A 46,114-nucleotide genomic window follows, 5' to 3' on the forward strand; every position below is an offset into this window, starting at 1 on the left:
GGCGAAGGGCGTCGGCACATATGCGCCACTCGCCGCCATGGTTCTCCTTGCCGCACTGTACGGCGTTGATGAGGCGGATGCTTCCTTCTCCGATGAAGAGGAGAACGCCGATGGCTAAGGGCTGGTATCTAAGCGGTGAATTTAAGCGGCGTATGCTTCGGTTGCCTGAAAAGGTCCGCAAGGAGACCAATCGGGCCATAGAGCAGAACGCCGACGAATGGGTGCGTGTGTCGCGCAGCATGGCCCCGGTCGATCCGAAGGACGGCATCCATCTGAAACCAAGCATCCGCCATTACGAGACCGAGACAGGCGGTCAGGTTGTGCGGGCTGGCGGCGAAGCCACCACGCGACCCGTCAAGGACGGCCAGAGCGCCACATTCGATTACGCTCTGGCGCAAGAGTTCGGCACCCAGGAGATGGCAGCCAATCCCTTCTTCTGGCCCGCTTATCGCCTGTTCAAGAAGAAGTTCGCGAGCCGCCGTAGCCGCGCCATGAATAAATCAGTCAAGGATTTCAACAATGGCCAATGAACCCGCATTATATGCGCGCATGGAAATGCGTGTCGCCCAGGCCGAAAAGCAGATGGCGAAGTTTGCCAAGCAGCTTGACGGCGAAATGGGGAACATGGAACGCCGCACCAACAAGGCGGCGAAGAACATGGAAAGCTCGCTGAGCCGTGGCTTCTCCAAGATGAAAGGCATCGTGGCCGAGTTTGGCAAGGGCCTGTTTGCGGGCATCGCTGCCGGTGGCGTAGTTGGTCTCGCCGCGAGTGTACAGGCTGTCACGAAGTCATTTGCTGACCTTGGCCGCGAGGCGCAGACTGCCGGTATCAAGGTCGAGGATTTCCAGAAGTGGCGCTATGTTGCGGATCAGAACCGCATCGGCATTGACGCCATGATCGATGCTTTTAAAGAGCTCAATATTCGTGGTGATGAGTACGCAAAGACCGGCAAAGGCGGCGGCGCGGATGCCTTTGCTCAGATCGGCATGTCACCCGCAGAAGTCAAACAGCGCCTGAAAGACCCTTCAGCGCTATTGCTGGAAATCATCGACCGCACCAAGCGTTTGCAGAATACAGCGGCAGGCGTCAGGATATTTGATGAGTTACTTGGAGGACAAGGGGGCGAGCAGTTCACCCGCCTCATTGATCAGGGCCGCGAGGGTATCACCGCCACGCTCAACGAAGCCGAGAAGATGGGCGCTGTCTTCGACGCTGACTTCATCAAAAAAGCTGATGAGATCGACAAGGCTTTCAACCGTCTGGCGACCACGATGGGCACGGCGGTCAAAGGCGCTATTGTTGAAGCAGCAACCGCTCTGCAAGGCTTCCTGTCGTCGTGGCAGAACCTTGAAGACAAAACGCTGTCTGGCATCAATGCCGAATTGGACACGCTCATCAAGCGCAAGGCTCAGCTTGAAGCGCAGGCAGGGACCACAGAGGATACCGTTCTGGGCTGGATCGGCAAGGACGCTGCTACCGAATTGCAGGCCGTCAACGATCAGATGGCGCGCCTGCAAGCCCGCAAGGACGAGCTTACCGCCGTCAAACTCGACACCATCACAATCGAGCCACCGGTGAAGCCATATATCCCGCCTGAAACAACGAAGAAGGGCAAGTCGGATGAGGAAAAAGCGCGTGACCGGGCAGCCAAGGCCGCAGAACGCGAGCGCAAGGCCGTCACCGATCTGATCAAAGATCTTCAGTTCGAAGCCTCGCTGGTTGGCAAGACGGCACTGGAAAAGGAGAAGATGACCGCGCTTCGCCATGCTGGAGCGGCGGCGACGGCTGCGGAAAAGGCCCAGATCGAGCAGCTTGTGGAAGCAAACTACAAGGCTACCGAGGCATACGACAAGCAGCAGGCAGCTATTCAGGAAGTTAACGAGGCTGGCCGTGAATTCGCCGGTACGCTGGTTTCTGGCCTTCTCAGTGGCGCAAAGGCTTCGGACGTGCTGTCCGACGCTCTGGGCCGACTGGCTGACCGCTTCCTGAATTCCGGGCTGGATGCGCTATTCGGCGGTGGCGGTGGCGGGATCGGCGGTATCTTCAGCAGCATATTCGGAGGCGGCGGCAGTTCTGACCCATGGTCCGGTTTGCGACTGGCAGGCGGCGGTCATGTGCGCGGTCCCGGTTCATCGACCTCTGACAGCATCTTTGCAAAGCTTTCCAATGGCGAGTTCGTTGTGAACGCCAAGGCGACGAAACAGAACCGGGGCATTCTGGAAGCAATCAATAACGGCATGTCCTTGGACCACTTCGCGACAGGCGGATACGTGCCAGGCGGTGAAGCTGGGGCTGAATGTATTCTGGCGATAGGAGGGCAGGCATGAGCGCGTTAGCTATATCAGTTGGTACGGATGGCATTCTTGTTGCATCAGACGGCGTTTGCTACACCTACGAGACTGGCGAGGTGTCCGGCTTCGTCTCCAAGGTCATCCTGCTACCGGAATATGACTGCTTCATCGGCGCGACTGGCGCAGGCGCGTTTGCCGTTGCCTTGCGGTGGGAAGTCAACCAGCAGATCAACAGCTTTGACGATCTTGTGGACGGAATAGCAGGCTTCTGCGAGACCGTTCATCGGAAGCTTTTCACCGACATCTGGGGTGAATGGCACCGAGGCCCGATTAGCGAAGTCTCATGCGTCATCGGTGGATGGTCTGATGCACGGCAGGCATATGAGGCGTACCGCGTGGTCAGCTATGAAAAGCCGAGTGTCGATTTGAGCGATGGCCGATCCATAACAATAGAACCGTTCGTCCGGTCTCAATTGCCAGCCGATACGTGGTGCAACCATCTGCCGGATACGATGCATGAATTCGACCTGGTGCCGCCACTGCCGAACGAAGAGACAGGTGATATTCTCATGCGGTTGGTTTGCGCCTGCCGTGCCGATAGCGCGTTTGTCAAAGGTGAGGAAGAACGAGAGGGCGATAATCGTCACTATATGGCTGGCGGCTTTATTCAGATGTGCGCCATTCAGCAGGGACACAGCCAATCGTGGGTCGCTCATAGGTGGCCCGAAGATCAGATCGGCAAACAGATCGACCCCAACGGCCCAGAACGTTACCCGGCGTGGCTGAAAGAGCGCTACGAGCAGGCTAAGGCGGTCAGCGAGGTGGCGGCATGACATCACCGTCCCTTGAGCTTCAAAAGGCTCTGTATGACCGTCTCAAATCCGATCCGGCGTTGTCGGCAGTTATCAATGGCCGGGTATATGACACCGTGCCGGAGGGGTCCGCATTCCCGTATGTATCATTCGGGCCGTTCGATGAACTGAGAGATGATGCGGAATGCATTACCGGCTTCGAGATCACCATGCAGCTAGACGTATGGTCGAGAAAACCTGGCTTCCCGGAATGCCGCAAGGTTGGTGATCTGGTCAGGCGGGCCGTTCTCAGTGCCAAAATCGAGTTACTCGACAATCGGCTTGTATCGATATCACACCGACAGACCATGACAATGCGTGACCCCGATGGGCTAACCAGCCACGGCATCGTCAACTTTGTCGCGTTCGTGGAACAGGGAGCGTGAGCCAGATGGCAGTAGAAATTCGAGTTGCGACGACAGACGACAAGCCGAGGCTGCTAGAAATGGCAGCCAAGGCAACAGCAGAAGTGTCACCGTTTCCAGGCGATCCAACTGTGATTGAGGCAACAGCCGATAAGGCTCTGTCCGATCCTGATTTTCTAGTTCTGGCTGCGAAGACCTACACCGGTGACGGTTTAGCGACCGTTGGCTTCTTCTGTGCTCGCGTTGGCAATGGACCTTTCAGCGTGGATCGTGTCGCGGAAGAGATCGCGGCCTATGTCGAGCCAGACTATAGAGATGGCCGCACATTCGAGGGCTTCCTATCGTTCTACGAGACATGGGCGCGCAATAAGGGTGCAAAGCAGATTAGAATGCCTGCCCCTCGCAAGGGCTTTGAACGCGTGCTGGAAAGGCGAGGCTATTCGCTGGAAAACACGCAGTTCTACAAGGCAATCGATAATGCTTGGTCAAATGGGCGGTAGAGACGTGGACTTCTTCGAGACCGTGGAAGCAGAAGAGATGTTGGCAATTATCGAAGCTAAGTTTGGCACTGATGCCAGAGCACTAGCCGTGGCCGTCGCCCATGAGCATGTGCAATTCGTTCGTCAGTTTGGCAGAAAGCCGACAGAAGAAGAGCGCGCCGATATGATCGATCAGTGCTACTGCCGGTTGAACAAGCTGCATTAGCCGCATCCATAGGCGGGGGTGTCTAATCCCCGCCCCATTTTCATCTAGAGACCAGTCTAACACGCTCCGCCTTCGTCATCCCAACGATCAACTGCTTTTGCCATTGTCCGATGCTTCTTGATGAACTGGTTCAATGCAATTCGAAGGCGATCTTCATCAAAGGTGCCCTCCTGAAAACGGCGCGTGAGATATCGCGCCGCACCGGTGCGCAAGTCTTGCGTGTCGCCGGGTTTGCGGGCATCCCGAAGAAGTCGGGAAATCATAGTAATGTTTCTGGAATTCAAGGCGATGGAAGACATGATATCCTCCTTTATTGCGGGCCAGGCATTTTAAGCCCAAACGACAGCGCCCGTTTCAATTGCTGTCATGATAATCACCATGCGCCTTATGCTGGAGAAACGCAACTAAGGCCGCAATGTGTTGCCAGTATCCGGGTTCAAGCGGGGCGGTGTATGTCGGCCCCATACCGCCTTTAGATGCAGACCCGCCCGACAAGACAGCAATCATAAAGCGTAAGAAAAACGAAAATTGTCGCGGTTTATGAAAGATCGTTTGGGCGTCGGGTACGCGGGCACATGCCGGTCAGGTTGGCAGATACGCCCCCCTTTTATTGAATTGCAGATGCGTGTGTTGTCCTGGCGCACGGGTCTCAGACACCGATCGGTGACAGTTTAGACCTACCCCCGCCTCCTATTCCGTCAGGCTGCAAGCCATCATCGCGGGATTGATCGTTCTCTCATGCGGTGCCACAATCCTATTCATCCGCACAGCTTCAGCGTGGCCGTCGATGATGTTTCCCAGCCGATAGAAGCCTTTGCGCCTGTCTGGCTTGATATAGCCTTCTGAGACCAGTTCCTTGAAAGCGATATCGCTTATGTGCAGCACCCGCGCACCATCGTATCGGTTGATGAGCATGGACCGGACAGGCTTGTTGAGCTTCGACATGTGCAATCCACAACTGTTCAATAAATGTGATCTATTATAGCGCATTGTTCACAAGATGTGATATATTCGGCACAGTCTCCAATTCAGCAAACAGGCCGTTTCACCATGACGACAGCACATGAACTTTGCGCGGAATTCGATATCGAGATTATTCCAGGCACCAGCTACCCGCTACCGGGCCAGACACGCGCCGTTGCCACGATCAACCGACTGATCGAGAAGTACGGTGAAGGCCATGCCCGTATCGTCCTGTCCACCTTGGCAGAAGCAGCGGGAAAGCAGGGACTGATCGACAAGTACAGCCTATGGGCCGTCAGCGATCTTGTCCGGGCCTGCTCTGACTGGATCGAGACCGATCTATCAAGCTGGTATGAAGCATGGGATCAGATGCCTATGGGCTTTGCCATGTGGGAATGCAATCAGCTATCGGGTGTCGTGCTTCAGCGCGCCAGTCTTGCCGGTATGCTCTACCTGATGCTTTCCATGCACAAAAGCGCAAAGCGGGCCAACAAAGCGCCTAACTACAAAGCGCTTATGAAGGCTTACGATGAAGAGAAAGCCCTTCACCGGGCAACCTCGACGGAAATAGAGGGTAATCCAGATGGGGAACCCATGTTTCAGCCCTATACGCGCCACACAGACGCGGAACTGATAGAGATAGGGCAATACCTCATCCAGAATAAGCAATCGCTTCCACACGGCGAATTTGGGCCATGGGTGCGCGATAAGACCGGACTGTCATATAAGACCGCGCTGAAAGCAATGAAGCTGGCGCAGGCGGCTTAGGCCGTTACTCCTTTGCCAGTATATGGACCTTGATGTCGTAGCCGTCATCATCGTTATTATTCATTGATGAAAACAGGCCAATCAGCGCATCATCGGAATTATTCATGCCGATCTTATAGGCAAGCTTTTTAGGCACGTAACCGAGGTGGCGATTAACCGAACGGCCCATTTCTTTCCACGATCCATAAACCTTGATCGCAAACTCATCATACTCGTTCTCAGGCTCTCGAATAAGCTGGATAGCTATATCGTCAAAATCGCCATGAGATTTTTGAGAGCCTAGAAGAGCGCGGCCAAACGCAGCGACATTATCAGCCCTCATGCCGGTTCCCAATACGAGAACATCAGATGCGATAAGCTCCAAGCCATTTTTTGCAGCTATGGCTGCAAGTTCGTTGTGCTTTTCGTCTCGTTCCTGATCAGGTTGAGAATGATCGAGCTTGATACCTTTGCCCCGCAACTGATCCGCAACGCCTATAATAAGATTAGACCATATGTCTTCAATCGTCTCAGCGAGTTCGATCAGGCTGTCGTGGAAATCATCGTCCAAATCTGCCGCGTCTAACTCTTCGACAAATTGGTCAAATTCTTCGCTACCCTTAACCACCAGCTTATAAAGCCTATTCCCCTGATCGATGGTAAGGTTCGGATGCTTGAGCGCTTCAACGGTCTGCGCAGCTATCCTCTTTGCGAAATCGCCTTTTTCTTTAAGTGTCCCCAGCCAATCCATTCAGCCCACTCCCCCTGTTTGCCGCAAGCTGGCAGAGGCGCGGCGGGTGGTCAAGGGGTGTGTCCAGATTTGGGCATACCTTATGCGACCAGATTTGGACGCATCGGACTTTTGCTCATTTTTGAGCGAAACGTACCCACCTTAAGGATGACGCCCCAAATCTGGGGCCACGTCCGTCAATCCAAATCTGGATCGGCTGAAATGCCAGCCCGTTAAGTTTGCAACGCGTCAACTTACTGTCGGCGGCGTCAGTAGTTTTGATGTCGGTTCGTGCACCGTTCCGCGGTTCGATCTGCTTGAGCAATTCACCGGCCCGACGAATGCCGAAGTTCCCTTCTGGAACTTTGGCAGCTTATTCTGTTGTGGAAGAAGCTTTTCCATTGCGGAAAAGGTTTCGCCGGTCAAAGAGCGATGGCGAGGGCGATGCTCAAGCCAGAAGGTGAGAAGGGTGGACGTGGTAAAACTGTTCAGAAATCTGAAGGGTTTTCTCACGCCAGTCTGGCACAAGCCCGTTTCATTCTCCGCCACGATGATCAACTTGCCCAGTCTGTCATCAACGGACAACTTGTCCGCCGCGTTCCCAAACCCGACACCGTGTCGCTTTTCAAATCGCTCACGGTGAGCGATTTCAACCCTTCGATTTGAGCGAAAGGTTGGTGCGGGGTGTCGATAAAATTATCAAATCAAATCAAAGTGGGCGAATTGGTGGGTGCGGGGTGCCTAACTAACGGAAATTGCTTGATAGTTACACAACCTCCGGGCCCACCATTTTCCTCTTCCATCAGCTTTGTAGCGATGGGCGATATTCCCGTTGGAACCGCGCCGTGTGCGCTGCGCAGGCTATTTCAAGAATCCGGTTTCTGACGTCCTTCTTCATTAGAGCGCGTTTCGATCTGATTGGATCAGATCAGCGCTCTAACTTCTTCTATTTCAAGAATAATCTTGATCGTCCTCGTTTCACTCCGGTCGGATTATGCTCCAAGTACAGCCAGCTCGCGCGGTGTTGCCGATAATCGCGTTTGCACAACGCCGCCTGCTTTATCAGACTGGTGTTTTGATCTTCATCCCAAACTTTCAACAAATTTTAGCAGTTCGTTAAGAAAATAGTAACGCAATGAAACAATTTTTTAAGTGACGTGAACTGGCAACAAAATGGAGGTTTTGGGCGATGAGAAAAAATGCAGCCACCGTTGCGCTGGCATTGGCAGGGTTGGTGGCGAGTTCTCTCGCGGCTTCAGCGAAGACGAGTTATTTGGGTGAATTCCGGGATTGGGGTGTTTACCAGAACACCGAGCTTGCGGGTAACAAGTGCTATGCTTTGACTGTACCGATCAATTTTCAGCCGACCGGCGTGCAACATGGCGATAATTTTGTGATTATTTCCAAGGCGGACGGCCAATATAGCCCTCAATTGGTGATGGGATATCAGCTAAAGGCCGACAGTTCGGTCAATGTGATGGTGGATGGCACTCGCTTTCCATTTTTCACCGAGGGCAATCGCGCTTGGGCCGAAAATGTTGGCGATGAGGCCAGGCTGATGCGGGCTATGCGCGCCGGCAAAACGCTCAATGTGCAAGCGACATCGGCACGCGGTACGCAGACCCGCTATACGTTTTCCCTTATGGGACTGTCGGCCTCTTTGCAGCGCGTGGATGGTTGTCGTTAGAAATCAAAAAGCCCTGCCATATGGCAGGGCTTTCTCTTGAAGGGTGCCTTGTCACGAAAGCCAGGTCTGGCGATTGTACCAATCGTCCAGGTCGGAACGCACGCGGTCTTTCTCTATGCCGTAGCGTTCCTGGATTTTGCCTTCCAACTGTTCGCGCTGGCCATTGATCTGATCGAGATCGTCATCGGTGAGTTTACCCCACTGTTCCTTGATCTTGCCCTTAGCCTGTTTCCAGTTTCCTTCAACGCGATTCCAGTCCATTGGTCGGTCCTCCGTTCTGGGTTGGTTATGAATAACTAACGCAACGGGGCATGATTGGTTCAGCAAAAATTGCAAAACCTGGTCAGAGACCGAGAAACTTGAAGGGCTCGCTTTCCTTGAAACTGTCATTGACCACGCCATCGAAGGTATTGGTCTGATTGACGCCAAGATCGAGTTTCTTGACCTTGCCGTTCTCCGGTGAAAAATCGATTTCCTTCAGGTCAACCCAGAAGACATTGGGCGTCAAGGCGGATTCGAAGAAATAGAGCTTGCGCTTCTGATCGGCCACTGTCCGCCAGCGTGTCGAAGAAATGTTCGGCTGGTCGGGCGTCGTCAGGCCGTAGGGGACCGAAGTGTTCCGGATGACGCTGAAAACACTGGCAATCGATTCAACAGGATTTTCGGCTTTCGGGATGGCGTTTACGTAGAAGGAAGCGCGTGCGAAACGGTCGGCAGCGCGGTTGGTGCCCGGTAGCATGACGGTGCCGCCAATCTGGGTCCAGTAGGAATTGAGCGCTAGCTGCTCGTCATAGGTCGGCGAGTTGGTCATCACCTGATATTGCTTGCCGTGATGGATCACCTGTTTACCGTTGATATATTCGATAACCGCACTGTCACCGCTGGAATCGGATATCGCCAGATGCAGCGTGGCCAGCCTGTCTTCGCCCGGCACCTTGTCCGTGACGATCGTGAATGGATCGGCGCTCAGGTTCTTGACCGCCTCATCGACCGTAGCAAAATTATCGAGCACATATTGCGCCCAGGCCGCGATGCTGAGGCCAGGTGTGGTGCCGTCATATGTGGGATATTCGGATTCGACCAGCCATAGTGCGCCAACGGAAAGCCCCGCTTCGTTCAGCCCATCCGTGGTGGAGATGTCGTAACCAGAAGCGATGACGCTGCCATATTTGGAGGTCCACTGGATCGAGTTCTCACCCGCCTCGCCAGAGCGCTTCATACCGCGTGGAAAGATCCAGAGGTTGGTCGCGACATCCACTTTCCAGTCCATGGATCGCGCGGTCATCACCTGGTCGTTGGCCCCGTGATACACGAAACGCGTGCATGCTTCGGCAATCGGTGCGACAAACATGCTGCCTGCAACCAGCGCAGTCGTGCAGATGCTGGAAAAAGACCGCTTCAAAATCGGCATGGATCGTCCCCTCTGTGATGCCCTGTACTCTATCGGGCAGGTCCCGCTTTTCATAGTGAATGCCCTCGTACCGCGATATAAGGCGAGGATCGTTACTGGGAAGATGGGTGAACGGGTGTTAACGCTCGCCCATATATCCGCGCTGCTTCCATTGCTGCAGTGGCATTATGTCCGGGGGGCCGCCGCCTGCCTCATACCAGGAATCAACGGCCCATTTCTGGCCCTGACTGTCCTCGATAACCGCCGTCCAGTGTGGGTAGCGGCCGTCGAAGAAAGCGCCGCGAGACGTGCGTCGTGCGACGGTGTGCTGCTTCAGCCAGCCACGCGACTGCAGATAACGCAGGAAGTTATCGGTATTGGTCGATTCATCGATGCAATCCATCTGACCCTTGATGCGGGCCTTGCCGAACTGCATTCGAGGCTTGTCGCGAACGCCGATAGCTACGGTGCTGCGCTGTTCGAAGATTGCAACGGCCGTCCGCAATGCTTTTCGTTCACCATCTGCGCTACGGCCGCCGCCCTGCAGAAGTTTCCGGATGCGCTGCTCATCCCTCGCGGTGAGTGTAACCTTGGTCCGGTAATGGCACTCATAGCCGTGACAGACGCTGAAGGTCTGTGCCGAAGCCAGCCCGACCGGGAACACCAAGCCTATGAGAACCCCAGCACCCAGCAGTTTTATCAAATCGCTGCTCCGCGTTCGATTGAACGGATTTCCCTGCAATTTCAGCAGGATAAAATAGATCGAATCTTCTTACATCTTAGCCGTGCTTGTGGGTGGTGAAAAGCAGGGACGGTTCAAGACGTTCCAGCCCCTGATAAGGATTGGCATGGATTGCGAGAATCCAGAGGCAGAAAGAGGCCGTCAACGAATAGATGACGAGCGCTTTTACACCCGCTCGCACGCGGTCGGCATGGGTTGCTGCGATGGTTATAGCCGTGAGAAATGTCAGGGATAGCACGAGATACCATTTGTAATAGTCGATTGAGGTCGACCCGACAGCCAGACGGGTATTACGTGCGTCCTGGAGTTCATCGAAATCATTGATAAGCTGCGAGATAACCGGAGATGGTACATCGCCGCGCGCCAGATTGATGATCTCGCGCCTTATGTTCTGCAGGGCGGTTTCGACGGAAACTGCCGGCTCGACATTGATCTTGTCGCGCCATTCGTCGTCGATGACGGCAAGACGATAGCCGGTCAGGGCAGAGGTGAGGTTCGGTGCGTTCAATATCTCTGTACTGGACGTTCCAATCAGACGGGAAATGGCAGAGCGTTCTTCGCTGGTAGCCTGGTCTGCACGGGAATTGACGCTCCAGATATCTGCTGCGACAAAACCCAGCGATAAAGCCCAGGCCGTTGCAATAGTACTGATGAAGGCCCCGATTGGAATGGATAGAGCATCGCTGGTTGCATGTTTGGAAAGCATGTCGAGCGCGAAACGTCCGACCATATAGAACACAATGCCCAGTACAACGAAAGCCACAAAAGAAAGATAAATCGGCAGCTCGAAGATATAAGTCATTCATCCCCCACTTAGAGCATTTCCCTTTTTAATCGAAACATTGGAAATGCTCTATCTTTTTGTCTTTAAGCTCACCTTGCTCCGAAAACCGCTTCACACTTTTCGGGATGTGCTCAGGCGCACCGATCCGATTCAATAACATCGAAACGCACTCGAATATCCGGCTTCCTGGTCGCATTGTTATTGGAAATCGTTGAATTTTACTTAGAGCATTTCCAGCAAAAGTGCGAAGCGGTTTTGCGTCGGATAATGCGTGAAAACAAAGAGATAGAGCGGATCCGTCCTGTGGTTGATAGGTGCCGCAGTTTCGCTGCCATCCTTGAAACTGCTCTGGGTCTTTGTTCCGTACACGTGAACCGGAAGCAGTAAAGGTGAGGCTGAATAGCAAAAGACCCGCCGGTTTAGCGGCGGGTCGAACGACCGGAATCGATCTTGTCGTGAATTAGAGCGCATCCCGAAAAGTGTGAAACACCTACGCAGGGTCAGAAAAGATGCGCTTTAAAACAAATACTTAGAGCGCCGACCTGATTCAATCAGATCGAAACGCCCTCTAGAATGTAACGGAGAAGCCGATGACCGGCCCATGCTGGGTCACGTCATACTTGAATTTATCAACCGTATCGTTGTCTTTGTAATCCTGATAAAGCGCCCGATAACCGATGCGGAATGTCGTTGGCACATCAAAAACAAGCGTGCGGTAACCGAGATAGATCTGGCCGTTGGCGCTGAGCTTGGTTCCAGCGCCGAAGCCACCGATGTCGGCTTCGGCGAAAATGTTCCAACGGTCGTTGATATCGTAGAAGACGCGCGTACCCACGAAAGGATCAGTCCACTCAACCTTGCGCGATCCGCTGAAGCGGCCAACTTCGAGTCCGGCCTCCAGCTTCGTCCAGCGAACGCCGATGGTGGGTTCGATTGCAAAAACACGCTGGTTTCCGAAAAGCGTCGTTCCCTCGAGCTGTTGTTCGTAGATGCGGTAGTAAGCGCCACCTGCCAGGGTCGTGGTCTTGATGTCGAGAGCAAGCTCGTTGTCGCGGAGGTTTTCATCCTGGCTCGTTTTGACATACTGCCCGTCGATGAAAAAGCCTACCGTACCGTTGCCGATATCGACATTGCCCATGAAGCTCATATCGAGATTATCGAAAATCTCGCTGAAGGGGACGTTCACATCAGTGCTGCGACCCAGCAGACCGGCGCTGCCATTCAGCGATGCACCCCAGACATAAGGGCTGAAGATCACACGCCATCGCTGCTGATCCTGAATTTCTGGTTGTGGCGTAACGGCGTCCGCGGCGAGTGATGCCGTTGATGCAACTAATAAAACAGAAGATGCTAATATAATATTTCTGGTATATTTTTTCAGTAGATTCCCGTTCTGGTTATGCGAACTTCTGTTTTTCACTGAAAAACCCCCTATCTTATGTATTAGCAAAAGCAGCAATACATCGAATTGAAACCTTAATCCATATATATGTTAATCATCTCGCGAGATAAACTGAAATTTGATCGCTATACTAAGGTTTGTTCTGTTGACTCTCATCGAGAGCGATAATTTATTCGAAACGGGAGTGGCGCCTCTTTTTCTTCATCGGGGTGAGGCGGGGAAGTCAGTTTTGCAATTCCTGAAACGACAAATCGTGGAGTAACGAGGTTATCATGAAAATGAAACAGTCTATCTGGAAGTCATATCGCCAGATTCTTGCGCGCGGTGTCGCTACGGCTCTTATCGGCATTGGTCTGGTTGTTCCGCAGGCGGCGTTTGCTTGCACGAGCTTTGTTCTCTCGACAACGGACAATGGCTATGTGTATGCGCGTACGATGGAGTTCGCTTTCGAGCTGAAATCGGACCTGGTCGTCATTCCGCGCAAGTATCAGATTACATCGACTGCCGCTCAGGGCAAGCCGGGCATGAAGTGGAAAGGCCAGTACGCGGCTGTTGGCATGAATGCCTTCGGGCTGCCGGCACTGACCGATGGGATGAACGAAAAGGGGCTTTCGGGCGGTGTCCTCTATTTCCCCGATTTCGCCAAGTATCAGGACCCCGCGACTGCCAAACCCGAAAACAGCATCGCGCCGTGGGATTTCCTGAGCTGGGCGCTGACCAATTTTGCGACGGTTGAGGAAGTGAAGGCCGCGCTGAACTCGATCTCCGTCATCGATGTGAAGCAGAATGATCTTGGTATAGCACCGCCGGTGCATTATACGCTGCATGATGCCACCGGGGCATCGATCGTCATCGAGCCGGTCGATGGAAAGCTCAAGGTTTATGACAATCCGCTTGGCGTTATGACCAATTCGCCAAATTTCGAATGGCACATGACGAATCTACGGAATTACGTCAACCTGTCGCCTGAAAATGCAAAGCCGCTTGTTATTAACAAAGCGACTTTCCAACCGCTGGGACAGGGATCGGGTCTCCATGGTGTACCGGGTGATACCACGCCGCCTTCGCGCTTCGTTCGTGTAAGCGCCTATGTTTTGTCGGCCGAAAAGCTTCCAAGCGGACCGGAAAGTGTGCGCCTTGCAGAACATATCGCCAACAATTTCGATATCCCGAAGGGTCTTATTCGGGATAGCAGCGGTCATGCACCACTGGAATACACCCAGTGGACTGCAATCGCGGACATGAAGAACGACGTCTATTATGTGAAGACATACGACAATCAGATTCTGCGCAGTGTATCCCTCAAGGACATGAACCTCGACGCCAAGGATCTTGTAACGGTCAAGATAGATCCGTTGCCGGTTGCACCGGTTTTGATCGAGAAGAAGTAAGCTCGGTCATGGGGCGGCGATCAGCCGCCCCTTGACGATTTCAGGGAACATCATCGGAAGCGGTGGGGCCACCTTCGTTCTCAAGGTTTGCGATACGCTTTGTTTCCGAACGATTGAATTTCAATCTTACCCCGACACCGCCACCGTTTTCGGGAATGAATTGTGCCCCCGCTTTTTCCAGTGCAACCGCCAATGTGGAAATCTGCTCATCCGTTGGCCGACCCAGCTTGCGCTCAAACCGTTCGATTATCTCTGCGTCGATGCCGGATAATTGCGCCAGACGGTCGCGGGAAAATTCCACGAGCGCCCTCGCGGCACGGCATTGAGGTCCGGTTATCATCGTATAGCTCTCCCCTTGCAATCTTGTGCGAAAGACAAATGCTGGAAATGTAGCGCGCCTTGCGCGCATTTTATCTAATTGAAGCGAGATCAGAAATCATCCAAGCGGACTGATTTTCCTGCGTAGATACTTCATGTGTTTGCAGGAATTGCTCCTAGAGCGCGTTTCGATCTGATTGGATCAGATCGGCGCTCTAACTTCTTCTATTTCAAGCATAATCTTATCGATCCTCGTTTCACTCCGATCGGATTATGCTCTAATGATGGTCAGAGTTGCCGCCCTTTTTTCCGGCGCCGTTGATAATCGTTTCGAGTAGCCAGGGCTTATGGTCGATTATTTCGGAGAGCTCATGCAGGCCTATTTGCGAACCGGCTTCCTTTAGCAGCGCGTCGGCGACAGAGGCCGATCCATTCTTGCCTTCCTGTGCCATGCGATGCGCGCGCCGGATCAGAAGTTCCGGCTGTGAAAAACTGCTCTCGGCAAGTCTTTTCTCTATTCGGCGCTGTAGCTCTTCCGGAGCAATCATCTGTTGAATTTCCTCATTCCTGAAGCAGGCGCAATCAACGGCGACGTGCGACCCTCATTATGAATTTATGTTGAGATAAAGTTTTTACCACGTGACAATTCGTACAAATCAGGCGTTTCGGAAGATTTTACTGAATGGGCGGGTGCATGTGATCGCAGGTCTGTCCTACTTTAGTATGACGGGATAGTAACGAAATATTTCAGCACATCAAATCCGCAAAGTCGCCAATTTATTGCCACGCTTTCTCTTGTTTGCATCTGGCAAGCTACTTACATAGCCATTACGCCTTGGCGGGAAAAGCAGTGGTCAGGTAGAGCGCGTAACGGGAAGCGGGTTTCGCTTCGCGGGTAACACGCGCTGTAGCGGCTAGTGTCTGTCCGTTTGATAAACAATAATAATTCGATGGTTTGCAATGGCCACTCTTCGTTACTTTATCTGGCCCATGGTTTTTACCGTATTGGGTCTCGCAGGTGCCGTTTGGCTCGGTTACGAAATGACCGGCACTTTTGGAGGAATGGTCTCCGTCTTCATCATCTGCGCCGTTCTGAGCGTTCTGGAAATCTCGCTTTCCTTTGATAACGCGATCGTCAATGCCCGCATCCTGCGCGACATGACGCCGGAATGGCAGCATCGCTTCCTGACCTGGGGCATTATCATTGCCGTTTTCGGTATGCGCATCATCTTTCCGCTAGCCATCGTGGCGGTTGCCATGTGGACCGATCCGATCTCGGCGCTGAAACTTGCGATCTGGCAGCCGGATGAATATGCCCGCGTGATCTCGGATTCGCATACAGGCATTGCGGCCTTTGGCGGCACATTTCTGCTGATGGTCGGCATGAAGTACTTCTTCGATGTCGAGAAGGACGTGCACTGGATCAAAGCCATCGAAAGCCGCATGTCGAAGTTCGCTTCGGTTCAAGGTGTCGAGATTGGCGTCGCAATTGCGCTGATCATCTTCTTCTCCTACCAGCTTGATGCTGAACATTCGCACACCTTCCTAATCGCAGCCCTGTTCGGTCTTCTGACCTTCCTCGCTGTCGAAGGACTGGGCGAGGTTCTGGACGCGACGCAGGAGCAGATGGATATGGTCCGTCGCGGTGGTCTGGGTGCTTTCATCTATCTTGAAGTGCTCGATGCCAGTTTCTCATTCGATGGCGTGATCGGCGCGTTTGCCCTGACCACGAACCTGTTCATCATAGCGATCGGCCTTGGTATCGGCGCATTCTATGTGCGTTCGCTCACCATCATGCTTGTCGAGCGCAAGACGCTGGGCCAGTACCGCTATCTCGAACATGGCGCTTTTTATGCGATCCTCGTTCTGGCGGTCATCATGTATGTCCAGACGCTGGTGCATATTCCGGAAGTCATCACCGGCCTTATCGGTGCGGCTTTGATCGGCCTCTCGTTCATGTCTTCGCTACGCTATAACCGGCTCAATCCGAACTGGCAGGAAGAAGCAGAAGAAGTCACAGGGCATTAGGGTCCAGACTCAATTGAGCCACCATGTCACGAAAGCAGCGATGTAGCAGGTGGCAGCAAAGTTTATCATGAGCTTGTCATATCTTGTTGCAACGCGCCTCCAGTCCTTGAGGCGGGAGAAGGCGCGCTCAATGATGTTCCTGCGTCGATAGGCGATTGGATCAAAGGGTTTGATCCGCTTGCGGGTTGGGTTGTTGGGAATGACGGGTTCAGTACCACGTGTTGTAAGGAAGTCACGCAAAGCGTCGCTGTCGTAAGCCGTATCTGCAGCGCAAAGGCGTGGTGGAGGCAGAGGCTCCAGCAGTGGGATTGCCATTGGCGCATCCCCACATTGTCCAGATGTTATACGCAGCGCGATTGGACGGCCGCAACTATCGACAACAGCATGGATTTTTGTCGATCTGCCGCCTCTTGAGCGACCGATCGCCTGAGCATCCGCCCCCCTTTTCCGCCAGCGGCTGAACGGTGAGCCTTGGCGGTCGTGCTGTCGATCAAATGGATGTCGCGGTCAGCCTTTTGCACCAAGGCTTCAAACAGCTGTCGCCATAGTCCTCTGGCGGACCAGCGGTGGAAGCGATTGTAGATGGTTGTCGAAGGACCGTAACAGGCAGGACAATCCTGCCAACGGCAGCCAGATCGCAGGACATGGATGATCCCGCTAATCACCCGGCGGTCATCGGTTCGATGTGCGCCGGGCTGGTTCGTTGGAAGCAACGGGGCGATTACCGCCCATTGCCGATCATCAAGCCAGAATTCTCCTGCCATAATTCCCCCCTAACGAGCACAGGCAGTGAATCACGGAGAGAGAATATGTTCAATAGCTTGATTGGGTTTTGACCCTAGAGCGCGTTTCGATCTGATTGAATCAGATCGGCGCTCTAACTGTTTATTTTAACGCGCATCTTATTCCGAAAACCGTTTCACACTTTTCGGGATGCGCTCTAAATTACCTTGCGTTACAGAACCAAAGGGCAGCTTCGGGCTGCCCTTTTTGTTGGCCTTGACCGAATCACGGGAGTTGAAGACCATTACCGAATGGGAGTGAGATCGCTTTCATGCTGCAGATCGCCTTCAGGGGGACATGATAGGCGCACTGCGGCCAATTCGGGGAGAGACGTTCCATGATCGTAACACGGTTGAGCAAAACCGCCTTCGTGGCGGCGATTGCCTTTTTCGCAACGTTGGTTTCGTTCGGTAACATTACCGATTACGACACCAATTTCGGGTTTGTGCAGCACGTCCTGATGATGGACACCATCTTTCCCGATGCCACGATCAAATATCGCGCTATCGATAATCCGACGCTCCACAATGCCGCCTATATTCTTATCATCGCGGCAGAGACGCTGACGGCAATTCTGTGCTGGATCGGAACATTCGCCATGCTCGGTCGGCTGACGGAACGGGCAGCGAGTTTCAACCGCTCCAAGAAATGGGCCATTGCCGGCCTATCGCTTGGTTTTCTGGTCTGGCAGGTCGGCTTCATGTCGGTTGGCGGGGAATGGTTCGGCATGTGGATGTCGCAAACCTGGAACGGGATCGAATCCGCGTTCCGGTTCTTCATCACAATCATCGCCGTGCTGATCTTCGTCGTTATGCCGGATGGCGAGTTAGAGTAAATGCGATGTTGAGGCAGGCTCGTCGATCAATTCGACGCCAGCCTGTTTCATCTTCTGTAGCATGATGTCCATTGAGCCGTTGAGGTCGATTCCACGGCATGCATCCAGACGGACGCGCACCTGAAAGCCTTCAGCCACGGCGTCGAGCGCCGAATAAGCGACGCAGAAGTCGGTGGCCAGCCCCACCAGCGTGAGCGAACCGATGCTGCGTTCGCGTAAGTATCCGCCAAGACCAGTCGGTGTGCTGCGGTCGTTTTCGAAGAATGCCGAATAGCTGTCTATGCCGATGCGAAAGCCTTTTCGAAGGACGAGCTGTGCCCGCGTCCATTGCAGGTCAGCGTGAAAATCCGCGCCGTGACTGCCCTGCACGCAATGGTCGGGCCAGAGCGTCTGCAGGCCATAGGCCATTTCGATTGTATCGAAAGGTTTGGCGTGGGCATGGGTCGAGGCGAAGCTTGAATGATTGGCCGGGTGCCAGTCCTGCGTGAGGATGACGTGCTCGCTTTCGTCGATCAGCCGGTTGATGGTGGGGATGATTTCGTCACCGCGATCAACCGCCAGCGCGCCGCCGGGGCAGAAATCATTCTGGACGTCGACAACCACAAGTGCGTGACCGATCATAGGGTGCTCCCGCTTCGCTTCATCTGTAACCGGACTATAGCCAGACCGGTTTCGCGAGACCAGCAATAAGCGGCGTTCTGGTATAACACGGACAAGGGTGCTACGGACGATTCCAATCAGGAACCAAATAGGAAACCATCATGACAGACGTAATCGTCCGCGACAGCAATGGCACCCAGTTGAATGACGGCGATTCCGTCACGCTCATCAAGGACTTGAAGGTCAAGGGCACCTCCACGACGCTGAAGCGGGGAACGCTGGTCAAGGGCATTCGCCTCACCGGAAATCCGGACGAAGTCGATTGCAGCACCAAGCAGGTCAAGGGACTGGTGCTGCGGACAGAGTTTCTGAAGAAAGCTTAGCATTACAGTTGCATTCTTCGTGATGCCGGGCTGCAAAGAGCAATTTGTCTGCGTTCCGGTGCTCACGTACCTTCAAGTACGCTCCGCTCCGGTACTCGAAAATCACTCTTTTCGCCACGGCCTGACGAATTTGCAACTGTAATGTTAGGTTCAGGCATCAATCTCCACGCGACCGCGTGGGCGGCTGCAGCAGGCGAGGATATAGCCTTCGGCGATTTCATCGTCGCGAATGCCGCCATTGTGGTTCATTTCGGTCTCCCCGCCGAGGCACTTCACTTTGCAGGTGCCACAGATTCCGAACTCGCAGGCGCTCGGAATCTTGAGACCTCCATTACGTGCAGCAAGCAGGATTGTGTCGTTTTCCGTGCATTCGACTTCCACACCTGAAAGGCTGAAGACGACGCTTGCGGCCGCAACTGCCGGTGCCGGGGCGGCGGGTGCTGCCGCGGTGCTAGCCGTTTCGGAGAGCGTGGACGGCACCGGAACCGACGAAATCTCGCTTGCCGGGTTAAAGCTCTCCTGATGGTAGTTGGCCATGTTGAAACCGGCGTCTTCCAGCAGGCCGCGCACACCGTTCATGAACGGTTCCGGTCCACAGCAGAACACCTTGCGATGCAGGAAATCAGGCGCCAGCAATTCAAGCCGGGCACGGTCGATGCGTCCATGCAGACCCAGCCATACGTGTCGCGGTGACGACTGTTCCACGATGAAAGCCAGATGCATTGCTTCCATGCGACCGGTAAGCAGTTCCAGTTCGCGCCGGAAAATGATGTCATCCGGGGTGCGTGCGCAATTGATGAAGGCTAGGTCGGTTGCCGGTGCGCAGTCAAAGAGCCAGCGCGTCATGGAGACCATCGGCGTGATGCCGGAACCGGCAGAGACGAAAAGATACTTTTCGCCCGGATGGTTGGCGAGCGAGAAGTCGCCGTTTGGCCCGTAAGCCTTGATCTTCATCGGCGGGCGCAGATTGTCCAGCATCCAGCGTGTGCCGATGCTGTCTTTCTGCGCCTTGACCGTGACGGAGACGTGGTAGGGACGGGAAGGGGTCGAGGAAAGCGTATAGGTCCGAAGCACCGGGCCAAGACCATCCGTCCGTTCTATTGGCAGTTCAAGAGTGACGAACTGGCCCGGCGTATAGCGGAACCAGTTGTCCTCGGTGGTCTTGAAGGAGAAGGTCATCACGTCTGGCGCTTCTTCGATGGCCGAGATGCATTCCAGCATCTGCAACCTGTCGTTCCACGGCAGCATCTCGTCCAGATATTTCAGAGGCTGCATGGCCTTCTCACTTCTCAATTCGCATTACACTATCAGGCGACGCGGCTGAGCTTTGCCGTTTCGCCACGCAGGCGCGGTGTAATGGTGTTGGTGTACCATTCCAGGAACTGCATTACGCCGCCTTCATGTTCGACCGAATACGGGCCGGGCTGATAGGCGGGCGACCGAATGCCGACCGCGTTTTCTTCAACGATCTGCCTATCCTGGTCATTGGTCTGGATCCAGACATGGGCCAATTCATCGAGGTCGTAATCCACGCCTTCAACAGCATCCTTGTGGACGAGCCATTTGGTGGTGACAAGCGTTTCCTCGGCACTGATTGGCAAAACGCGGAAGGAGATCGCGTGATCCGCCATCAGGTGGTTCCAGGTCGATGGATAGTTGAACAGCAGCATTGCACCGATATTCGTGTTGCCAGCCACCTGATCGCTCAAAGGCTTCTTGACGGCTGCCTTGCCGGACATGGTGTAGCTCACCGCGTCGCGCAGAAGCGGAATGCGGGTGATGCGATAGCGTCCATCCTCGGACATGTTGAATTCCGCAGGCAGGCCGACGCTGGCGCAGTTCTTCCAGAGCTGGTTGATTTCCGGATCTTCCATCACACCTTGCACGCCGGTTGCAGACGGAGCTTCCGGGTAGGTGCGGCAGAGTTCGGGATGGTTCGCGGCGCAGTGATAGCATTCGCGGTTGTTTTCCCAGACGAGCTTCCAGTTGCCCTTCTCGATGATCGAACTTTCGAAAGCGACTTTCGCGTCCTTGATATTGTGCGGCGCGAGATAGGGTTCGACCAGATTGCGGAAAGAATTGAAGTCAGGTGCTTCCTCGGCGACGCAGACATAGATATAGCCCGCGACCGTGTCGCAATGAACCGGCTTCAGGCCATATTCGGCAGGCTTGAAATCGGGGCCGACCTGACGCGCGAAGAGCAAGCGTCCGTCCAGTTCGTAAGTCCACTGGTGATAAGGGCAGACGAGCTTTGCAGCGGTTCCCTTTTCAGCGGCGCAAATGCGCGAGCCGCGATGACGGCAGGAATTGTGGAAAGCGCGAATGCCACCCTGTGCATCGCGAACGATGACGACTGGATAAGCGCCGATCTGCACGGTCATATAGGAACCGGTCTTCGGCAATTCGCAATCGTGACCGACAAACAGCCAGTCCTTGTAGAAAATATTCTCCAGATCCAGCTTGTGATATTCTGGATCGGTATAGAATTTCTGCTCCAGGCTGAAATTGGGGTCGCGCCCGGTCAACAGCCCCAGCATTTCGTTGCGAACGTCCATAGAATTGAACCCTTGCTTTCCATCTTGGATCTGCCCTCTGCTGTTCTCCCAGCGACTATGGCTCGATCCGATGTTCCCTTTGTCTTCCGGAAGCACGGCTTGTCCCGTTATCTCAATGGCTTGCCCACATCTCCCGAGGTCTGTGAACTAGCTTCCGTTATCCCGATTCAATCACTGAACTATTCTAAACGCGCATTGGGATGCGACATGGTTTTCGCGTAAAGACGACACGTCAAAATGTCGCTTTTGCGGCGTGATCAGATCGTAGCAAATATGTGTTACATACGCCTTCGGAGCGTTTCCGGGATTGCAAATTGGTTTAAAAGCCAGTTACCACGTCAACCACATCCCAATCTGTTTCATTCCATGGGAGGCTCGGTGGCCATGAAACGTTCTGAAATCAACGAAATCATCCGCGAAAGCGACGCTTTCATCCGTTCGTTCGGCTACGTCATGCCGCCTTTCGCATATTGGTCGCCCGACGAACTCAAGGCGCGGACCTCTTCCGATGCGCATGCTATTCGCGACGCGCGCCTTGGCTGGGATATCACCGACTACGGGCAGGGCAAATTTGCCGATCTCGGCCTGTTTCTCTTCACCACGCGCAACGGCAATGCCGAGGACCTCAAGCGCGGTGGCGGAATGCTTTATGCCGAAAAGATCATGATTTCGCGCAAGAACCAGCTTTCGCCGATGCATCGCCATGTGGTGAAAGCCGAGGACATCATCAATCGTGGTGGCGGCACGCTGGTGCTGGAACTGTTCAACTCGCTGCCAGACGGCAGTGTTGATGAGGAAACCGACGTGACAGTCGCAACGGATGGACGTCTCGTGACGCAGAAGGCTGGCGCTCATCTAAAGCTCCAGCCGGGTGAAAGCGTGACGCTGCTGCCTGGCAACTGGCATGCCTTCTGGGGCGAGGGTGGCGATGTGTTGATCGGTGAGGTTTCGACCGTCAACGACGATCTGACCGATAATATTTTCCGCGAGCCGATCGGGCGTTTTTCGAATATCGAAGAGAACGAGAAGCCGCTGCATCTTCTGGTATCCGACTACAACAAATGGCTGTGAGCCTACCGATATTTCTGCTCTGGCTGCCTGCAAATGGCGTTGTTTGACGCTTCCGGTCTGCATGTAACTTTAAGTGAACGGCTCCCCGGTTCTCTAACGCCGTCATTTCCGGCAAACGGGGCCGGGAAGCTCAACAGGCTCTCACGAAGGCAAACTGAAGGACTGAACATATGAAGCTGGCGATGATCGGAACGGGCTATGTGGGGCTGGTTTCGGGTGTGTGTTTTGCTGAATTCGGCTTTCACGTCACCTGCGTCGACAAGAACCCGTCGATCATTGAGCGGCTGGAGGCCGGGAAAGTCACCATCTTCGAGCCGGGGCTCGATGAACTGATGACCCGCAATATTCGCGATGGCCGGCTGGAGTTCAGTACTGATCTTCCGGCAAGTGTCGCGGACGCCGACGTCATCTTCATCGCGGTCGGCACGCCATCCCGTCGCGGGGATGGCGAGGCGGACCTTCAATATATCGAAGCGGCTGCGGATGAAATCGCCGCAGCCATGAAGCCCGGCGCTGTGGTCGTCATCAAATCGACTGTCGTGGTAGGCACCAATGCGCGCATACGCGACCGCATCAAGGCTGCCAATCCGGGCGTCTCGTTCTCGATGGTGTCCAATCCGGAATTCCTGCGGGAAGGTTCGGCAATCGAGGATTTCATGCGACCCGACCGTGTGGTTGTCGGGGTGGAAGACGAACGCGGGAGAACCGCGATGCAGCGCCTCTATCGTCCGCTTTACCTGCGTGAAACGCCAATGGTCGTCACGTCGCTGGAAAATGCGGAAATCATCAAATATGCGGCCAATGCCTTTCTGGCCATGAAGGTGACCTTCATCAACGAGGTGGCTGATCTTTGCGAGAAGACTGGCGGCAATGTGCAGGAGGTGGCTCGCGCAATCGGCATGGATAACCGTATCGGCTCGAAATTCCTGCATGCCGGTCCGGGCTTTGGTGGATCGTGCTTCCCGAAGGACACACGTGCTTTCGCTGCGACCGGCAAGAAATATGATGCGCCGCAATCGCTGATCGAGCAGGTCATTGCGGTCAATGAAGCGCGCAAGCAGACCATGGCCGAACGGATCGTGACCGCCGCCAAGGAAAACGGTGCGGATAAGGTGGCTGTTCTGGGCGTCGCCTTCAAACCGAACACCGATGATATTCGCGAGTCCCCCGCGCTCGACATTATCACGGCCATTCAGAAGGCCGGGATCAAGGTTCAGGCGCATGACCCTGAGGCCATGGACGCTGCCAGGGCGGTGCTTCCTGATGTTGTCTGGTGCAATTCTGCTTATGAAGCGGCGACGGGTGCGGGCGTTGTTGCCCTGCTGACCGAATGGAACGCTTATCGTGCGCTTGATCTGAAACGGGTGGCCAATGTCATGGCCGGAAATGTGCTGATCGATCTGCGCAATGTCTACAAGGCAGAAGACATTGCGGGCACCGGGCTTGATTATCGTTCCGTCGGCCGGACACTTCCAATCTGAGTGAAGCAGTGGGGGAGTTACTCCCCGGCTGTCAGCCGCTTTTTCTCGTTGGCGATGAGCCAGAGATTGCGAATATAGACGACGAGGCCAAGGCCTTGCCCGGCGATGAAGACCGGGTCCTTGCGCTGGATCGCGTAGATCAACAGCAAGGCGCCGCCGAAGAGCGAGAAGAACCAGAAGGCGACCGGCATGACGCTGCGCTTCGCCTTTTCGGACGCGAGCCACTGCACGACAAAGCGCATGGTGAAGCAGGCTTGGGCGATGAATCCCAGCACGATCCAGCCGTCCCACTGCGCCACGAAGACCTCGTGCAACCACTGCGACAGGCTGTTGAAAATATCAGTCATGGGTGATCTCTCTCACACGCGGAACGACCTTGCGGCGCTTCCGTAGCCACCAGACGCCATAAAGGTCGAGAATGCCGCGCATTCCACGGTCCAGAATGCCGTAATTGGATTTGCCGTGGCGGCGCTCGCGATCGATGACATCGACATGCACGACATCGAAGCCCTCGCGGATCGCCAAGGCAGGCAGATAGCGATGCCATCCATCAAAGAAAGGCAGTTGTCGGAACAAGTCAGTGTGCAGCGCTTTCAGGCCACAGCCGGAATCGCGGGTCTTGTCCTTGAGGATCGCGCCGCGCAGATTATTGGCAAAGCGTGACGAAAGCTGCTTGAGTTTTGTATCCGTACGCTTGAGGCGCTGTCCGGCAGCAATGCCGTAATCAGGCCCGGCCTTTAACAGCGCATCTGCCAGAACGGGGAGATAGGCGGGGTTGTTCTGTCCGTCGCCGTCCATGGTCACGACGATCTTGCCGCGCGCTGCGAAAACACCGGAACGCACCGCGGCGCTCTGGCCTGACGACCGGTCATGGCGTAGGTGGCGGAGTGGCTTGCCAGCATGGATGCGGCTCGCGAGTACATCGCTGGTCGAGTCCGTCGAACCGTCGTCGACGACGATGACTTCGTATGCGCGGCCCTGCATGGCGGCATCGACTTCATCCAGCAGGAATGCGAGATTGTCGGCTTCGTTGCGGCAGGGGATAACCACAGAAATCGTCGGTGTGTCCAAGCGGAGTGTTCCTTTATTCCTCGCGCTATCTGCTTAAGCTCGGCTTTCCTGCCCGGAAACCCGATAACGCGCAAGGCGCGCTCCATAGCATTGATTGGATGGCAAAGCCAAGACGGTTCAAGTAAACGTGAGTTCTGGCCCGGATAATAGCTCGATTGATCGGTTGACTGCCGTTTTTTAGCCGGACATCGCCGGATACGGAAGAGCTTCCGCCAGCCAATCCAGAAAATTCTGTGTCACCTGATCCCGGTTGATCTCGTTGAGGCTCTCGTGGCGGGTGCCGGGCAGGATCGTGCATTGGACACGCTCGAAGCCCATTTTCCGCATTCTCCCCGCCAGTCTCAGCACTGCGGCACCGTTCGCCGTTGCCGGGTCTTCGGCACCGCCAACAAGACTGAACGGCATGTTTCGTGGGACTTTCGAGAAGTTCCGGTCATCAGTGCCACGGCGGATCATGCGGAAAATATCGATCCACAATGCCACGCTGGCGTCGAAGCCGCACAGTGGATCGGCGACGTAAGCATCGACCTCGGCCGGGTCGTGCGAGAGCCAGTCGAACAACGTGCGGTGGCCTTGTATGGACCGACCCCAGGCGCGGAAGGTCATTTTCGGCAGAATTGTGCTGGGGACATCCGAACCTTTCAGCATGCGCTCCATATAAAGAAGTGCCATTGCTGCAGCACTTTCTACTCCCCCATCGAAATTCGCATTCCAGATTGCCGCCGCATCGACCGTATCGGCGTAGTCCAGAACATAGTTCAGCGCGATCAATCCACCCATGGAATGACCGAAAAGAACGACCGGCAAGCCCGGATGGTTCTCGTGAATATGGCGGTTGAGTGTCCGTACATCCTCGATAGCCATAACATGGCCCAGCTTTTGTGCGAACATTCCCTTCGGTGCATGAGGCCCGATGTTGTTCCCGTGTCCCCGGTGGTCGTGGATATAGACGTGGTAGCCCGCCGCGACCAATGCCGAGGCAAAGCGTTCGTAACGTGCGGAATGTTCGGCGAGGCCGTGGCATATCTGGACGACAGCTCGCGGACTGTTGGCGCAGACGACGCGGAACGGGAGTTCTGATTTGTCTGAAGCCGGTAGATGATGAATGGTTTTGAATGTCATTTCGTCATCTGATTTTATGCCGTGCAAATAGTCAATCTCCCGCGATGTGGCGTCGTTAAAACAGGCATTGGAGCTCGGGCTGAATGAAATTTAGGCAATTGCGTTTTTTGTGCAGATTCTGCTTGAAAAGCGTAAAAGCTTAAGCAAATCTAGCTTTGAAAACGGGGGTTTCGAAGGGCAATCAGGGGCGTCTAGACAAAGATTCCACGTCATAACTTGCAGGCCGTCCGATGAAAGGGAGGAAACTTTCGCGGACGGTGGCCAGAGGGGAAACCGGGTGACGGAAATATCCGCGCCCGGTTTCATTATTTATGGTTCTCATCAAACGTTGATTGGCTGTTGCCACTGCTTCTGTTTCGCGGGTTGCCGTTTGCTTCCGGGGCATAATTAGCCTACATACGCGTCAACAATTTCCGCGCGGCTCGGTAAGCATTGGACCGATCGCGCTTCTCAACCTGCGGAGACGACGCGCTTTATGGCACGCCAATTCATCTATCATATGTCCGGGCTGAATAAGGCCTACGGCGCTAAGAAGGTTATCGAAAACCTTCATCTGTCATTCTATCCAGATGCAAAGATCGGTATTCTCGGTCCAAACGGCGCCGGTAAATCAACGATCCTCAAGATCATGGCTGGAATGGACAAGGATTTCACCGGCGAAGCTTGGCTCGCGGACGGTGCTACTTGCGGTTACCTGGCGCAGGAACCGCATCTCGATCCAGAAAAGTCTGTGCTCGGCAACGTGATGGAAGGTGTGGCTGCGAAGACCGCCATTCTCGACCGTTACAACGAGCTGATGATGAACTATTCTGATGAAACCGCAGACGAAGGTGCGACGCTTCAGGATCTCATCGACAGTCAGAATCTCTGGGATCTGGAAAGCCAGGTTGAAATGGCGATGGAAGCTCTGCGCTGCCCGCCAGCGGATGCCGATGTCACCAAACTTTCGGGTGGTGAGCGTCGTCGCGTTGCACTTTGCAAGCTGCTGCTGTCGAAGCCCGACCTGCTGTTGCTTGACGAACCGACCAACCATCTTGATGCAGAAACCACTGCATGGCTGGAAAAGCACCTGCGTGAATATGAAGGCGCTGTCCTCCTCATCACGCATGATCGCTACTTCCTCGACAATGTAACAGGCTGGATTCTCGAACTCGATCGCGGTCGCGGCATTCCTTACGAAGGCAACTATTCTGCCTATCTGGAAGCCAAGTCCAAGCGCATGATTCAGGAAGGCCGTGAAGACGATTCACGCCAGAAGGCGCTGGAGCGTGAGCGCCAGTGGATTGCCGCAAGCCCGAAAGCGCGTCAGTCGAAATCGAAGGCACGTATCAAGGCTTATGACCAGTTGGTCGAAGCTGCCAACAATCAGCGTCCCGGCGATGCCCAGATTCTGATCCCGGCAGGCGAACGTCTCGGTCAGGTGGTTATTGAAGCTGAAGGTCTGACCAAGTCGTTTGGCGACCGTATGCTGATCGAAGACCTGACATTCAAGCTGCCTCCAGGTGGCATTGTTGGTGTTATCGGTCCAAACGGTGCCGGTAAGTCGACGCTGTTCAAGATGATTACCGGTCAGGAAAAGCCGGATTCCGGTTCGATCCGCATCGGTGATACTGTGCATCTTGGTTATGTCGATCAGAGCCGCGACCACCTCGATCCGAACAAGAATGTCTGGGAAGAAATTTCCGGCGGCAACGACATCATCAAGCTCGGCAAGTTTGAAATGAACTCCCGCGCTTATTGCGGTGCGTTCAACTTCAAGGGCGGCGATCAGCAGGCCAAGGTTGGCAATCTGTCCGGTGGTCAGCGCAACCGCGTGCATCTCGCCAAGATGTTGCAGGCTGGCGGCAACGTTCTGCTGCTCGACGAACCGACCAACGATCTTGATACAGAAACGCTGGCAGCGCTCGAAGATGCGCTTGAAAAGTATGCTGGCTGCGCTGTTATCATCTCCCATGATCGTATGTTCCTCGACCGTCTCGCGACGCATATCCTCGCCTTCGAGGGCGATAGCCATGTTGAATGGTTCGAAGGCAACTTCGAAGATTATGAGGCTGACAAGGTTCGTCGTCTCGGACCGGAGAGTGTCAACCCGAAGCGGGTGACGTATAAGCCGCTTACCCGATAATGACTTCCAAGGCCGGTGCATCGCACCGGCCTTTTTATTTCAGGCCCTTTTCACGTGATGAAAGGAAAGACGATGAAAGACTGGTCCGCAAAACAGTATCTGAAGTTTGAAGATGAACGCAGCCGCCCGGCGCGCGATCTTCTGGCGCAGATACCCCTGTCAGTGCCGCGCAAGGTGGTGGACATCGGCTGTGGACCCGGCAATTCGACCGAGCTTCTTGTGGAGCGCTGGCCGGATGCGCAGATTTCGGGCTTCGATACGTCGCCAGACATGATCGACAAGGCGAAGACCCGTCTGCCGGATGTGGAGTTCTTCATCAGTGATGCCGCCAGTTTCGAGCCGGATGCCGAAACGGATGTGCTGTTTTCCAACGCGGTTTTCCAATGGTTGCCGGACCATATCGAGCAATTGCAGCGGCTGTTGTCGCTGCTGCGACCGGGCGCGTTTCTGGCGATCCAGATGCCCGACAATATGGGCGAACAAACCCATGTCGGGATGCGCGATGTTGCGAAGACCGCGCCTTTTGCTGTGAAGATCGGCACCAAGGGCAGGGCGGCTTTGCCGCCGGTCGCGACATACTACAATGCTTTCGCAGGCGATGCGGCGCGGATCGACATCTGGCATACGATCTACAATCATCCGCTCGCTGGCGTGGATGCCATCGTGGAATGGGTAAAGGGGACCGGATTGCGACCGTTTCTCGATCCGCTCGATGAACAGGAGCAGGCGGATTATCTAAAGGCTTACAAGGCGAGGATAGCTGACCATTATCCCACGACCGCCGACGGGAAAGTTCTGCTGCGGTTCCCGCGTATTTTTCTGGTTGTTCAGAAGAAATAGCCGCCCGACAGACAACTCTACACGGGGAATTGATCGATTGCCTGTGTAGAGAGAATTGATTATTATATAATTATTTCAATGCATTATGTTTCCGCATCATTGCGCGGTAATGTCAATCATGTCTTTTAGCAACTTCTTATATTGGAATAGATTGCATGCAAACGATTTTGTTCCTATGGTCTGGCCGCATCCTGAAACCGCTCTAGATATGGAGCCGTCATGATCGCAACGCCGCGATGCGCGTCATCCTCGCTGCGATTTTGTTCAGGAGGCCGGTTTCGATGCTCTTGCTCCGTTTTTATTTTTTGATGGAAATGAACACCGAGGCCGCCGGCTCAAGGACTGTTTGAGGCGTCATTGCTCCTTCGCAAATGGGCTGAAACAGCACGATTTTGACCGGGAGGACATTTCAAATGCGAGGCTGCTTTCCGATTGAAATGCGGTTCGCACTTTATGTTTGTGAAGTGAAACAATCGTCGATTTCTGTAATCCCCGCATGAGATCGGCGGCTTGCAGGCTGTTTCAGAACCGCCTGTTATCGGGAGTTTTCAGAATGAACAATGCAGAAATGCATGTGGACGCCAATGGCGAGGTCGAAGTGGCACATGATGCCCATGATACGCGCCGTCGCGTCTTTGCCATCGTGGCCAGCGCATCCGGCAATTTGGTGGAATGGTACGATTTTTACGTCTATTCCTTCGGCGCGCTTTATTTCGCATCGCAGTTTTTTCCTGCGGAAGACCAGACCAGCCAGTTGCTGAATGCGGCTGCGATTTTCGCAGCAGGTTTCCTGATGCGCCCAATCGGTGGCTGGCTCTTCGGCCGTATTGCCGACAAGCTCGGTCGCCGCAAATCCATGCTGATTTCGGTTACGATGATGTGCCTTGGCTCTTTCGCTATCGCCATTTTGCCGACTTATCAGAGCATCGGTATTCTGGCGCCGTTCCTGCTGCTGATCGTGCGTTTGCTGCAGGGCCTTTCGGTCGGCGGCGAATATGGCACGACCGCTACCTATATGAGCGAAGTGGCGCTGGCTGGACGCCGTGGTTTCTTCTCCTCGTTCCAGTATGTCACGCTGATCGGCGGGCAGTTGCTTGCTGTTCTGGTGATCGTGGTGCTGCAGTTCTTCCTGACGTCGGACGAGCTTCATGCCTGGGGCTGGCGCATACCGTTTGCCATTGGCGGCGTTGCGGCCATCGTCGCTCTTTTCCTGCGGCGGACCCTTCATGAGACCTCGACGGAAGAAACCCGCAACAACAAGGCGGCAGGCAGCTTTGCCAATATCTGGAAGAACCACCGCAAGGCTTTCCTGGTCGTCGTCGGCTTCACGGCTGGCGGTTCGCTCGCCTTCTATACCTTCACCACCTATATGCAAAAATATCTGGTCAACACTGCTGGTATGAGCAAGGAAACGGCCAGCGAAACCATGACCTTCGTGCTGTTGGCCTACATGCTGATGCAGCCGCTTTTCGGCGCGTTGTCCGACAGGATAGGGCGTAAGACGATGATGATTGGCTTTGGCGGTATTTCGATCCTGACGACGATCCCGCTCATGACGCTGATCGGTTCGGTGCAGAGCTCGACCATGGCGTTCATCTATATCGTGATCGCTCTGGCGGTTGTCAGCATGTACACCTCGATCAGCGGCATCGTGAAGGCGGAATTGTTCCCGGCGGAAGTGCGGGCGCTGGGTGTCGGATTTTCTTACGCCATTGCCAATGCGATCTTCGGGGGCACCGCAGAATATGTTGCGCTGTGGTTCAAACAGCAGGGCATGGAAAGCGGCTTCTTTTGGTACGTGACCATCATGATGGTCATCGTGTTTGCAGTCAGCATCTTTATGCCGAACCCGCGCGAGCACGGCTATCTGCAGGGGCACGGTACCGAATAATCACACCACGTTCATCTGTAAAAACGCCGCCTCCGGGCGGCGTTTTTATATATTCACCGCTTCATCGTCTTCCGGCGACAGAAGCCGCGTCGCACGCCATTCGGTCAGCTTGGCATTGATTGCGTCGAGCACGAAGAAGCGCGCTGAATCCCTGTCATATCCATCATCACGCAGCGCATCGTAATCGGTATGCGTGTGACGCACATGCGCGACTGTCGCCAGCCAGACAGCAGTGGATGGTGGCAGCATCTTCATATGAGGGCTGAGCGCTGCCGCGCGGATAGGCTCGGAATCCGAATAGGGTATCGCCGGAAGCAGAAGCGTCAGCGATTTGGCGATTGCTTTCTGACGCATTGTGCCTGCACGCATGGCTCATCCTTACAGTCAGTTGTTTGTGCGAATCCTTTGCTTGGCCATTCTGTCACGAAAATCGCTTGCACAGGAACTGCTTTCCATATAAACATATCTTTATATCTTTTACGGACATCCATGGTGGGCCGTGAATGAGAAAATGCGTCAACAAAGAGCGGAAGGCATGGCCGGTTTGCAACTGCAACTCGATCTGATGGTAGATGTGCTGAAGGCGGTGGCTGAGCCAAGCCGCTTGCGCATTCTCACACTTCTGTCACGCGGTGATCTCACCGTCTCTGATCTCACGACGATATTGGGGCAATCCCAGCCGCGTGTTTCGCGTCATTTGAAGCTGCTCGCGGAAGCCGATCTTATTGACCGCTATCAGGAAGGCGCATGGGCTTATTTCCGCCTCGCCGACAATGCGATCAGCGGTGACCTCGCGCGCGGGCTTCTGGCTCGCCTCGACAACACCGATGCCCTTGTTGAACGCGACATGGAACGGCTTTCACAAGTGAAGTCCAGCCGTCAGGAAAAGGCCGCCGCCTATTTCAGCGCCAATGCCGGTAGCTGGGATCAGATTCGAAGGCTGCATGTTTCCGAGAATGCGGTCGAAGTGGCCCTCAAGAAAGTTATCGGTGACAAGCCGTTTCAGGCGATGCTCGATGTCGGCACGGGAACGGGCCGGTTGCTGGAGCTTTTTGCGCCGCTTTACCTTCGCGGCGTCGGTATCGATATCAATCGCGATATGCTGGCTATGGCGCGCGCCAATCTCGATCTCGCGGCCGTTGGCAATGCGCAGGTTCGCCAGGGCGATGTCTATGCGCTGCCGGTGGAGCGTGAGAGCTTCGATCTGGTGACCATTCATCAGGTTCTGCACTTCCTTGATGATCCACTTGCCGCCATTCGCGAAGCGGCGCGGGCTTTGCGTCCCAACGGGCGATTGCTGATCGTTGATTTCGCACCGCACAAGCTCGAGTTCCTGCGCGAGGAACACGCACATTTGCGGCTTGGCTTCAGCGATGAACAGATGCTGGGCTGGATGAGAGATGCCGGTCTTGAGCCCGAAAAGACACTGGAACTGGAGCCGAAGGCGGCCAATGGGGATGAGGGGCTGACAGTGAAGCTGTGGCTCGCCCGCGATCCACGCCTTCTCATCGCCGATCCGGTTTCGCATGTCTCCCAAAAGTCGGAACCGGTTTTGGGATAAAGACATGCGGCAAAAACAGACAATAAGCATGACGGAGACAGTTTGATGGGTTTTTACGGTCTTTCCCGCCGACCGGATGTTGGCCAGACCACCCGGGTATCGTTCGAATTCTTCCCGCCCAAGACGGAAGAAATGGAACAGCGTCTCTGGGATACGGTCACACGGCTTGCGCCGCTTCAACCTGATTTCGTCTCCGTTACCTATGGGGCCGGTGGTTCCACGCGTGAGCGCACAGTTCGCACGGTGGCCCGCATCCTCAAGGAAACCGATATCAAGCCAGCGGCGCATCTGACCTGCGTGGATGCAACGCGCGAGGACGTCGATCGTGTGGTGCGTGAATTTGCAGAGCTTGGCGTCAACCGTTTCGTGGCGCTGCGCGGCGATCCGGCAGCCGGTATCGGTGAGAAATACGTGCCGACGCCGGGTGGCTATCAGAACGGTGCCGAACTGGTCTCCGGTCTGCGCAATATCGCGGATTTCGACATTTCGGTTTCCGCCTATCCGGAAAAGCATCCGGAAAGCCCGGATTTTGCAACCGATATCGATATGCTGAAGCGCAAGGTCGACAATGGTGCAACGCGCGCCATTACCCAATTCTTCTTCGAAAACGATCTTTACGAACGTTATGTCGAGCGCGTTCGCCGTGCCGGTATCTATATCCCGATCGTTCCAGGTGTCCTGCCGGTGCATAATTTCAAGCAGGTCAAAAATTTCTGCGCGCGGTCGGCGACGCATATTCCGAGCTGGCTGGCGGAGCGTTTCGAAGGACTGGACAATGATCCGCAGACGCATCAGCTCGTCGCAGCGGCGATTGCCGCCGAGCAGGTGATGGATCTGATCGAACGCGGTGTGCAGGATTTCCATTTCTACACGATGAATCGCGCCGATCTGCCATTTGCGATCTGTCACATGATCGGTATAAGGCCAAAGACGGAAGCAACTCTGGAAGTTGCCTAAACATATAAAAAGCCCGGCGGTGACGCCGGGCTTTCTCGTTTTCGTGCGGGTCGGCCTATCCTCAAAACCGAAGCCGCCGTAATGGTTTAGGCTAATTCCCTCAAGGGATGACGCCTGCTATCAACGCTGCAACAAATGCAAATGCCGCACAGATCATGAGGACATTCAGAGATCGCGTAAGTCCCATTGGTCTGTCTCCTTCATATGCGCCCGGTTGACCGGACACGCGCTGGTAGGAAGCCGGAATCTAAGCGCAAAACGTCTCGAACAAAAGAAGATTTCGTGCTGCAATCTGCCGTGATGGAGAAATAAACCTATCGTTTACCACCTAAACTATTGAAATATTTGACTAGAAAAATTTGTTCACATTTCATGAAAAAGACACCGAACTGCCACGTTTGGTACTGTTTTCGCCGTAGTTGCCACATGCTTTTTGACATGTTTTTTGTGATTTTCAGCGAATTAGCGCCAAAAATGCCGACAAGGTGAGGATAGATATCACTGTCGAATAGAGGATGACGTTGGAGGTTATCGCTGCCTCGCGACGATAATGCTCGGCCAGCATGAAGGGACCCGTGCCGGTTGGAAGTGCTGCAAGAAGGGCTGCGCTTTGCGCGAGCAGGGGAGGCAGTCCGAACACATAGACGGCCAACAGCCAGGTTGCGAGCGGCTGGACGATGAGCTTCACCGAAACGAGAAAAGCGATGGCATTGACGCTTTCGCGTTCGATCTTGCGCGGTTGGGCGAGGAACAGGCCAAGCGCGACCAGCGCGCAAGGAGATGCGGCACCACCGAGCATCTTCAGGAAGGTTTCCGCCGGGGCGGGGATGGCGAGCCCCAGAAAGGACACCACAGCGCCAAGCGCCGGAGCGACAAGCAGCGGATTGCGGATCAGGGACCGCATGACCTTCCAGATGAGATGAAGCGGCTTCTTCTCGGTCTGCAAGCCGATTTCGATCAGCACGATCGCAAAAGCAAAAGTAACGCAGACGGTGATGATGATCGAAATGGTGGTCGCGGCCAAAACGCCGGAGCCGAAGGCGATCATCGAAAGCGGGATGCCCATATAGCCGGTATTCGGATAGGCGGCATTCAGCCCGTCAAGCGCGGTGTCCGCCAGAGGCAGTTTTCCGCGCAGCCGCACCAGAAAGGGCAAGGCGAACGCAATGGCGCTCGAAAGCAGAAACACCGCGATGAAGCCCGGCTGCCAGAGCTCGCTGCCATGGGTATTGGCCATGATGTCGAAGAGAAGGGCAGGCAATGCCAGATAGACGACGAAACGGTTCAGCTCCGCTATCGCATGAGGCCCGAGTATTTTCAGCTTGAAGGCGCCCCAGCCGGAGAAAATCAGCGCAAAAACGGGAAGGACGACGAGCAGGGTAGTGAGCATGAAACGGGCATTCGTGGTGAGAGCAGAATAGGAAAAGGCGCGGGGATGATCCCGCGCCTTATGATTTGCTTAGAGCTTGTCGAGAAGCTCTTGGGTCGGCCAGGAATCGGCAGGCATTCCAAGACGCATCTGCTCAGCACGCACAGCATCGCGGGTCAGCAGACCGAACACACCGTCGATCTTTCCACCCATATCGTAACCGCGGGCCTGAAGCTTGGTCTGGAGTTCCTTAAGCTGCTCCTGCGTCAAGCCCGGAACGGGGTTACCCGGATCGAAGGCAGGCGCACCGGCCAGACGGGTTGCAAAATAAGCGGCCGTCGTAGCGTAGACGATGGACTTGTTCCATTCGACGAACACGTCGAAGTTTGGATAGGACAGGAAAGCCGGTCCCTTGCGGCCCAGCGGCAGCAGCAGCGACGCATCGCCATCATCCGGGCCGAGCGGGCCGTTGAGGCCCATCACGCCTTGCGCAGCCCACCAGGAATGCGGCTTGCGGTTGGTGCGGATGGCTTCTTCCCAAGGCAGATCCTTGGTGAGACGCACCTCTTCAAGCCAGGGCTGGCCACGCTTCCAGCCGAGTTCCGAAATCATGCGACCCGCAGTCATCATGGCATCGGGAACGCTGTTCTTCAGATCGACCTTGCCGTCACCGTCGCCATCGACGCCGCGTTCCAGATAATCCTTCGGCAGAAGCTGCATCATGCCAATTTCACCAGCCCATGCGCCGGTGGTCGCTGCATCGACGACGCCCTGATCGAATAGCTTGAGAAGGGCAATCAACTGTGGCCGGAACAGGTCCGGACGGCGGCAGTCATAGGAAAGGGTAACGAGCGCATTCAGCGTGTCGAAATCGCCTTGAATGGCACCATAGTCGGTTTCGAGCCCCCAGAAGGCGGCAAGGACTGGACCCGGAACGCCATAGGTATCTTCAACTTTCTTGAAGACATCAGCATATTTGACCAGGTTCTCGCGGCCCTTCTTCAGGCGCGCTTCTGAAATGAGGCGCTTGGAAAATTCGGTGAAAGTCAGGTTGAAAACAGTCTGCTTGCGGTCGCGATCAAGCACCTTTTGCTCAAGCATGGCCTTGTGCAATTCGGCGATGCCCTTTTCGCCGACACCGGCGTCACGGGCTTCCTTGGTCAGATTGTCCATCCACTGGCCGTAATCGATCTCGCATTCCGGCTTGGGAAGATTGACGGTGTTTTCAGTTGGCGTCGCAGCGGGCGCGGGAGACGCGGCAGCCTGAGCATGGGACATGGCTGTCGATGCAAGCAAGGCGGCTGCGATAACTGAAGCAAATAACTTCATTGGTAACTCACACTAATAAACTGGGAGCAAGCTGCTCCCTCCGAGGATTGTTTTAGCTATTGCCTCAACAAGCCCCGGAAATGAAGCAAAACTTGGTGTGAACTGCCAAACTGCGCTGTGTTACCGAACTTTGTTGCTTTCCAGCCACTTTTTCCATGCGTTGGCATCGCCTGCAAAGACATTGATGTCGGCGTCGCCCTTGATACCGGGAATGGAGCCCGTGCCGGTATATTGCCAGAACGTCCACGGATGCGGGCCGTATTTCTCGTCTGGATGGCCGGCGACTGAGCGCAGCCAGAACGGGTAGTCCGGCATCTGTCGCAAATCGTTGTCATCGAAGAAATCGACCGTCGTGTAAACAATCGGGCGTTTGCCGTAATGCTTTTCCAGCGCCTGCAGGAAGATGCGCATTTCCTTGCGCACGACCGCTGCGTTGGGGCGCAGCTTGCAGGTCGGCGATTGCGGGTTCCATTCCATATCGAGAACGGGCGGAAGCGCGCCGGGGTCACGCGGTACATTCTGGATATACCACCGCGCCTGTTCGATGGCCGGGCGGCAGAAATAATAGAAATGATAGGCGCTCCGCGCGATACCTGCCTGACGCGCGCCGTTCCAGTGTTCCTGAAAACGATCATCGACGCGGTCGCCACCCTCCGTCGCCTTGATGAAGGCGAATGAAATGCCGCTGGCGCGCGCTGCGCTCCAGTCAATATTGGTCTGATATTTGGAGACGTCTGTTCCGTGGATCGGATAGTGCCATGGCGTTTTACCGGTCCAGTCGTGTGGGTCTCGATCACCGAAACGCGGGGCTTTCACAGGGCCGGATGGCGGTGCGATCCGCGCCACCGAACCGCCTGATTTCTTTACGTCGGAAAAGTCGTAATCCACCGTCGTGCAGGCGGAGAGAAATAAAGCGCCGAGGGCGAGAATGCTGTAGCTGGCCAGACGGTTCATATAGTGGTTCCGTATCGCGAATCAGTCCTCTAACGGTTACGCGATCCGGAGGTGAACGTCACCAGTCTGGCTGGAAAGATTGGTGTTTAATCTACGGCCTGGGGCGGTGTTGTCGAACGAATGACGGCTATCCAGGCAAAGCCGCGATAGAGAATGCGCTTCTCAGTGATTCCGCTGTGTTCCTGTGCGAGCTGTTCGCAAACCGTGAACAAGTCGCTGCGCGGCGCGACATGGAACCATTCAAGCCATTTGAAGAGAGCGTTTCCGAACCAGCGCGGCAGCCGGGCCTGATCGCCGAAATCGACGATGTGCAACTCTCCGCCGACATTGAGATGCCGAATGCTTTCACGAATGACCGACTGCCATTGCGGGATCATCGATACTGCATAAGAAATGAAAATCCGATCAAAACCGGTTTGCCCGAACAGTCGTTCAGGATCGAACTGGGCTGCATCTGCGCGATCAAGCCGGATGCGGTTTTCGATGCCTGCGTGTTCCGCTGCCCGGCATGCCGTATCCAGCATTTCTGCTGAAATATCGATGCCGAAGAGTTTTGCATCAGGATAATGTTCCGCGGCTTTCACCAGATTGCGACCGGTGCCGCAGCCGATCTCCAGAACTGTGCCGTTTTGGGGGACGGCCAGACCTGCGATCATGGGGTCGCGACCCAGAAGGTAATATTTGCGGGTGGCGTCGTAGAAGTGCCGCTGACGGCGATAGATGCGATCCATGAGGTTGGCATGGTCGACACCCTGAACGCTCCAAGGGCTACGCAGCATGTCAGACATCCTTCAGCACATAGAGGTGGAACCCGCCGTAAATCGAGGAGCGGTCGCGGTCGTGCAGGGTGCGGGATTCTTCTGCTCGATATTCCCAGCGATCCAGAGTTTGCGGCGCCACCCGTCCCGGAAGCAGACTCGGTTCTGCGGCGGTACGAAAGATGACACGGGCATTCGGTGCTGCCGTGCGGGTGATTTCGCCCCACAAGGCATTGAGCTGCTCGTCATTCATCCAGTCTTGCGCATCCAGCAGAATATAGCGGTCGACTGATGCTGCAGGCTTGGCAGCGAGAAAGTCGGTGTAGCTCGCGTTCTGCACAGTCATGCGATCGGCGCGTGCACGGACCGTTTCGAAATTGGCGCGCGACAGATAGGGCGGAAGTGGCCCGGTCTCCTCATTACCACTATAGCCACGTCCGAATGCCTGCCAGGCGAAATAATTGTCGGTGAGGGGAAAGCCGCAAGCCAGTTTCTCAAGACGGCTACGCAGGACAAGCGCCATGTCGCCGTTTCCGGCAGTGGCAAGGGCATCATATTGCTGTGGCGGTATGCCCAGGCCAAACAGGGACGATTTGCGGGCTGTAGCCCAACGTACCATGCGTTTTTCAAAGAGGGGGGCAAGCGCCGTGTCGAAGAAGCTGCGCTGTTCTTCCATCGTGCGCGCCTTCAGGATATCGCGCGGGTCAATCCCATAGAGCCGCGCCACGCGATGGCCCATGCCGATGAAGACGCCGAGCAAGCCATGGCGGTAGAGATCGCGCCAGAAAATGGAAATACGCTGGCGGCCATTCCACTTGCGCTTTTCCCAATAGGCGCGGCTTTCGCCGTCCAGATGTGGCCGAATGAAGCGCTTGTAGGCGGCAAGATTGGTCTTGTCGTCGGCCTTTCCATAAAACCGGTAGAACGCATCGTAGTCCGGCAGGTTCTTGACGGCGGCAAGTTTCAGCCGGTTGAATGCGACATGTGCCTGATTGAGGTCGACTGCCTCCACACGCGCCGGATCGGCGGTCAGGTAGGACATGGCATTGCATCCGCCGGAAGCTATGGTGACGATGCGGTAGCCAGGCTCAATAGCCAAAGCTGCCATATCGACTTCGGGGTCTTCCCAAATCTGCGGATAGACCAGCCCTTTGAAGAGCCAGGCAAACAGCCTTTCGGAGAAGCCTGCACGCGAGAGGGCGCTGTTCTGGGTCACGGCACGTTTGAGAATTGCGTTGCCGGCTGGGCTGTCTGTCATCAAATTTCCCCTAAAGCACGAATCCAGACTTCGGTTTTGCAAAGTTAAACATCGTCCAATGACAGGGGCGTGACGAGTTAATTGCGGGTTTTTAAACCCTGCGCTGGTGGCTATACGCCTGTAATACTGTCGCTTTATTACGCTCGGTAAGACTATTTGAGAGAACTTTTTCGCGCTGTTGCCGTTTTTTTGTGTGACGGTCCGAGTCGACGGGATTTCTGTGTCGATGAACGACCGTAAAAGGTGATTGACCGGACAAACCGGTCAGGCACGGAGAAAACAGAGAGAGGCGTTTGGCAATATCGCCATTTGATGCCTGAAACCAGGCCAACGAGCCTGATCTAGGAAGGAGAGCCAACGTGAAGAAGTTTCTGATTGCTTCTGTCGCCGCCGTATCACTTCTCGGCCTTGCAGCATGCAACGACAAGAAGGACGACACGAGCAACGCACCGGCACCATCCGCGCCGGCAGCGCCTTCGAACAATGACACGACGACGACGCCAGCCCCAGCGACTCCAGCCCCAGCCACTCCGGCACCATCGACGCCGGGTACAGGGACGGCACCTGCCAACTAATGGTGCGAAGTCGTGACGCATGATGCGTCTGCATTTGGATGGCGATCCGGTCTCCGGGTCGCCATTCGTGCCAGTGGGTTTTGAGATGAACGCTAAAGCAACCACGATGGGAAAAGACGGGAATTCTGCGTTTTCCGTGTTTCAACACAGGCTGGGTTCGGTTATGGCTTTTGTCATGAACCGTAACTTCCTGTTCTTCGTATCTGCCATTGTTCTTGTTGCACTTGCCGCTTGCGGCAAGGGAGATGACGAGAGCGCTGCCACAACCAATGGCGGCGAGCAGGGCGCTGCTGCTATATCACAACCTGCCAAACCGGCAGAAAGTGGAAGCAGTGAAAAAGGTCCCGATCTGGTCAAATCGCTCCGCGATAGTTCCGGCGTCGTAAGCCCGGAAGAGAAAGCGGCCGCCATTGAACGCGCACGCGCAAATGCTGTCGCTGCGGCAAAATCTGTCGGTCAGACGGATCAGCAGGCGCAGGCGGCAGGAGAAGCGGCAGTCACGGCTGCACAGCGCTCCTTCGATGAACGCGAGCCCCAGCAATAGGCTTGCGACTGGAGAACTCCGCAATATTGTAAGCCAATGCCTTCTCATTCTTTCTAAATGTTTGTTTTTTCGACTTTCGCCTGTGTGGGCGGTTTTCAGTTCATTTGGAATTCTATAGAAAAGTCCCATGTCGATTTGGGTTCGCATTGGTGAGTTTGTCACATCCGTGGCGTCGAATGCCATTTCTGGCGTTATCGAAGCCGTGCGCACCGTTTTCGAAGGTGATGCCGATACACGCCGTCAGGTGGCCTTCTCTATCGCGATGATCGCGCTTTCGGCCAAAATGGCCAAGGCGGACGGGGTTGTCACCCAAGATGAAATCCGCGCTTTTCAGGATATTTTCGCCGTACCGAAGGAAGAAACCGCACACGTTGCGCGGCTTTATGATCTCGCCAAGCAGGATGTTGCAGGCTATGAATCCTACGCGCGTCAGCTCGCCGGATTGTGCAGCGAAGGACAGACCAATTGTCATCTTCTCGAGGACATTCTTGACGGGCTTTTCCATATTGCTACCGCTGATGGCTATGTGCACGAAAAGGAAATGGCCTTTCTTGCGGGCGTAGCCGATATTTTCGGCTATGACGAGGTTGCTTTCGACCGGATCGCGATCCGGCACGTCCAGCGTGGTGCTGATGATCCTTATGCCATTTTGGGGCTGGAGCGCGGCGTTTCCTTCGAGATGGCCCGCAAGCGCTATCGCGCGCTGGTCAAGGAGCACCATCCTGACCGGCTGGTCGCAGAAGGTTTGCCGCTCGAATTCATAACCATTGCCAACAGGCGTCTGGCGGCGATAAACGCTGCCTGGGCGAGTATTGAGAAGAATCTGGAGGCTGCATGAGCAGCGTGCGCGAAATCGAGAGCGAATTGCTGCAGGAACTGGCGCTGGAGCGGCCAGATTTTGTCGGGGCAATGCTCGATCCGTCACCGAATTTCGGTCCGCGCCGCGACGGAAAAGTGCCTGTCTTTCTTATTCTCCATTATACCGGGTTATCGACTGCCGAAGAGGCAGTGCAGGTTTTGAAGTCGCCGGATATGGAAGTTTCCGCGCATTATCTTGTCCATGAAGATGGACGGATTGTGCAGATGGTTTCGGAAAAAGCGCGCGCATGGCATGCAGGCAAGAGCTTCTGGAAAGGCGAGACGGATATAAATTCCGCTTCCATCGGCATCGAGATCGTCAATCCGGGTAATCTTGAAAATTACCCGGCCTTCAAAGATGCGCAGATCGATGCGGTTATCCGCCTCTGTCGCTATATCTGCGAGCGCTATGCCATCAGGCCGGAAAATGTTCTGGCCCATTCGGATATCGCACCGGCGCGAAAGACCGATCCCGGCCATAACTTTCCCTGGAAACGGCTCCACGATGCAGGCGTAGGGCACTATATTGAGCCGACGCCGGTCCGGGGGGGACGGTTTCTGGCACGCGGCGAAAACGGCCAGCCGGTCGAAGCCTTGCAATCCATGCTGGCACTTTATGGCTATGAAGTCGCCATCACCGGTGTCTTCGATGAAGGCACCGAAACCGTGATTAAGGCCTTTCAGCGTCATTTTCGGACACAAAATGTGGACGGGGTGGCCGATGTATCTACTATAGATACCCTCTACAGGCTAATTTTTTCCCTGCAAAATGTTACCGCCTGACCAAGTGTGTGCGGGCAAGTTTTCTATTCAGCGTTGATTCGCATTTCTGTAATGATTTCAAAAAAATAGTTTGTTTGAAGCCGATCGTCCGGGAGATTTTGTAAGGGTTTCGCTTGCCTTAGCGCGAATTGCAAATGTTACAACCTGTAAGACTATTTTACTTTTGCAACCAATCTTCGGCTGCATTTGCCCTCCACTTCATCGCTCAATCCCAGCGGACAAGGGTTTAAAAACCCATATTGGGCGGGATCAAAAAACAGGACTGTCTCTCCCAAGACGGGCGGTCTGACAAAAGAAACGTTCCAAGACGGTAGGTTATGAAAACAAATTTTGTTGTTGTTTGCGCCCTTGTTGGCGCGATGAGTTCGTTTGGCCTGAATCCAGCACTAAGTGCCCCTTCATCTGAACCGACCAACCTCGCAGCTCTCCTCAAGGCACGCCAGCAGAACAAGACTGCGGAGGCGGAAAAGCCAACCACAGCGCCGAAAAAGGCATCAGTCGTCAGCCGCCGTGCGGCACCTGCCACCAATGGTTCCACTGGTAAGCGTTCGCAGTCGAAAGACTCGACTACCCGTAGTGCCAAGGGTGGTAGCACCTATTCCGGTATCATCAACCGTTATGCATCAACATACGGCGTACCTTCCGCACTTGCTCATGCAGTTGTGCGTCACGAAAGCAATTTCCAGCCGAACGTGCGGGGCAAGGCCGGTGAAATCGGTCTGATGCAGATCAAGCTCTCGACCGCACGCGGTCTCGGCTATACGGGCTCTGCCAAGGGTCTCTACGAGCCATCAACAAACATCCAGTTCGGCATGAAGTATCTGGCCATGGCGCAGAAACTCGGCGGTGGAAGCACCTGCGGCACGATCCTGAAGTACAATGCCGGTCATGGTGCAACGCGCATGAACCCGACCTCTGCAAAGTATTGCAGCTCGGTCAAGGCCTATATGCGCGCGCTCTGACGCGAATGCAGATTTGCGTCGGCGGTCGCGTAGAGTACAGGCTGCCTGATGTAAACGGAAAGCCGACAGTGGAGACACTGTCGGCTTTTCTGTTTCGAGTGTGTTCATAATTTTTGAGAAATCCGGTTTCACTGTGCTGCTATCGTTGCTATATGCGCGCTGTCAGTCGGTCGGGCAGCCGCGCTTGTCATATGCCGAAAGGCGGCAGGTGAGGAAAGTCCGGGCTCCATGGAAACACGATGCCGGGTAACGCCCGGCGGGGGCGACCCCAGGGATAGTGCCACAGAGAGTAGACCGCCCCGTCTTCCGTACCGCTTTGTAGAGCGGCAGGGATGACGGGGTAAGGGTGAAAGGGTGGGGTAAGAGCCCACCGCGTCCGCAGCAATGTGGATGGCACGGTAAACCCCATCGGGAGCAAAACCGAATAGGGACGGCGCGTCGGTTCGCAAGGACCGGTAATCAGTTTCCGGATCAGCCGTCCGGGTGGGTTGCAAGAGGCGGGTGGCGACATCCGTCCCAGATGAATGGCTGCCACGTCGGGCGCAAGCCCGGCCATACAGAACCCGGCTTACAGACCGGCTGACAATTTTTCTCACAAGACTGTTTCGATATTCGAACGCAAGAAACGGATAGTTGCGTTGCGGCCGGGACTCTAATTGGGACCTCCACGAAATCATGGAGGTCGATATGTCCAGCTTGAAAGACAAGGTTGCAATCATCACAGGTGCATCATCTGGAATAGGGCGTGCTGCTGCATTGCTCTTTGCCAGAGAAGGCGCAGCAATTGTACTGAATGCCCGCGGACTTGCGGGTCTCGAACGTGTAGCTGAAGAGATCGCTGCGTTCGGCGGGAAAGCCCATTGCGTTGCCGGCGACGTTTCTGAAGTCCAAACCCATGAAGCGCTGGCTACGGCAGCGAAGGACAAATTCGGTGGGCTCGATATCGCATTGAACAATGCAGGCACGGTCGGGCCTGTCGCTCCGCTTGCCGAAATCGGCCCCGATGATTGGCAAGCCGTCCTCTCGGGAAACCTGACCTCGGCCTTTCTGGGAGCCAGATCGCAAATTTCACTGATGCTCGAACGGGGTGGTGGCTCGATTATCTTCACCTCAACATTTGTCGGTACGAGCGTCGGTATTCCCGGCATGTCGGTTTACGGAACCTCGAAGGCAGCCCTTATGGGGATGGTCAAGGGCATAACCGCCGACTACGGCGCGCGTGGTATCCGGGCAAATGCGCTACTGCCAGGTGGCGTCGATACGCCGATGGGCGGAGATGAAAAGCATAAGGAATGGGCTGCAGGCCTGCATGCGATGAAGCGGATTGCCCAGCCGGAAGAAATTGCGCAGGCCGCGCTGTTTCTGGCCGGTCCCATGTCGAGTTTTGTCGCTGGGTCGGCGCTTTATGCAGATGGTGGCAATGCGGCAGTGAAATAAAGAGATGGGCGGCTTCGCGATACGAAGCCGCCCATTCGAAAGCCTCGGGAGGGGCCTAGATTGGTATGCCGGTTAGGAAATCGTAGATCAGCTTCATGTTCAGGACGACGATGATCGCTGCAGTGATGGCGGCAAGGATCGTCACCCAGCGTGGAGCGACCAGCGGTCCCATCTTCTTTTTCTCTGCCGTGAACATGACGAGCGGAATGATGGCAAAGGGAAGCTGAAGGCTCAACACGACCTGAGACAGGATCAGAAGTTCAGTCGTACCTTGCGATCCATACATGATCGTCACGACGGCGGCCGGAACAATGGCCACGAAGCGTGTGATTGCACGGCGCAGCCACGGCTTCAGACGGATGTCGATAAAACCTTCCATGACGATCTGGCCGGCCATAGTCGCAGTAATGGTCGAGTTCAGACCGCAGCACAGAAGCGCAATGGCGAAGAGTGTGGGCGCGAGGGCTGATCCCAGCAGCGGGTTCAGAAGGGCATGAGCCTTGTCCAGATCTTCGACGGCGGTATTGCCGGTCGCGTTGAAACTTGCCGCAGCCAGGATCAGGATCGATGCATTGACCAGAAGAGCGAAGGTCAGGGCAATAGTAGAATCCAGCGTCGCAAAGCGTATGGCCTCGCGCTTTTCAGCAGTTGTGTGGCCATAATCGCGTGTCTGGATGATGCCGGAATGCAGATAGAGATTATGCGGCATGACCGTGGCGCCAATGATGCCGAGCGCAATATAGAGCATGTCCGGATTGCCGATGATCTCGGTGGTTGGTGCAAATCCCTTGATGACCGCGCTCCATTGCGGTTGCGCCATCAGAATCTGGATGAGGAAGCAGAGCGCGATCACAGCCAGAAGCGTGATGATGAGCGCCTCGACACGGCGAAAGCCTTTGTTCTGCAGATAAAGCACCAGAAGGACGTCGGCGGCGGTGATGATGACGCCGATTTCAAGCGGAATGCCGAAGAGCAGGTTGAGACCGATGGCCGTGCCTATGACTTCCGCCAGGTCGGTGGCGCAAATTGCAAGTTCGGCCAGAAGCCAGAGCGGCCACGCAAGAAAACGCGGATAAGCATCGCGACAGGCCTGCGCAAGGTCGCGACCGGTCGCGACGGCAAGACGAGCACAGAGTGCCTGCAGGAGAACGGCCATCAGATTGGACAGCAGAACAACCGATAACAGCGTATAGCCGAAGCGGGAGCCGCCAGCAAGCGACGTGGCCCAATTGCCAGGGTCCATATACCCGACAGCAACCAGATAGCCGGGACCGAAAAAGGACAGCGCGCGGCGAAACTTCGAACCGGACCGATTAACTCTGATAGAGCGGTGGACGTCGGACATGGATGCTTCGCCGCGATCCCGTCGCCAGCCTTCAAATGTAACTTCACCAGCGCCGGAGGGACCTGCTCCATGAGGTGCCATGATAAATGCCTTGATTTCTTTATGCAGTTGCAAACTATTCGCATTAAATAATCGGTCGTGTGCTGGGTGTCAACAGGAAGTGAAGGGCAGTAGGGCAGTAGGGGAATAGGGCAGTAGGGGAATAGGGGAATAGGGGAATAGGGGAATAGGGGAATAGGGGAATAGGGGAATAGGGGAATAGGGGAATAGGG

The 46,114-nt window shown here is 55.0% G+C and carries 50 protein-coding genes, 1 other RNA gene and 1 pseudogene (1 of these 52 running past the window's edge); 28 read left to right on the plus strand and 24 right to left on the minus strand.

All coding sequences use genetic code 11. The features are described from left to right. The 7 genes in view from FIB18_RS24865 to FIB18_RS20655 are tightly spaced (at most 5 nt apart) and all read left to right on the plus strand, a layout consistent with a single transcriptional unit that may run on beyond the window. A protein-coding gene (locus tag FIB18_RS24865; RefSeq protein ID WP_158295722.1) for a hypothetical protein crosses the window boundary here: on the plus strand, nt 1-118 show its end. Its footprint begins 320 nt before the window's first position; the window shows 118 of its 438 coding nt (coding positions 321-438); the start codon falls outside the window, past its left edge; the stop codon is at nt 116-118. Beyond that, a complete protein-coding gene (locus tag FIB18_RS24870) occupies nt 111-530 on the plus strand; it encodes an HK97-gp10 family putative phage morphogenesis protein (protein ID WP_158295723.1) in 420 nt (139 codons plus the stop codon). Before FIB18_RS24865 ends, FIB18_RS24870 begins: the two co-directional genes overlap by 8 nt. Further along, complete coding sequence (locus tag FIB18_RS20635; RefSeq protein WP_140022495.1) at nt 520-2,328, plus strand: hypothetical protein; 1,809 nt, start codon at nt 520-522, stop codon at nt 2,326-2,328. The genes FIB18_RS24870 and FIB18_RS20635 overlap by 11 nt, the downstream gene beginning before the upstream one ends. Beyond that, nucleotides 2,325-3,125, plus strand: coding sequence for a hypothetical protein (locus FIB18_RS20640; protein ID WP_140022496.1), 801 nt, complete (start codon nt 2,325-2,327; stop codon nt 3,123-3,125). The genes FIB18_RS20635 and FIB18_RS20640 overlap by 4 nt, the downstream gene beginning before the upstream one ends. Further along, nucleotides 3,122-3,529: a DUF3168 domain-containing protein gene (locus FIB18_RS20645; RefSeq protein WP_140022497.1), complete on the plus strand. Its 408-nt coding sequence runs from the start codon at nt 3,122-3,124 to the stop codon at nt 3,527-3,529. The genes FIB18_RS20640 and FIB18_RS20645 overlap by 4 nt, the downstream gene beginning before the upstream one ends. Nucleotides 3,530-3,534: 5 nt before the next feature. After that, nucleotides 3,535-4,008, plus strand: coding sequence for a hypothetical protein (locus FIB18_RS20650; RefSeq protein WP_140022498.1), 474 nt, complete (start codon nt 3,535-3,537; stop codon nt 4,006-4,008). 4 nt (nt 4,009-4,012) lie between these two features. Beyond that, nucleotides 4,013-4,213: a hypothetical protein gene (locus FIB18_RS20655; protein WP_140022499.1), complete on the plus strand. Its 201-nt coding sequence runs from the start codon at nt 4,013-4,015 to the stop codon at nt 4,211-4,213. 56 nt (nt 4,214-4,269) lie between these two features. Here FIB18_RS20655 and FIB18_RS20660 read toward each other — a convergent pair whose 3' ends face one another. Beyond that, nucleotides 4,270-4,512 (minus strand): hypothetical protein, encoded by a 243-nt coding sequence (locus FIB18_RS20660; protein ID WP_140022500.1) that lies wholly within the window; start codon nt 4,510-4,512, stop codon nt 4,270-4,272. Nucleotides 4,513-4,903: 391 nt separating this feature from the next. Beyond that, a complete protein-coding gene (locus FIB18_RS20665; protein WP_140022501.1) occupies nt 4,904-5,158 on the minus strand; it encodes a hypothetical protein in 255 nt (84 codons plus the stop codon). A 105-nt stretch (nt 5,159-5,263) separates the two neighbouring features. On the opposite strand from FIB18_RS20665, the gene FIB18_RS20670 reads away from it, so the two are divergent. Further along, the gene (locus FIB18_RS20670) at nt 5,264-5,944 is read left to right on the plus strand and encodes a DUF3102 domain-containing protein (protein ID WP_140022502.1); all 681 of its coding nucleotides are present in this window, start codon (nt 5,264-5,266) and stop codon (nt 5,942-5,944) included. A gap of 4 nt (nt 5,945-5,948) precedes the next feature. On the opposite strand, the gene FIB18_RS20675 is transcribed toward FIB18_RS20670, so the two are convergent. Beyond that, entirely contained in the window at nt 5,949-6,674 is a 726-nt protein-coding gene (locus FIB18_RS20675; RefSeq protein WP_140022503.1) for an HIRAN domain-containing protein, read from the minus strand. Nucleotides 6,675-7,097: 423 nt separating this feature from the next. Between FIB18_RS20675 and FIB18_RS20680 the strand changes: the two genes are divergently transcribed. Beyond that, nucleotides 7,098-7,319, plus strand: a complete 222-nt coding sequence (locus FIB18_RS20680; protein WP_140022504.1) for a hypothetical protein — start codon at nt 7,098-7,100, stop codon at nt 7,317-7,319. A gap of 523 nt (nt 7,320-7,842) precedes the next feature. Next, nucleotides 7,843-8,340 (plus strand): invasion associated locus B family protein, encoded by a 498-nt coding sequence (locus FIB18_RS20685; RefSeq protein ID WP_140022505.1) that lies wholly within the window; start codon nt 7,843-7,845, stop codon nt 8,338-8,340. A 51-nt stretch (nt 8,341-8,391) separates the two neighbouring features. Here FIB18_RS20685 and FIB18_RS20690 read toward each other — a convergent pair whose 3' ends face one another. The 5 genes from FIB18_RS20690 to FIB18_RS20710 form a co-directional block, all read right to left on the minus strand. Continuing rightward, on the minus strand, nt 8,392-8,601 hold the full coding sequence (locus tag FIB18_RS20690) for a CsbD family protein (RefSeq protein WP_061345969.1): 210 nt from the start codon (nt 8,599-8,601) through the stop codon (nt 8,392-8,394). A gap of 82 nt (nt 8,602-8,683) precedes the next feature. Next, the gene (locus FIB18_RS20695; RefSeq protein WP_140022506.1) at nt 8,684-9,751 is read right to left on the minus strand and encodes a linear amide C-N hydrolase; all 1,068 of its coding nucleotides are present in this window, start codon (nt 9,749-9,751) and stop codon (nt 8,684-8,686) included. A 118-nt stretch (nt 9,752-9,869) separates the two neighbouring features. Next, nucleotides 9,870-10,430, minus strand: a complete 561-nt coding sequence (locus FIB18_RS20700; protein WP_140022543.1) for a hypothetical protein — start codon at nt 10,428-10,430, stop codon at nt 9,870-9,872. A 79-nt stretch (nt 10,431-10,509) separates the two neighbouring features. After that, nucleotides 10,510-11,274 (minus strand): bestrophin-like domain, encoded by a 765-nt coding sequence (locus FIB18_RS20705; RefSeq protein WP_140022507.1) that lies wholly within the window; start codon nt 11,272-11,274, stop codon nt 10,510-10,512. Between the two features lie 550 nt (nt 11,275-11,824). Further along, complete coding sequence (locus FIB18_RS20710; protein ID WP_407921871.1) at nt 11,825-12,616, minus strand: porin family protein; 792 nt, start codon at nt 12,614-12,616, stop codon at nt 11,825-11,827. A 314-nt stretch (nt 12,617-12,930) separates the two neighbouring features. Here FIB18_RS20710 and FIB18_RS20715 point away from each other — a divergent pair, with 314 nt between their 5' ends. After that, a complete protein-coding gene (locus FIB18_RS20715) occupies nt 12,931-14,049 on the plus strand; it encodes a linear amide C-N hydrolase (RefSeq protein ID WP_140022509.1) in 1,119 nt (372 codons plus the stop codon). A 40-nt stretch (nt 14,050-14,089) separates the two neighbouring features. Here FIB18_RS20715 and FIB18_RS20720 read toward each other — a convergent pair whose 3' ends face one another. Next, nucleotides 14,090-14,389: a helix-turn-helix domain-containing protein gene (locus tag FIB18_RS20720; RefSeq protein WP_140022510.1), complete on the minus strand. Its 300-nt coding sequence runs from the start codon at nt 14,387-14,389 to the stop codon at nt 14,090-14,092. Between the two features lie 256 nt (nt 14,390-14,645). Continuing rightward, on the minus strand, nt 14,646-14,915 hold the full coding sequence (locus FIB18_RS20725; protein WP_140022511.1) for a hypothetical protein: 270 nt from the start codon (nt 14,913-14,915) through the stop codon (nt 14,646-14,648). 412 nt (nt 14,916-15,327) lie between these two features. Here FIB18_RS20725 and FIB18_RS20730 point away from each other — a divergent pair, with 412 nt between their 5' ends. Continuing rightward, a complete protein-coding gene (locus FIB18_RS20730) occupies nt 15,328-16,395 on the plus strand; it encodes a DUF475 domain-containing protein (RefSeq protein WP_140022512.1) in 1,068 nt (355 codons plus the stop codon). A gap of 9 nt (nt 16,396-16,404) precedes the next feature. Here the strand turns inward: FIB18_RS20730 and FIB18_RS25480 are convergent. After that, nucleotides 16,405-17,159 (minus strand): IS5 family transposase gene (locus FIB18_RS25480; RefSeq protein WP_140022513.1). Its coding sequence is split into 2 segments (ribosomal slippage): nt 16,405-16,829 and nt 16,829-17,159, totalling 756 coding nucleotides; the frame shifts between segments, so codons are not numbered across the junction. 356 nt (nt 17,160-17,515) lie between these two features. Between FIB18_RS25480 and FIB18_RS20740 the strand changes: the two genes are divergently transcribed. Continuing rightward, on the plus strand, nt 17,516-18,013 hold the full coding sequence (locus FIB18_RS20740; RefSeq protein WP_140022514.1) for a DUF2165 family protein: 498 nt from the start codon (nt 17,516-17,518) through the stop codon (nt 18,011-18,013). Here the strand turns inward: FIB18_RS20740 and pncA are convergent. Next, nucleotides 18,005-18,634 carry a bifunctional nicotinamidase/pyrazinamidase gene (gene pncA, locus FIB18_RS20745; protein WP_140022515.1) on the minus strand — a complete coding sequence of 210 codons (630 nt, stop codon included), beginning with the start codon at nt 18,632-18,634 and terminating at the stop codon, nt 18,005-18,007. The two genes, FIB18_RS20740 and pncA, sit on opposite strands and share 9 nt — an antisense overlap. Nucleotides 18,635-18,774: 140 nt before the next feature. Here pncA and FIB18_RS20750 point away from each other — a divergent pair, with 140 nt between their 5' ends. Next, on the plus strand, nt 18,775-18,996 hold the full coding sequence (locus tag FIB18_RS20750) for an alkylphosphonate utilization protein (protein WP_010659694.1): 222 nt from the start codon (nt 18,775-18,777) through the stop codon (nt 18,994-18,996). A gap of 150 nt (nt 18,997-19,146) precedes the next feature. Here FIB18_RS20750 and FIB18_RS20755 read toward each other — a convergent pair whose 3' ends face one another. Together FIB18_RS20755 and FIB18_RS20760 are read right to left on the minus strand one after the other, a co-directional pair. Beyond that, a complete protein-coding gene (locus tag FIB18_RS20755) occupies nt 19,147-20,271 on the minus strand; it encodes a hybrid-cluster NAD(P)-dependent oxidoreductase (RefSeq protein WP_140022516.1) in 1,125 nt (374 codons plus the stop codon). A gap of 32 nt (nt 20,272-20,303) precedes the next feature. Further along, the gene (locus FIB18_RS20760) at nt 20,304-21,551 is read right to left on the minus strand and encodes an aromatic ring-hydroxylating oxygenase subunit alpha (protein WP_140022517.1); all 1,248 of its coding nucleotides are present in this window, start codon (nt 21,549-21,551) and stop codon (nt 20,304-20,306) included. 384 nt (nt 21,552-21,935) lie between these two features. On the opposite strand from FIB18_RS20760, the gene FIB18_RS20765 reads away from it, so the two are divergent. Continuing rightward, nucleotides 21,936-22,622 carry a D-lyxose/D-mannose family sugar isomerase gene (locus FIB18_RS20765; RefSeq protein WP_140022518.1) on the plus strand — a complete coding sequence of 229 codons (687 nt, stop codon included), beginning with the start codon at nt 21,936-21,938 and terminating at the stop codon, nt 22,620-22,622. Nucleotides 22,623-22,792: 170 nt separating this feature from the next. Next, nucleotides 22,793-24,103 (plus strand): UDP-glucose dehydrogenase family protein, encoded by a 1,311-nt coding sequence (locus FIB18_RS20770; RefSeq protein WP_140022519.1) that lies wholly within the window; start codon nt 22,793-22,795, stop codon nt 24,101-24,103. A 17-nt stretch (nt 24,104-24,120) separates the two neighbouring features. On the opposite strand, the gene FIB18_RS20775 is transcribed toward FIB18_RS20770, so the two are convergent. From FIB18_RS20775 to FIB18_RS20785, 3 genes are all read right to left on the minus strand, one after another. Further along, nucleotides 24,121-24,450, minus strand: a complete 330-nt coding sequence (locus FIB18_RS20775; RefSeq protein WP_140022520.1) for a lipid-A-disaccharide synthase N-terminal domain-containing protein — start codon at nt 24,448-24,450, stop codon at nt 24,121-24,123. Continuing rightward, on the minus strand, nt 24,443-25,174 hold the full coding sequence (locus FIB18_RS20780; RefSeq protein ID WP_140022521.1) for a glycosyltransferase family 2 protein: 732 nt from the start codon (nt 25,172-25,174) through the stop codon (nt 24,443-24,445). The genes FIB18_RS20775 and FIB18_RS20780 overlap by 8 nt, the downstream gene beginning before the upstream one ends. Nucleotides 25,175-25,351: 177 nt before the next feature. Continuing rightward, a complete protein-coding gene (locus tag FIB18_RS20785) occupies nt 25,352-26,296 on the minus strand; it encodes an alpha/beta hydrolase (RefSeq protein WP_140022522.1) in 945 nt (314 codons plus the stop codon). Between the two features lie 475 nt (nt 26,297-26,771). Between FIB18_RS20785 and ettA the strand changes: the two genes are divergently transcribed. From ettA to FIB18_RS20810, 3 genes are all read left to right on the plus strand, one after another. Further along, a complete protein-coding gene (gene ettA, locus FIB18_RS20795) occupies nt 26,772-28,421 on the plus strand; it encodes an energy-dependent translational throttle protein EttA (RefSeq protein WP_140022524.1) in 1,650 nt (549 codons plus the stop codon). A gap of 72 nt (nt 28,422-28,493) precedes the next feature. After that, nucleotides 28,494-29,261: a trans-aconitate 2-methyltransferase gene (gene tam / locus FIB18_RS20800; protein WP_140022525.1), complete on the plus strand. Its 768-nt coding sequence runs from the start codon at nt 28,494-28,496 to the stop codon at nt 29,259-29,261. A gap of 553 nt (nt 29,262-29,814) precedes the next feature. Continuing rightward, nucleotides 29,815-31,152, plus strand: a complete 1,338-nt coding sequence (locus FIB18_RS20810; RefSeq protein ID WP_140022526.1) for an MFS family transporter — start codon at nt 29,815-29,817, stop codon at nt 31,150-31,152. Between the two features lie 45 nt (nt 31,153-31,197). Here the strand turns inward: FIB18_RS20810 and FIB18_RS20815 are convergent, their stop codons facing one another. Beyond that, nucleotides 31,198-31,521 carry a DUF2293 domain-containing protein gene (locus FIB18_RS20815; RefSeq protein ID WP_140022527.1) on the minus strand — a complete coding sequence of 108 codons (324 nt, stop codon included), beginning with the start codon at nt 31,519-31,521 and terminating at the stop codon, nt 31,198-31,200. A 166-nt stretch (nt 31,522-31,687) separates the two neighbouring features. Here FIB18_RS20815 and FIB18_RS20820 point away from each other — a divergent pair, with 166 nt between their 5' ends. Both FIB18_RS20820 and metF read left to right on the plus strand, forming a co-directional pair. Next, a complete protein-coding gene (locus FIB18_RS20820) occupies nt 31,688-32,713 on the plus strand; it encodes an ArsR/SmtB family transcription factor (protein ID WP_140022544.1) in 1,026 nt (341 codons plus the stop codon). 45 nt (nt 32,714-32,758) lie between these two features. Next, nucleotides 32,759-33,670, plus strand: coding sequence for a methylenetetrahydrofolate reductase [NAD(P)H] (metF, locus tag FIB18_RS20825; RefSeq protein WP_140022528.1), 912 nt, complete (start codon nt 32,759-32,761; stop codon nt 33,668-33,670). Nucleotides 33,671-34,124: 454 nt separating this feature from the next. Here metF and FIB18_RS20830 read toward each other — a convergent pair whose 3' ends face one another. The 5 genes from FIB18_RS20830 to FIB18_RS20850 form a co-directional block, all read right to left on the minus strand. After that, nucleotides 34,125-35,060, minus strand: a complete 936-nt coding sequence (locus FIB18_RS20830; protein ID WP_140022529.1) for an AEC family transporter — start codon at nt 35,058-35,060, stop codon at nt 34,125-34,127. Nucleotides 35,061-35,129: 69 nt separating this feature from the next. After that, nucleotides 35,130-36,368 carry a lytic murein transglycosylase gene (locus FIB18_RS20835; RefSeq protein WP_140022530.1) on the minus strand — a complete coding sequence of 413 codons (1,239 nt, stop codon included), beginning with the start codon at nt 36,366-36,368 and terminating at the stop codon, nt 35,130-35,132. Nucleotides 36,369-36,488: 120 nt separating this feature from the next. Next, a complete protein-coding gene (locus tag FIB18_RS20840) occupies nt 36,489-37,322 on the minus strand; it encodes a glycoside hydrolase family 25 protein (RefSeq protein WP_140022531.1) in 834 nt (277 codons plus the stop codon). Between the two features lie 86 nt (nt 37,323-37,408). Then, nucleotides 37,409-38,101: a class I SAM-dependent methyltransferase gene (locus FIB18_RS20845; protein ID WP_140022532.1), complete on the minus strand. Its 693-nt coding sequence runs from the start codon at nt 38,099-38,101 to the stop codon at nt 37,409-37,411. 1 nt (nt 38,102) lies between these two features. Beyond that, a complete protein-coding gene (locus FIB18_RS20850; protein WP_140022533.1) occupies nt 38,103-39,338 on the minus strand; it encodes a DUF3419 family protein in 1,236 nt (411 codons plus the stop codon). Nucleotides 39,339-39,697: 359 nt separating this feature from the next. Between FIB18_RS20850 and FIB18_RS20855 the strand changes: the two genes are divergently transcribed. The 7 genes and pseudogenes from FIB18_RS20855 to FIB18_RS20885 all read left to right on the plus strand — a co-directional run bounded on the left by FIB18_RS20855 (nt 39,698) and on the right by FIB18_RS20885 (nt 44,497). Further along, nucleotides 39,698-39,913 carry a hypothetical protein gene (locus tag FIB18_RS20855; protein WP_140022534.1) on the plus strand — a complete coding sequence of 72 codons (216 nt, stop codon included), beginning with the start codon at nt 39,698-39,700 and terminating at the stop codon, nt 39,911-39,913. A 125-nt stretch (nt 39,914-40,038) separates the two neighbouring features. Next, nucleotides 40,039-40,457, plus strand: a pseudogene (locus FIB18_RS20860) (hypothetical protein). A gap of 127 nt (nt 40,458-40,584) precedes the next feature. Further along, nucleotides 40,585-41,295, plus strand: coding sequence for a J domain-containing protein (locus FIB18_RS20865; RefSeq protein ID WP_140022536.1), 711 nt, complete (start codon nt 40,585-40,587; stop codon nt 41,293-41,295). Further along, the gene (locus FIB18_RS20870; protein WP_140022537.1) at nt 41,292-42,098 is read left to right on the plus strand and encodes an N-acetylmuramoyl-L-alanine amidase; all 807 of its coding nucleotides are present in this window, start codon (nt 41,292-41,294) and stop codon (nt 42,096-42,098) included. Before FIB18_RS20865 ends, FIB18_RS20870 begins: the two co-directional genes overlap by 4 nt. Nucleotides 42,099-42,415: 317 nt before the next feature. Next, complete coding sequence (locus tag FIB18_RS20875) at nt 42,416-43,060, plus strand: lytic transglycosylase domain-containing protein (protein ID WP_140022538.1); 645 nt, start codon at nt 42,416-42,418, stop codon at nt 43,058-43,060. A gap of 162 nt (nt 43,061-43,222) precedes the next feature. Beyond that, nucleotides 43,223-43,647: RNase P RNA component class A (gene rnpB, locus FIB18_RS20880), an RNA gene on the plus strand. Nucleotides 43,648-43,747: 100 nt separating this feature from the next. Further along, nucleotides 43,748-44,497: an SDR family oxidoreductase gene (locus tag FIB18_RS20885; RefSeq protein WP_140022539.1), complete on the plus strand. Its 750-nt coding sequence runs from the start codon at nt 43,748-43,750 to the stop codon at nt 44,495-44,497. 55 nt (nt 44,498-44,552) lie between these two features. On the opposite strand, the gene FIB18_RS20890 is transcribed toward FIB18_RS20885, so the two are convergent. Continuing rightward, nucleotides 44,553-45,923, minus strand: coding sequence for an Nramp family divalent metal transporter (locus FIB18_RS20890; RefSeq protein WP_140022540.1), 1,371 nt, complete (start codon nt 45,921-45,923; stop codon nt 44,553-44,555). Nucleotides 45,924-46,114 lie beyond the last annotated feature (191 nt).

The sequence above is a fragment of the Brucella pecoris genome, assembly GCF_006376675.1.
GTDB lineage: Bacteria > Pseudomonadota > Alphaproteobacteria > Rhizobiales > Rhizobiaceae > Brucella > Brucella pecoris.

Excerpts from the sequence above, each read along its gene's own strand:
- FIB18_RS20660 (WP_140022500.1), bottom strand. The coding sequence starts at position 4,512 with ATGTCTTCCATCGCCTTGAATTCCAGAAACATTACTATGATTTCCCGA.
- FIB18_RS20650 (WP_140022498.1), top strand. The coding sequence starts at position 3,535 with ATGGCAGTAGAAATTCGAGTTGCGACGACAGACGACAAGCCGAGGCTG.
- FIB18_RS20675 (WP_140022503.1), bottom strand. The coding sequence starts at position 6,674 with ATGGATTGGCTGGGGACACTTAAAGAAAAAGGCGATTTCGCAAAGAGG.
- tam (WP_140022525.1), top strand. The coding sequence starts at position 28,494 with ATGAAAGACTGGTCCGCAAAACAGTATCTGAAGTTTGAAGATGAACGC.
- FIB18_RS20845 (WP_140022532.1), bottom strand. The coding sequence starts at position 38,101 with ATGCTGCGTAGCCCTTGGAGCGTTCAGGGTGTCGACCATGCCAACCTC.
- FIB18_RS20665 (WP_140022501.1), bottom strand. The coding sequence starts at position 5,158 with ATGTCGAAGCTCAACAAGCCTGTCCGGTCCATGCTCATCAACCGATAC.
- FIB18_RS20750 (WP_010659694.1), top strand. The coding sequence starts at position 18,775 with ATGACAGACGTAATCGTCCGCGACAGCAATGGCACCCAGTTGAATGAC.
- FIB18_RS20875 (WP_140022538.1), top strand. The coding sequence starts at position 42,416 with ATGAAAACAAATTTTGTTGTTGTTTGCGCCCTTGTTGGCGCGATGAGT.
- FIB18_RS20760 (WP_140022517.1), bottom strand. The coding sequence starts at position 21,551 with ATGGACGTTCGCAACGAAATGCTGGGGCTGTTGACCGGGCGCGACCCC.
- FIB18_RS20725 (WP_140022511.1), bottom strand. The coding sequence starts at position 14,915 with ATGATTGCTCCGGAAGAGCTACAGCGCCGAATAGAGAAAAGACTTGCC.
- FIB18_RS20865 (WP_140022536.1), top strand. The coding sequence starts at position 40,585 with ATGTCGATTTGGGTTCGCATTGGTGAGTTTGTCACATCCGTGGCGTCG.
- FIB18_RS20870 (WP_140022537.1), top strand. The coding sequence starts at position 41,292 with ATGAGCAGCGTGCGCGAAATCGAGAGCGAATTGCTGCAGGAACTGGCG.
- FIB18_RS20820 (WP_140022544.1), top strand. The coding sequence starts at position 31,688 with ATGGCCGGTTTGCAACTGCAACTCGATCTGATGGTAGATGTGCTGAAG.
- FIB18_RS20640 (WP_140022496.1), top strand. The coding sequence starts at position 2,325 with ATGAGCGCGTTAGCTATATCAGTTGGTACGGATGGCATTCTTGTTGCA.
- FIB18_RS20785 (WP_140022522.1), bottom strand. The coding sequence starts at position 26,296 with ATGACATTCAAAACCATTCATCATCTACCGGCTTCAGACAAATCAGAA.
- FIB18_RS20695 (WP_140022506.1), bottom strand. The coding sequence starts at position 9,751 with ATGCCGATTTTGAAGCGGTCTTTTTCCAGCATCTGCACGACTGCGCTG.
- FIB18_RS20775 (WP_140022520.1), bottom strand. The coding sequence starts at position 24,450 with ATGACTGATATTTTCAACAGCCTGTCGCAGTGGTTGCACGAGGTCTTC.
- FIB18_RS20815 (WP_140022527.1), bottom strand. The coding sequence starts at position 31,521 with ATGCGTGCAGGCACAATGCGTCAGAAAGCAATCGCCAAATCGCTGACG.
- FIB18_RS20670 (WP_140022502.1), top strand. The coding sequence starts at position 5,264 with ATGACGACAGCACATGAACTTTGCGCGGAATTCGATATCGAGATTATT.
- FIB18_RS20730 (WP_140022512.1), top strand. The coding sequence starts at position 15,328 with ATGGCCACTCTTCGTTACTTTATCTGGCCCATGGTTTTTACCGTATTG.
- FIB18_RS20810 (WP_140022526.1), top strand. The coding sequence starts at position 29,815 with ATGAACAATGCAGAAATGCATGTGGACGCCAATGGCGAGGTCGAAGTG.
- FIB18_RS20705 (WP_140022507.1), bottom strand. The coding sequence starts at position 11,274 with ATGACTTATATCTTCGAGCTGCCGATTTATCTTTCTTTTGTGGCTTTC.
- FIB18_RS20770 (WP_140022519.1), top strand. The coding sequence starts at position 22,793 with ATGAAGCTGGCGATGATCGGAACGGGCTATGTGGGGCTGGTTTCGGGT.
- FIB18_RS24870 (WP_158295723.1), top strand. The coding sequence starts at position 111 with ATGGCTAAGGGCTGGTATCTAAGCGGTGAATTTAAGCGGCGTATGCTT.
- FIB18_RS20720 (WP_140022510.1), bottom strand. The coding sequence starts at position 14,389 with ATGATAACCGGACCTCAATGCCGTGCCGCGAGGGCGCTCGTGGAATTT.
- FIB18_RS20690 (WP_061345969.1), bottom strand. The coding sequence starts at position 8,601 with ATGGACTGGAATCGCGTTGAAGGAAACTGGAAACAGGCTAAGGGCAAG.
- FIB18_RS20840 (WP_140022531.1), bottom strand. The coding sequence starts at position 37,322 with ATGAACCGTCTGGCCAGCTACAGCATTCTCGCCCTCGGCGCTTTATTT.
- FIB18_RS20835 (WP_140022530.1), bottom strand. The coding sequence starts at position 36,368 with ATGAAGTTATTTGCTTCAGTTATCGCAGCCGCCTTGCTTGCATCGACA.
- FIB18_RS20765 (WP_140022518.1), top strand. The coding sequence starts at position 21,936 with ATGAAACGTTCTGAAATCAACGAAATCATCCGCGAAAGCGACGCTTTC.
- FIB18_RS20715 (WP_140022509.1), top strand. The coding sequence starts at position 12,931 with ATGAAAATGAAACAGTCTATCTGGAAGTCATATCGCCAGATTCTTGCG.
- FIB18_RS20890 (WP_140022540.1), bottom strand. The coding sequence starts at position 45,923 with ATGGCACCTCATGGAGCAGGTCCCTCCGGCGCTGGTGAAGTTACATTT.
- FIB18_RS20680 (WP_140022504.1), top strand. The coding sequence starts at position 7,098 with ATGCTCAAGCCAGAAGGTGAGAAGGGTGGACGTGGTAAAACTGTTCAG.
- FIB18_RS20635 (WP_140022495.1), top strand. The coding sequence starts at position 520 with ATGGCCAATGAACCCGCATTATATGCGCGCATGGAAATGCGTGTCGCC.
- FIB18_RS20885 (WP_140022539.1), top strand. The coding sequence starts at position 43,748 with ATGTCCAGCTTGAAAGACAAGGTTGCAATCATCACAGGTGCATCATCT.
- FIB18_RS20830 (WP_140022529.1), bottom strand. The coding sequence starts at position 35,060 with ATGCTCACTACCCTGCTCGTCGTCCTTCCCGTTTTTGCGCTGATTTTC.
- metF (WP_140022528.1), top strand. The coding sequence starts at position 32,759 with ATGGGTTTTTACGGTCTTTCCCGCCGACCGGATGTTGGCCAGACCACC.
- FIB18_RS20850 (WP_140022533.1), bottom strand. The coding sequence starts at position 39,338 with ATGACAGACAGCCCAGCCGGCAACGCAATTCTCAAACGTGCCGTGACC.
- FIB18_RS20740 (WP_140022514.1), top strand. The coding sequence starts at position 17,516 with ATGATCGTAACACGGTTGAGCAAAACCGCCTTCGTGGCGGCGATTGCC.
- FIB18_RS20645 (WP_140022497.1), top strand. The coding sequence starts at position 3,122 with ATGACATCACCGTCCCTTGAGCTTCAAAAGGCTCTGTATGACCGTCTC.
- FIB18_RS20755 (WP_140022516.1), bottom strand. The coding sequence starts at position 20,271 with ATGCAGCCTCTGAAATATCTGGACGAGATGCTGCCGTGGAACGACAGG.
- ettA (WP_140022524.1), top strand. The coding sequence starts at position 26,772 with ATGGCACGCCAATTCATCTATCATATGTCCGGGCTGAATAAGGCCTAC.
- FIB18_RS20685 (WP_140022505.1), top strand. The coding sequence starts at position 7,843 with ATGAGAAAAAATGCAGCCACCGTTGCGCTGGCATTGGCAGGGTTGGTG.
- pncA (WP_140022515.1), bottom strand. The coding sequence starts at position 18,634 with ATGATCGGTCACGCACTTGTGGTTGTCGACGTCCAGAATGATTTCTGC.